This is a genomic window from Pseudomonas sp. NY15437, from assembly GCF_048068435.1.
Lineage (GTDB): Bacteria > Pseudomonadota > Gammaproteobacteria > Pseudomonadales > Pseudomonadaceae > Pseudomonas > Pseudomonas nitroreducens_B.
Window position 1 is genome coordinate 162,896 of the sequence record NZ_JBLUQC010000005.1, and the last position, 54,265, is coordinate 217,160.

The window sequence follows — 54,265 nt, forward strand, 5'->3', positions numbered from 1 at the left end:
CCCCTCGAGAATGGCAAAACCCAGGGTTTTGCAGGAACCTTCGTTCTGCCCGGCGGGGTTTTCCACGCTGCCGTTGGTGAAGGCGCTGGGGGTGTAGCTGTAGTGCTCGGCGATGTACGCCAGGGTATCGGTGAACAGGTGCTGCTCGCTGCGCAGGCGCGAGCGGAAATCGTTGAGGGTCATCAAGGCAAACTCTTAGTGTTTCTTCGCGTTATCGAAGGCCGCCTGTTGTTCGGGCGAGGCGTCCGTCTGGTACTTGGCCTTCCATTCGGCGTAAGGCATGCCGTAGATCTCTTCGCGGGCCTGGTCGGGGCTGACCGGCAGGCCCATGTCGTCCGCCGCGGCCTTGTACCACTTGGACAGGCAGTTGCGGCAGAACCCGGCAAGATTCATCAGATCGATGTTCTGCACGTCCTTGCGGGTCCGCAGGTGCTGCACCAGGGTGCGGAACGCGGCGGCTTCCAGTTCGGTGCGCTGCTCGTCGGTCAGGTTCATCGGCTCGGTCATGGCAGGTTTCTCACTGTGGCGCATCGCAGGCGCATGGCGGGGCTGGCGAGATTCTAAGAGGCGGGCGATCTGCCAGCAACGCCCGTTGGCCGACTGGCACGGGCGTGCAGGGTGGCAGGCGTGGCTCAGCGCTGGGCGGCCAGGGCGATGGATACCGACTCGGCGAAGCGCAGGGCGTGGGGCTTGTCCACTTCCACTTCGGCGTAGCGCACGGCCGGGTTGGCCATGACCAGGTCGAGCAGTTCCTGGGTCAGCCGCTCGAGCAGGGCGAAGCGGTTTTCCTCGACGTGGGCGATGATCGCCTTGGTGATGGTGCGGTAATTCAGCGCGTGCTCGATGTCGTTGACCTGCACCGCGTCGGCCGCCGGGTAGAGGATGGTCAGGTTGATCAGCACATCCTGCTTGTTGAGGATTTCCTCTTCCTTGATGCCGATGTAGGTGCGTACGCGCAGGTCCTTGACCCGAATTCGCGCCATGCCCGGCTGCAATTGCGTCATGTCACTTGCTCCGTCCGATCAGTTGCAGGAATTCCTGGCGGGTGGTGTTGGAGGCGCGGAAGGCGCCGAGCATCACCGAGGTGTTCATCACCGAGTTCTGCTTCTCCACCCCGCGCATCATCATGCACATGTGCTGCGCCTCGATCACCACCGCCACGCCGGCGGCGCTGGTGACCTGCTGGACCGCCTCGGCGATCTGCCGGGTCAGGCTTTCCTGGATCTGCAGGCGGCGCGCGAACATGTCGACGATGCGCGCCACCTTCGACAGGCCCAGCACCTTGCCGGTGGGAATGTACGCCACGTGGGCCTTGCCGATGAAGGGCAGCAGGTGGTGTTCGCACAGCGAGTACAGCTCGATGTCCTTGACGATGACCATTTCGTCATTGTCCGAGGCGAACAACGCGCCGTTGACGATTTCCTCCAGCGTCTGGCCGTAGCCGTGGCAGAGGTACTGCATGGCCTTGGCCGCGCGCTTGGGCGTGTCCAGCAGGCCTTCGCGGGTCGGGTCTTCGCCGAGCCCCTTGAGAATCTCACGATACTGGTGAGACATGTCGTCGATCATGGTGGGAGTTCCTCGCGCCCGCGCCGGGCGGGTCATTTGAGATGCCGGCCGCCGTTGACGGTGAGGGTAGTGCCGGTCACGTAGGGGCTGTCGAGCAGGTAGCGCACGCTCTGGTAGATCACGTCCGGGCCGGGCTCGATGCCCATGGCGGATTTCGCCAGGGTGCGGGCGCGGTAGGCGTCGTCGTCGCCTTCGTTGAACAGGATCAGTGCCGGCGCGATGCCGTTGACCTTGATGCGCGGCGCAAGGCTGGCGGCGAAGGACAGGGTGAGGTTGTCCAGGCCGGCCTTGCTCGCGCAGTAGGCGATGCGGTTGGCGCTGCCCTTGCGGGCGACGTCGTCGGAAAGGTGGATGATGTCCGCCGGGGCGCCGCGTGCGGCGGCGTCGCGTTCGAGCAGCGGCGCGCAGCGCAGGTTGATCAGGTAGGGCGCGAGCATGTGCAGGCGGAACAGCGATTCGAAGACCTGGGCTTCTTCGCCGGGCGTGTCGCCGATCCACGCCGAGGCGTTGTGGATGATCGCGCGCAGGCGCTCGGTGCGGGCGCTCAGCTCGTCGATGAAGGCGAGGATGCCGGCCTCGTCGGCCAGTTCGGCGTGCAGGCAGGTGGCGCCCAGTTCGCGCAGTTCGGCGATGCCAGGCTTGTCCTGGCGATAGGTGACGATCACCGGCTGACCCTCCTGCAGCAGGCGCTTGGCGCAGTGCAAGCCGATACGCTGGCTGGCGCCGGTGATCAGGATGGGGGCTGGGGTCTGGCCCATGCGCGCCTCGCGAATATCCACTGGGGGGCGCCGCGGCGGACAATGTCCTAGCGGCCGGGTAGGGCAAAACTATACCAGCCCCGGCGCGGTGCGGCACGGATGGGGCATAATGGGCGGCCTTGTCTTGCCTTGTGGGAGTGAACATGAAAGTCGCCATTGTGTCCGGCTCGGTCTACGGCACCGCCGAAGAAGTCGCGCGCCACGCCAAGCGCCTGCTCGAAGCCGCCGGTTTCGAGGCCTGGTACGACCCGCGCGCCACCCTGGACGCCATGCTCGCCTTCGCCCCCGAGGCCTTCCTGGTGGTGACCGCCACCACCGGAATGGGCGATTTGCCCGACAGCTTCCAGCCGCTGTTCCACAGCATCCGCGACCGCCTGCCGGCCGACTGGCGCGGCCGCCCCGGCGCCGTGCTGGCGCTGGGCGATTCCAGCTACGGCGATACCTACTGTGGGGGCGGCGAGCAGGTGCGCGAGCTGTTCGCCGAATTGGGCGTGCGGGAAGTGGTGCCCATGCTGCGCCTGGACGGCAGCGAGACGGTGGACCAGGAAACCGACTCCGAGCCGTGGCTGGCCGAGTTCATCGCCGCGCTGAAGGCCTGATGCATCCCCGCGCCCGTTACCTGATCGACACCCTGCAGCTCGCCCCGCACCCCGAGGGCGGCTTCTACCGGCGGGTGTTCGAATCGCGGCTGGCGGATGCCGGCGGACGGCCGCAATCATCGGCGATTCTCTTCCTGCTGCCGGCGGGCACCGTCAGCCGCTGGCACCGGGTGGACGCCGACGAGCTCTGGCACTTCCACGAAGGCAGCGCGCTGGAGTTGTTGATCGCCGAGCAGCCGGACGCCGCCGTGCGCCGCGAGGCGCTCGGCCCGGTGGGCGAGGGCAGCCTGCCGCAACGCGCCGTGCCCGCCCATGCCTGGCAGGCCGCGCGCTGCCAGGGCGATTACGTGCTGGTGGGCTGCACCGTGTCGCCAGCTTTCGAGTTCGCCGGCTTCAGGTTGCTCGCCGACGATAGCCAGGCGCAGCGTGAATGGCCGCGCCTGATGGAGTTCACCGATCTGCTCTGAGGGACAAGGATGATCCCGGTACCGCTGTTTTCCCCGGCCCTGCTGGTCACGCTCGGCGTGTCCGCCCTGGCCGTTCTGGTCCTGCTGCTCTGGCTGCTGGTGCTGTGTCTGTTTCGCTCCGCGCGCCAGTGGTGGGCGCGCCATCGTGTCGTCAGCTGGAGCCTGCTGGTCGTGCTGCTGGTGCTCTGCCTGCCCCAGGCCTACATGGCGTACGTCTGGCAGGTGGTCAGTAGGGAGAGCCGGCAGGAACAGGCGGCCCGCCACCCGACGCTCAGCGAGCCGGCACGCATCCGCGGTATCGACGTGCCGGCCGGCACGCGCCTGTCGTTGCCCAGCTCCCATGACTGGCAGGCTGCTGATGAGGTCGAGTTCCCGGCGCCGACACCGGTTCACGGGATTGCCGCGCTCGCCGTGCGCTTCAGTTCCACCTGGGACGACCAGGCACCGGCGGTGGAGTTGCCTGTCCACGAGTTGCGCCTTGCCGCGCCCGTCACGGTCGATGGCTGGCACTGCGGGCCGGAGGCGCCGCTGCGCCTGGCGGTGCGCGCGGAGTCGGACATCCTGCTGATGGGCTGCCAGCTGGCGGCGGGCAATCGCGTGGCCGGCCTGGATATCCCGCCGGGCAGCGAGCTGATGCGCTACACCACCACCTACGGCGATGGCCTGCGCGACCCGGATGTCTGGCGCATCGACGTGCACGCGCCACTGCAACTGGCACAGCTACCGCTGTCGGGCGTCACGTTGCTGCTGGGCGGCGAGCGCACACTGTTCGGCTTCGAGAGCGCCAACCTCGCGCGGGAATTCACTCTGGGCGGGATGAGCTATCCCGCCGGCACCCAGGTGCAGTCGGTCAACCGCACCCTGCGCGACCGCGCGCCTGGCGCCTGGCTGTTCACCCCGGTGAATGGCGAGGTGGCGCGCCGTGCGGACGGCGGAACGGTTACGGAAGGCATGACGGTGGTCCAGCAGCCCGACGGGCGCATCGAGGGCGAGTTGCCCAACGATCAGGCCGGCGTGATCGTTTTCGACACCTTCGATTTCTCGTCGGAGGATTCGGGTTCGTAAGCCCGCCTGCGCCGCTGAGGCATCGCCTTCGCGGCAATCGACAGGCAGCGCGGCGGATAACGCTAGCGCGTTATGCGCCCTACGGAGGGGCGCAGGCCCCGCGCCCACCGTAGGACCGAGGGGGCGCCTGGCTCTTGCTCGCGAATCCTCCCTAACGCCGGCCCGACCGGCGGATCGCGGGCATGGCCCGCTCCTACAGGTCAGCGCTGGTGCGCTTTTCGTAGGACCGAGGGGGCGCCTTGTCCTTGCTCGCGAGCCATCGTCACGCTGAGCTTTCGGGATGCAGCGGCATTTCCACCATCAGCGCCAGCCAGGCTTTGGCGGCATTCGACAGGTAGGCATCGCGGCGCCAGATGAAGCTGATGTCCCAGCGCAGGTCCGGCTGGCTCAGCAGCACGCGCACCAGCCCCGGTCGCTCCAGGTCCTTTGCCACCACCCGCGGCAACAGCACCGCGCCTTGCCCGGCGGCGACCAGCGCGCCGAGGAAGTCCGCCTGCCCGCTGCGGCCGCCTTCCTTGGGTTCGAAGCCGGCGTCGCGGCAGGCGCGCAGCAGGCGGTCGTTGAGGGTGAAGCTCTGCTGGTAGAGCAGGAAGGGCGTGTCGGAGAGTTCCGCCAACTCCAGGCTCTCGCGGGCGGCCAGTGCGTGGCCCGACGGCAGCAACACGTCCAGCGGTTCGTTGCAGAAGGGTTGCCAGTCGAAGCCGGGGTCGTCCGGGGTGAGGCCGCCGCCCAGTTCCAGTTCGCCGCTTCTGACCATCTCCTCCATGGTCTTGCTGCCGCCCTCGATCAGGTGCACGTCGATGTTCGGGTAGCGCCGCCGGTATTCGGCGAAGCGCCCGGCGAACAGCGCGTCGGCACCCAGCAGCGGCAGGCCCAGGCGCAGCTCGCCGCGGTGCAGGTGGGTGAGGTCGTCCAGTTCGGTGCGCAATTCACGGCGCAGCCGCAGCATGTCTTCGGCGCGGCGCAGCACCACGTCGCCGGCGGCGGTCAGGCGGATGTGCGGGCCGCTGCGCTCCAGCAATTGCACACGCAGGCTCTGCTCCAGTTGTGCGACCTGCTTGCTCACCGCCGACTGGCTGGCGTTCAGGTGCACCGCCGCCTGGGTGAAACTGCCGTGGCGCACGACTTCGGCGAAGGTGCGCAGTTGCTTGAATTCCATTCTGGAATGGCTCCGATTCGATCTATTCGCTTTGGGGATGATAGGCGCGGGAGTAGGCTTTGCACCATTCCCAACCGATTTTCTTCATCCGCTCAACGCACCGAGATCGCCGCCATGTTCCGCCGTGCCGCCCGCCTGATCTTCGAACTCGCCGTCCTCGCCGCCTTCTGGTGGATCGGCGGCTGGATCGCCGCCCTGACCGGGCTGCCGGTGCCGGGTAGCGTCATCGGGCTGGCGCTGCTGCTGGTGCTGTTCGCCTGCGGGGCGATCCGCCCGGCCCTGCTGCAGGGCGGCGCCGGCCTGTTGCTGGCGGAGATGCTGCTGTTCTTCATCCCCGCGCTGATGAGCCTGCTCGACTACGGCCCGCTGCTGCGCAGCGAGGGCTGGAAGATTCTGCTGGTGATCACCGCCAGCACCGTGATGGTGATGCTTTCCACCGCCCTGGCGGTGGAGTGGATGTGCCGCTGGAGATCGCGCCATGAGCCTCGATAAGCAAGCCCTGTTCTGGTTGGCCGTCACCCTGGGCGGTTACCTGCTCAGCCGTACCCTCTACCGCCGTTTCCAGCAGTACTGGCTGTCGCCCATCGTCTTCGTGCCGGTGTTGCTGTTCGCCCTGGCGATTCCGCTGCAGGTCCGTTACGCCGACTATGCCCGCGACACCAGTTGGCTGGTGGCGCTGCTCGGCCCGGCCACCGTGGCCTTCGCCATCCCCATCTGGCAGCAGCGCGCCTTGCTCGCCCGCCATTGGCCGGCGCTGCTGACCGGCATGCTGGCCGGCTCGAGCATGGCCATCGGCAGTTCCTGGGCGCTGGCCCACGCGCTGGCGCTGGACGGCCAGGTGACGCTGTCGCTGATCCCGCGCTCGATCACCACGCCGTTCGCCATGGAGATGTCCCACGACCTGGGCGGTGTGCCGGCGCTGACCGCGGCCTTCGTGATGATCACCGGGGTGTTCGGCGCGATGATCGGCGGCGTGCTGATGAAAATGCTGCCGCTGCGCTCCGCCCTGGCCCGCGGCGCGCTGCTGGGCGTGGGCGCCCACGGTGCGGGCACCAGCCGGGCTTACGAATTCGGCGGTGAGGAAGGCTCGGCGGCCGGCCTGCTGATGGTCCTGACCGGGCTGTTCAACCTGCTGCTGGCGCCGCTCCTGGCCTGGTGCCTGTAAGCGACGCTCAGCTCAGCTCGTAGGCGTCGAGCATGCGCGAGGTCTCGGCGGGGGAGTTGAACATCATCACGTCGATGATCGACAGGCCCGCCTCGAAGGTCGGGCGCTTCTGGTCATAGGGGCGCAGCTTGGGCTCCTGGAAGCGCAGGGTCAGCCCGGCATTGCGGTACTTGCTGCGGTCGAAGAAGCTCTGGCCGCCCGGCGGGTTCCAGTACTCCTCCACGCCACCCAGCGCCTTGCAGATGTTCAGCGCCCATTCGTCCGGCGCGGTCGGCCGCTCCATCGACAGCTCCATCTGCGACAGCACCGGCATGCGGCGGGCAAAGCCCAGGTAGGCGCAGGTCGCCTCCAGGGTGGTCTTGTTCACCGAGACGATGTCCTCGAAGGGGTGGTCCAGCGCGGCGGCGATCATTTCCCGCACGTCGCGGTAGTAGGGCGCGACCTTGCGGTACACATCCAGTTGCGAGAACAGGGTGCGGCGCCAGTCCTGGCGGTTGTCCAGGCGCACGTCCCTGATCAGCGCGTGGCGGTGGTGCTTGATCCGCGGCACGCGGATGTAGGACCAGCCGGCCTGGTGCTTGAGGATGCGGTTGCGTTCGATCCAGCCGTGGTGGATGTACTGCACGGTGTCGAACAGGACGAACAGGTCGGTGTGCTTGATCAGGCTGAAGTAGCCCAGGTAGGGAAAGAAATAGGGCTGCATGATGGCGGTTCGTTTCACGTCGGCTGCCTCGTTGGCCGAACTGGAGTCTCCTCCCGACTCCCGGGTACTGCTTGAGCGCGGTGCAAAAGTCGAACGCGTTGCAAAAGATATTGCGAAATGTTTCCAGCTGGGGCGAAGACGCCGGAGACGGCGCCGGGGCAGGCATGAAGATCAGGCACGCTTCCGCCAGTCCTGACCTGCGAGCGGGCTGCCGCAGCGTCTGGATAGCGCTGTTGGAGGGAGTCGCCGGGCGCTGCGCAATGCGGGCGCGGCTGAAACCGGCTTTGCCCACTATAGGTGGGGAAATTGCCCGCGCAAGGCGAATCATCGCCCCGTGCTTATGGCGGAACATTCGCCGGACGTTGTCAGGGGCAACTGTCAGTTCCGTGAGAGTCGATTCGCCGCCACGCTGACTAGACTGCGCCATCGAACAACAACAACGAAGAGGCTACCGATCATGCACGCCGCTCACCCGCTGCCCACCGTGAACGTCAGGGACCAGGTCTCCGCCGCCGAATGGCAGACCCGCGTCGACCTCGCCGCCTGCTACCGGCTGATCGCCCTGCAGGGCTGGGACGACCTGATCTTCACGCACATCTCCGCCAAGGTCCCCGGCACCGAGGACTTCCTGATCAACCCCTACGGCATGATGTTCCATGAGATCACCGCGTCGAGCCTGGTGAAGGTGGACCTGTCGGGCAAGAAACTGATGGACAGCCCCTACGACATCAACCCGGCGGGCTACACCATCCACAGCGCCATCCACGAAGTGCGCCACGACGTCGAGTGCGTGCTGCACACCCACACCGCCGCCGGCATCGCCGTCTCCGCGCAGAAGCAGGGCCTGCTGCCGATTTCCCAGCAATCGCTGTTCGTCCTGTCCAGCCTCGCCTACCACGGCTACGAGGGCGTGGCGCTCAATCACGACGAGAAGGCGCGGCTGCAGGCGGACCTGGGCGAAGCCAACTTCATGATCCTGCCCAACCACGGCCTGCTGACCTGCTCGGGCACCATCGCCGATACCTTCCTGATGATGTTCACCCTGCAGCGCGCCTGCGAGATCCAGGTGCTGGCCCAGGGCGGCGGCGCGGAGCTGATCCTGATTCCGCAGCCGATCCTCGATGGCGCCCGCGCCATGGCCGCGGCGGTGACCAAGAGCAAGCAGGGCATGGGCGGCGCGCTGGCGTGGCCGGCGCTGCTGCGCAAGCTGGACCTGCAGAACCCCGGCTACCGCGACTGATGGCGCTGGCCGGCATCGCCCTGCGCGACTGGCGCGCGCAGGGCAGCGACTTCACCTTCCGCGGCCACGGCATTCGATACTGGAGCGCCGGCACCGGCGCTCCGCTGCTGCTGGTGCACGGTTTCCCCACGGCGTCCTGGGACTGGAACCTCCTCTGGCAGCCGCTGACCGAGCGCTACCGGGTGATCGCCTGCGACATGCTCGGCTTCGGCGACTCGGCCAAGCCCAGGGGCCACGACTACCGCATCCTCGAACAGGCCGACCTGCAGCAGGCGCTGCTGGAGCACCTGGGCGTGCGCGAGCCGGTGCACCTGCTGGTGCACGACTACGGCAACAGCGTCGGCCAGGAACTGCTGGCGCGCCACGAGGAGGGCGGTTTCGCCCTGGCGTCGCTGGCCTTTCTCAACGGCGGACTGTTCCCGGAGACCCACCGCGCGGTGCGCTCGCAGAAGCTGCTGCTCAGCCCCCTCGGTGCGCTGTTCGGCCGGCTGTTCGACCGCCGCCGCCTGGCGCAGAACTTCGCCATGGTGTTCGGCCCGCAGACCCAGCCGACCGAGGCGGAGCTGGATGCCTTCTGGGAACTGATCCGCCACAACGACGGGCCGCGCGTCATGCACCGGCTGATCCACTACATCCTCGACCGGCGCCAGCATCGCGAACGCTGGGTGGGGGCGATGCAGCGCACGGCGGTGCCGCTGCGCCTGATCGACGGCCCCGAAGACCCGATCTCCGGCGCGCACATGGTGGCGCGCTACCGCGAGCTGATACCGCAGCCGGATACCGTCGAGCTGCCCGGCGTCGGCCACTACCCGCAGGTGGAGGCGCCGGAACAGGTGCTACAGCACTATCTGGTGTTCCGACAGGAAAGGGCGCCGTAGGTACGGACCGATCCGCCTGCAGTTTCGGAACTGACTGATAGAGCGGCCAGCAGTGGCAGCGGTAGCTTCCCCGGTTTTTGCCAGCCGGAGGTCGCTGTCATGCCACTCAGAGCCGTCATTCCCGTCCGCCAGCCGCAGGGTTCGCTGCTGTACCGGGCGCTGCTGCACCTGCGCCGGGACTTCGCCTTCGTCGCGGTGCCCCTGCTGCTCGCGCTGCTGGGCGTGTGTGCCGCCGGCTTCTACTACGCCTGGATCACGCAGAACTGGGTGCCCGCCGCCCTGGGCCTGCTGGCGCTGCTGCCGGCCTTCGGCCTGCTGCTGTTCTGGAGCGAGTACGACTGGTGGCTGTTCAAGCTCGGCCCGCGTGACGACCTGAACATGCCCATGCGCTGACCGATCATCCCCAGGCCTTATCGCGCACCATTCAGCCACGGTCGTCTTGGTTGTGACCGCATCGTGACTGCCGGACACTCGGGAAAAAACCATCCTGCCTGGAGCCCTAATCATGAGTGATGCCCTGCATTTCGACGGAAAAGTCGTGATCGTTACCGGCGCCGGTGGCGGCATCGGCCGCGCCCATGCGCTGCTGTTCGCCAAGTACGGTGCCAAGGTAGTGGTGAACGACCTGGGCGGTAGCACCCATGGCGAAGGCGCCAATGCCTCGGCGGCGGATCGCGTGGTCGCGGAAATCCGCGAAGCCGGCGGCACCGCCATCGCCAACCATGACTCGGTGACCGATGGCGAGAAGATCGTCCGCCAGGCCATCGAAGCCTTCGGCCGCATCGACGTGGTGGTGAACAACGCAGGCATCCTGCGCGACAAGACCTTCCACAAGATGGAAGACGCCGACTGGGACCTGGTCTACAAGGTCCACGTCGAAGGCGCCTACAAGGTGACCCGCGCCGCCTGGCCGTTCATGCGCGAGCAGGGCTATGGCCGGGTGATCTTCACCTCGTCCACCTCCGGCATCTACGGCAACTTCGGCCAGAGCAACTACGGCATGGCCAAGCTGGGCCTCTACGGCCTGACCCGCAACCTGGCCATCGAGGGCCGCAAGAACAACATCTTCGTCAATGCCATCGCCCCCACTGGCGGCACCCGCATGACCGAAGGCCTGATCCCGCCGCAGGTGTTCGAGGCGCTCAAGCCCGAGCTGGTCAGCCCGCTGGTGGTGTACCTGGGCAGCGAAGCCTGCCAGGAGACGTCCGGCCTGTTCGAAGTGGGCGGCGGCTGGATCGGCAAGGTGCGCTGGGAGCGCAGCCTGGGCGTGGGCTTCGACCCGCGCGAGGGCTACAGCGTCGAGGACGTGGCGGCCAACTTCGCGCAGATCTGCAACTTCGACAACGCCGTGCACCCCAAGGACAACGTCGAGGCGCTGCGCGAGATGATGGCGAACCTGCAGAAATACGCCGGCTGATCCGGCCAGCCTGACCGGCGGAACGGCCAGCGGGGCTGTTCCACGGCGGCGAACGCAGTAAGGTTGAAAGGGCCGGCGCATGCCGGCCCTTTGCGTTTCTGCTTCCGGCCCGAGGAGTTCGCCATGAGCGTGATAATCCAGAAGAACGGCCCGGTGACCACCCTGGTCATCGCCCGCCCTGCGGTGCGTAACGCCGTGGACCTGCCCACCGCCCAGGCGCTGGCCGATGCCCTGCGCGAGTTCGAACAGGACGACCAGGCCCGCGTCGCCGTGCTCACCGGCGCGGGCGGGACCTTCTGCGCGGGCGCCGACCTGGCGGCGGTGGCCGAGGGCGGCGAGCGGCGCAATCGTCTGGAAACGGAAGGCGACGGGCCCATGGGGCCGAGCCGCATGCAATTGTCCAAACCGCTGATCGCCGCCATCGAGGGCTATGCCGTGGCCGGTGGCCTGGAGCTGGCGCTGCTGGCGGACCTGCGGGTGATGGCCGAAGACGCCGTGTGCGGCGTGTTCTGCCGGCGCTTCGGCGTGCCGCTGATCGACGGCGGCACGGTGCGCTTGCCGCGCATCGTCGGCCAGGGCCGCGCGCTGGACCTGATCCTCACCGGCCGCCCGGTGGGCGCCCAGGAGGCGCTCGCCATGGGCCTGGCCAACCGCGTGGTACCCAGCGGGCAGGCGCTGGAGTCAGCCGAGGAACTGGCCCGGGAGATCGCCGAGTTCCCGCAGCGCTGCATGCTGGCCGACCGGGCGAGCGTGTTCGCGCAATGGGAACTGTCTTTCGACGTGGCGCTGGCCAACGAATTTCAGGGCGGGATGGCGGTGATCGACAGCGGCGAGACGGTGGATGGGGCGAGGCGCTTCGCCGGCGGGGCAGGGCGGCACGGGGAGTTCTGAACGCCGTGACCGTAGGAGCGAGCTTGCTCGCGAACCCGCCCAGCATCCGTGTGGCCGGTGGATTCGGTTCGCGAGCAAGCTCGCTCCTACAGGTTAAACACCTCCCATCCAACCAGCACGACCCGCTCGCTCTGCTTCGGGGGAGAGGGCGTTCAGAGTAGCCGGCGGGCTCGGTGTTTCGCTTGACGCCATACGGCTCCCTCTCCCTTCGGAGCGGGGCGCGTAGCCAGGGCTGGGGAGAGGGAAAGCCCGAGCGCCGGGCCAACCCACTACACCGGCAGCCGGATCAATCGCGCTCGATGATCACATAGGTCTTGCGCACGGTTTCCTGAATATCCCACACGCCCAGGCTGTTCTGCGGCAGCAGGAAGGCGTCGCCGGCCTGGAAGGCGATCGGCTCGCCGCCGTCCGGGGTGAAGGTGCCGCGGCCGGCGATGAAGTGGCAGAACTCCTGCTCGACGATCTGGCGGCGCCAGCGGCCGGGGGTGCATTCCCAGATGCCGGTTTCCACACGGTCGGTGCGCTCGATGGATTCCACGCGGGTCTCGGAGATCGGCTCGCCCAGGGGCACGGCCACCGGGTTGGCTTCGCCGAGTTCGGCATGCAGGGTGTTCTTCAGGTGGGTCAGTTTCATACGGGGCTCCAGTGGGGCGTTGCTCTCGGAAAGGGCGGCGTTTCAGCCGACCTTCCAGGTCATCAGGTTTTCCATGCTGGCGGCGACTTTCTCCGCCAGGCGGCGGCGCCAGGGTGCGCTGTGGGGGTTGGCCAGCACATCGTCCTCGTGCACGAAGCTGCGGATGATGGCGTTGTAGCCCAGCCAGCGGCAGGGTTCCGGCTCCCAGCCGCGCAGGCCGTCCTGCACGCTGCGGTCGTGGATGACCCAGGGCTGGCGGGTGAGGGCGCTGTCCTGGCCGAGGATCAGATCGGCCAGCGTGCGGCCGCCCAGGTTGGTGGCGCCGACGCCTTCGCCGCCGTAGCCGCCGGAGAGGGCGATGCCGTTGCGGCGGTCGATCAGCATGTGCGGGTGGAAGCGCCGCGACATGCCCAGGTTGCCGCCCCAGGTGTGGGTGATGCGCACATCCTTCAATTGCGGGAACAGTTCGCTGAACAGGTAGCGGCGCAGGCCGACCTCATCGTCGGTCAGGCTGAAGTCGTTGCGCAGCTTGCCGCCGAAGCGGTAGCCGCCGCGGGCGCCGAAGGCCAGGCGGTTGTCCGGGGTGCGCTGGCCGTAGGTGACCTGGCGGCTGAACTCGCTGAAGGCCTGGCCCTTGTCGAGGCCGATTTCCGCCCACACCGAGTCGGGCAGCGGCTCGGTGGCCACCAGCAGGCTCTGCACCGGCAGTTGGTAATTACCCAGCGGTGGCAGGGCGGCGGCGTAGCCTTCGATGGCGGGCACGATCCAGTGCGCCTTCAGCTCGCCCTGGTCGGTGCGCAGTTGGCCGGGCGCCCAGTGGGTGACGCGGCTCTTCTCGAAGATCGGCGTGCCCTGGCGTTCCACCGCGCGGGCCAGGCCACGGACCAGCTTGGCCGGGTCGATGGTGGCGCAGTGCGGGGTGTGGATGGCGCCGAGCGCGCTGGGGATGCGCAGTTGTTCGGCCAGCTCGCTCTTGCTCAGCCAGCGGTAGTCGTCTTCGGTCAGGCCTTCGGCGTGCAGGTGGGCGAGGTACTCGCGCAGGCGGGTTTCCTGCTCCGGGTAGCGCGCGGCGGTATAGAGCACGCCGCCCTTGCGGTAGTCGCAGTCGATGCCTTCGCGGTCGAGTACGCGGGCCACTTCGTCGGGGATGTCATGCAGCAGGTCGTAGGACGCGCGGCGTTGCTCGGGCGACAGGCCGGCGAGCAGGCGGTCCTCGCCGAGCAGGTTGCCCATCAGCCAGCCGCCGTTGCGGCCCGAGGCGCCGAAGCCGGCGGTCTCGGCCTCGACGATGGCGATCTTCAGCTGCGGTGCGCGCAGCTTCAGGTAGTAGGCAGTCCACAGGCCGGTGTAACCGGCGCCAGCGATGGCCACATCGACGTCCAGGGTGCCCTGCAGGGACGGCCGCGGGACGAGATCGTCGTCCAACTGGTTCATCCACAGACTGATATGACGCCATGCCGACATAGACGACTCCGAAAGGAAGAGGGGGAATGTCGGCAAGCCTAGATTTGGCGCGGGGTTCTGTCGTGCGCGCGGGTACGCGAGGATTGCTCGCGTACCCGCCGGCAGGGGCGCATCAGGCCTCCTGCTGTTCCTCGCGCAGGCGCTTCAGGTACTCGCGGGGGGACTGCCCGGTCTGCTGGCGGAAGCAGCGATAGAAAGCCGAGAGCGAGTTGAAGCCGGCGGAGAAAGCCAGCTCGTCGATGCGCGAGGGCAGCGGTGGGCGCAACTGGCTGAGCAGGTGGGTCAGGCGCGTCTGGTTGACATACTGGTAGAAGCTCAGCCCCATCACCTGGTTGAGCAGGTAGGAGATCTGGTTGCGCGTGTAGCCGGTGGCGGTGGCCACCTGCGTGAGGTCCAGGTCCGGCGCCAGGTAGGGCTGGCTCTTGCCGAAGTAGTCCTCCAGGTCGCTGGCCAACTGGCTGAGCTGGCGCGGCGAGAGGCCCAGGCGGCTGGTGGCCGGGCGCGGGTCGACGGACTGCGGACGGCTCTCGCTGCCTTCGCGTACCACCGAGGCGTATTCGTTGATGCGCCAGATCAGGCCGTCGCGCACGGTGATCGCTTCGCTGGAATGGAAGGTCGCCAGGCGCCCGCTCAGCGTCACCGCGATGCGGTACTGGATGAAGGCGGTGTCGCCGTCCACGCGGATGCGGTCGATGTGGTCGAGGAACTCTTCCGGGCGGCTGGGCATGGTGCTCTGCACGTAGTCGCGCAGGTCGGCGTAGCCCAGGGTGCGGTTCTGGAAAAAGTCGTTGTACTGCACCTGCGGGTGATACAGCGCGAGCACCGCTTCGAGGTCGCGATGCTTCCAGCACTGGTGGTAGCGCAGCACCACCTCGCGGGTCTGCTCGGTCAGGTGACTGTCGGTCGGGCGTTGGTCGATGGCATGCATAGGGACCTAAGAATGCCCCAGACCGCGCCGCTGCGGTAGTGGTAATCGTTCTCTGGATGCCGGTGCACTATCCATCGTCTCGATGATTCGTCATCGCTTGCACCAATATCGCCCGCCAGAGCCCGTGGCAGAGGGGGGATTCACTCTTTCGGGCGACACGCCAAATACCACCTTGGAGCGCTTACTCCCCGTCGGGTCGCTCAGTAGGGTAAGGCCACCTAGACACCGTCAGGAGAGCCGCATGACAACAAAAACAAGGCGCGGATTCTTCCAACCGCAACTTCTCGCCACTGCTGTCGCCCTGGGATGCGCCACCCAGGCTCAGGCAATCAACTTCAACATCGGGGAGATCGAAGGACAGTTCGATTCCAGCCTGTCCGTGGGGGCCAGCTGGAGTGCCCAGAGTCCGAAGCAGGATCTGATCGGCGCCGCCAACGGCGGCCACGGCATGACCCAGACCAACGACGATGGCCGGCTGAACTTCCGCAAGGGGGACACCTTCTCCAAGATCTTCAAGGGAATCCACGACCTGGAGCTGAAGTACGGGGACTTCGGCGTGTTCACCCGCGGCAAGTACTGGTACGACTTCCGCCTGAAGGACGAGAGCACCGACTGGAAGCAAATTTCCGACGACGGCCGCAAGGAAGGCGCCAAGTCTTCCGGCGCCCAGCTGCTGGATGCCTTCGGGTACTACAACTATTCCATCGCCGAGCTGCCGGGCACCGTCCGTGTAGGCAAGCAGGTGGTGAGCTGGGGTGAAAGCACCTTCATCGGCAACAGCATCAACACCATCAACCCCATCGACGTCTCCGCCTTCCGCCGTCCCGGTTCGGAAATCAAGGAAGGCCTGATCCCGGTGAACATGGTCTACTTGTCGCAGAGCGTGACCGACGCGCTGTCCGTGGAAGGCTTCTACCAGCTGGAATGGGACCAGACGGTGCTCGACAACTGCGGCACCTTCTTCTCCACCACCGACGTCGCTGCCGACGGTTGCAAGACCAACTACAACATCCTCGATCCGGCCACCCTCAATACGCTGAACTCGCCGGGGATCCACTCGCTGCTCAATTCCATGGGCGTGACCGTCAACCAGGAAGGCCTGATGGTGCCGCGCGGCGCCGACCGCGATGCGCGCGACTCCGGCCAGTGGGGCCTGGCCCTGCGCTGGCTGGGCGACGATGTGGAGTACGGCGCCTACGCCATGAACTACCACAGCCGCACGCCCATCGTGAGCATGCAGAACGCCGGGCGAGCCGACATCATCAATGCCCTGCGCGTGTCGGCGCTGGCCCAGCCGATCCTGCTGGGGCGCGGCAGCTACTTCCTCGAATACCCCGAGGACATCCGCCTGTACGGCCTGAGCTTCTCCACCACCCTGCCCACCGGCACCGCGTGGAACGGCGAGATCAGCTACCGGCCGAACATGCCGCTGCAGCTCAACACCACCGACCTGACCCCGCTGCTGGCCACCACCGTGGCTGGCGGGTTCGCCAGCGGCGGCGTGGGCGGTGCGCTGGCCCAGGCCAACGCCGTCAACCACGGCTACATCCGCAAGGAAGTGACCCAGGCGCAGACCACCTTCACCCACTTCTTCGACCAGACCATGGGCGCTGACCGCCTCACCCTGGTGGGCGAAGTCGGCGTGACCTACGTCGGCGGGATGACCAACGAAGTCGGCGAGCGCTACGGCCGCGACTCGGTGTACGGCGTGCCGGAGAACGCCACCGCCCGTAACGAATACGGCAGCGGCGGGTTCTACACCTCGTCCTCCTGGGGTTACCGCGCCCGCGCCATCTGGGACTACAACAACGTCTTCGCCGGGGTGAACCTCAAGCCGAACCTCGCCTGGTCCCATGACGTGCACGGCTACGGCCCGGTCTTCAACGAAGGCAGCAAGGCCGCCAGCGTCGGCATCGATGCGGACTACCAGAACACCTACACCGCGAGCCTGAACTACACGAACTTCTTCGGCGGCGATTACAACACCATCGTCGACCGCGACTTCGTCTCGCTCAGCTTCGGTGTGAACTTCTGACCTGCCTGCTCAAGGAATCGACATGAGAACGACAAGAATCCTCCAATGCGGCGCGCTGGCCCTGAGCCTGCTGTCCTGCGGCGTGATGGCGGCGGTGTCCGCCGACGAAGTGGCCAAGCTGGGCACCAGCCTGACGCCCATGGGCTCGCAGAAGGAAGGCAACGCCGACGGCAGCATCCCGGCGTGGACCGGTGGCATCTCGCGCACCGCCGGCAAGCTGGACGCCAAGGGCTTCCTCTCCGACCCGTTCGCCGACGAGAAGCCGCTGTTCACCATCACCGCGCAGAACGCCGACCAGTACAAGGACAAGCTGTCCGCCGGCCAACTGGCGATGTTCAAGCGCTACCCGGACAGCTACAAGATCCCGGTGTACAAGACCCACCGTACCTTCGCGCTGCCCGACGACATCTACGCCGCCATCAAGCGCAGCGCCGAGTTCGTCCAGCCGATCAACGACGGCAATGGCCTGGAGAACTTCGAGAAGAGCCGCTACTACGCCTTCCCGCTGCCCAAGAACGGCGTGCAGGCGCTGTGGAACCACCTGACCCGCTACCACGGCGGCAACATCTCGCGCACGGTGGTGCAGGTCGTCCCGCAGACCAACGGCAGCTACACGCCGATCCGCTTCGAGGAATCGATCGCGGTGCCGCAAAGCATGGCTGACCAGGATGCCAGCAAGACCAGCAACATCCTCACCTACTTCAAGCAGCAGGTAACTGCGCCGGCGCGCCTGGCCGGCAACGTCCTGCTGGTCCACGAAACCCTGGACCAGGTGAAGGAGCCGCGCCTGGCGTGGATCTACAACGCCGGCCAGCGCCGCGTTCGCCGTGCCCCGCAGGTCGCCTATGACGGTCCGGGCACCGCCTCGGACGGCATGCGCACCTCGGACAACTACGACATGTTCTCCGGCGCGCCGGACCGTTACGACTGGAAACTGGTGGGCAAGCGCGAGATGTACATCCCGTACAACAGCTATCGCCTGAACTCGCCGCAGCTCAAGTACGACGACATCGTCAAGCCGGGCCACATCAACCAGGACCTGACCCGTTACGAACTGCACCGTGTGTGGGAAGTGGTGGGCACCCTGAAGTCCGGCGAGCGCAACATCTATGGCCAGCGCCACTTCTACCTCGACGAGGACAGCTGGCAGATCGCGGTGTCCGAGCTGTACGACGGTCGCGGCCAGCTGTGGCGCGTCGGCGAAGGCCATTCGATGACCTTCTACAGCGAACTGGCCACCGGCTACGCCGCCGAATCGCTGTACGACATCCTCGCCGGCCGCTACGTGACCTTCGGCCTGAACAACGAGGAGAAGCGCGGCTACCAGTTCGGCCAGAAGGCCAGCATGGCCGACTTCACCCCGGCTGCGCTGCGTAACACCGGCGTTCGTTAAGTAACACCCGCTCCTTGGCCCCGGCATCCCGCGTGGATGCCGGGTTTCTTTTTTCTGCCGCCGGCAGGGCCGGGCAGCCTCTATCGCGGGTCAGAGCGCCGCCTGCGCTATACCCGTCCATGAATCTGGCTGATGGTCCTTTGCCCGCTCCGCCCAGCGGCATAGTCTGGCCTGCAAATGGCCGGAAGACGCCCATGTCGACAATCGCCCTGCACAGTCTTGCCCAGCACGGTGCGGCGCTGCCTCGCCTGCCACGCCAGCATCTGCCCCGCGAACGGCTGCATGCCAGCCTGAGCGCCACCGAATGCCGCCTGCGCCTGCTGGTGGCACCGCCCGGTTGTGGCAAGACGGTGCTGATGAGCGAGTGCGCGCGCCTGGCGCCGGCCGGCACCCGGGTGGTGTGGCTCGGCCTGGGCGGCCGGTCGCTGGCACCCGAGCAATTCTGCGAGCGGCTGGGCGAAGCACTGGGCGTGCCCTGGGCCGGCGAAGCCGCCCTGGCAGCCTGGCTGGAAAGTGCCAGCGAGTCGGTCTGGTTGATGCTCGACGACTACCCCCGCGCCCCCGATCCCGCCCTTGACGATTGCTTTGACCGCCTGCTCGCCGTGGCCTCGCCGCAGATCGGCTGGTGGCTCGCCAGCCGCCGTCGCCCGGCCTGCAATCTCACCCGCCTGCTGCTCGAAGGCGAGCTGCTGGAGCTGGGGGCCGGCAGCCTCGCGCTGACCCAGTGCGAAATGAACGCCTACCTGCAGACCGCCGGCCTGGAATGGCCCCAGGCCCAGCGCGAGACGTTGCAGGAGGCCACCCATGGCTGGTTCGCCGGCGTGCGTCTGCGCCTGCTCAGCCTGGGCAGCGAATCCGTCGCGCCCTGCGCCACGCAGATTGCCGGGAGCGGCAACGGCCTGCTGCAGGACTACCTCCAGCGCGAAGTGCTCGCCAGCCTGCCGGCGGAGCTGGCGGAGACCCTCTGCGGCCTCGCGCAGATCGCCCGTTTCAATCGCGAACTCTGCGACTACCTGTTCGACGAACCGGGCCTGGGGCTGGATGGCCTGCAGGCCTGGGGCGTGCTGATCGAACCGGTGGACAACACCCAGCACTGGTTCCAGGTCGCGCCCATGCTCGCGGCGGCGCTGGCCAGCCTGTCGCGCTGGCCGGCGGCGACGCTGCACCGGCGTGCCTGCCAGTGGTTCACCCAATGCGGGGAAATCCACTCGGCGTTCGAGCATTCCCTCTACGCCGAGCAGCCGGACGTGTCCGCCAGCCTGCTGCAACGCCTGACCGAGGAGCAGCTGCTGCACGGCCGCAACGTCGAGCGCGTGCTGCAACTGCGCGAAGCACTGCCCGAAGAATTGCTGTGCAGCACGCCGCGGCTGCTCATCCTCAACGCCTGGACCTTGCTCTTCGTCGGTCGCCTGGACGATGTGGAGGCCTTGCTGGCCGGCTTCGACCGCTTCCTGCCGATGCCCGGCGAGCACCGCCAGCGCGCGCTGATCGCCCAGTGGCAGGGACTCAACGGCATGCTCACCCATGCCCGCGGCCTGCTCGGTTCGCGCGAGCAGCTGCGCGAGGCGCTGGCGCACCTGCCCGAGGATGCCTGGGCACAGACCCTGATCTGCCTGTCCGCCCTGACCCAGCAGGCCCAGGCCGACGGGCGACTCGCCGAGGCGCGGCTGATCAACCGCGAAGCCCTGCGTCGCGCGCGCCTGCAAGGCAGCACCACCTTCGAGGCATTGCTGGAACTGGACCGCGCCCAGTGGCTGGAGCAGCGCGGCGAACTGCAACGCGCCGACGCGCTGCTGGCGCGGGTGCAGGACTACCTCGACGAGATGCGCATCACCTGCAACGCCATGGCCGGCCGCGTCGCCCTGCGGCGTGGCTGGCTGTGCCTGCGCCAGGGCCGTGACGACGAGGCGCGCGAACTGTTCATCGCCGGGCTCAACGAAACCCGCCGCAGCCATGACCCGAGCCTGATCTACGGCTTCACCGGCCTGGCCTGGCTGGACGCCCTGGACGGCGACACCGACGGCGCCTTCAGCCGCCTGCTGGAAGTCGAACGGCTGATGCAACTGCAGCACGTGCCGGAGCCGATCTACCGGGGCCCGCTGCTGCTCGCCAGCGCGGCGCTGCACCTGCGGCAGCAGCGCGCGGCGCCGGCGCGGGAAATCCTCCAGCGCGTGGCCTCGCGCTACCGCACCGACCGCCTCAGCCCGCCGGCGGCGGCGCCGGATCAGATCCTGCGGGTCGAACACCACCTGGCACTGGCCGAGCTCTACGACGGCGACGTGGAGGCGGCCCTGCAACGCCTCCTGGCGATGCTCCCGGACCTGCTGCGCCAGGGCCGCAACACCCTGGCCTGCGACGTCTGGCTGGCGCTGGCCGAGGCCCACTTCATCGGCGGCAGCCTGGACGAAGCGCGCAGTGCGCTGGACGAAGGCGTCACGCTCGCCCAGCGCTTCGGACTGCTGTCCACCCTGCGCGACACCCAGCGCCGCCAGCCCGGCCTGTTCGGCCTGCGCCCCAGCGCGGGCGAGATGGCTCCGCATAACCTGCTGAGCCTGCGCGAACTGTCGGTGCTGGAATTGATCGCCCGCGGCTGCTCGAACCTGGAGATCGGCGAGCGGCTCTACATCTCCCTGCACACGGTGAAGACCCACGCGCGCCGGATCAACGGCAAGCTCGGCGTGGAGCGGCGCACCCAGGCCGTGGCCCGGGCGAAGGAACTGGGCCTGCTGAAGGTCTGACGCGCAAGCCTCAGTGCAGCGCCTTGGACAGCACGCTGATGTTGCCCAGGCGCTGGGCCAGGCGCAGCTGCTCGGCGGCATCGTTACTGAGCAGCAAGGCGCGCTCCAGGTCGTAGCGTTCGGCCTGCGGGCAATCCAGGGTGTGGTACAGCTCGGCGCGGGCCAGGTGATCGCTGGCGCTGGGCGGCCCCAGCTCCAGGACACGCTGGGCATCCTTGAGCGCCGCCAGCGGTTCCCCGGCGGCCAGGTGCAGCTCCCGCAGGTTGCGTGACAGGCGCTGGAGCATGTCGGCGGCGCTGGCCGTGGCGAGGTGCGCCGCCGTCAGCTCGGCGTTGGGCCCCAGGCTGCGCGCCAGCAGGTCGCGGCAATCGCGGGTGTACAGGCGGCGACCGGTGGCGGGGTCGAGCAGGTGGTTGGCGCTGGGCACACGCAGCAGGAAACGACCCGGGAAGTTCACCCCGACCAGGGTGATGTCGTTGCGCCGTGCCAGCTCCAGGGCGATCAGCGCCAGCGACAGCGGTTGCCCGTGGCGCCACTGCAGCACCTGCGGCAGGAGCGCGGCGCGCGGACGCAAGGGGTACTGGTCATCTTCGGCAAAACCCAACTCGCTCATGCGGCGCAGCAGGACCTGGGCGCGTTCGGCGTCGCCTGTGCCCGAGGGCAGGGCGACCGCCACCTGGTGCGCCAGCGAGTCGAACAGCCGCTGCGCCTGTTCCGGCGGCAGCTGCGGTTCGTGCTCGGCGGCGATCCACAGGGCCGCCTCGAACAGGGCGGGCGGGTCCTGGGCAAGACAGGCAAGGCAGGCTTGACGCGGGTCCATGGTGTTCTCCGGCTGACCCTGCGGTTGTAACCGCTGCGCTGGCTCCGCGTCCAGTGACGCGGTCGTCGCCTGTGAACATGGCATGACAGGCGCTGCCTATACTGTGGGGGTCGGTTCGCCGACCGACGACCCATCCCAGCAAGGGAGCGCCGCCATGTTCGACATGATGGAAGCCACCCGGCTCGAGTCGCTGCATCTCGCCCAGGACCCGGCCACGGGACTCAAGGCCATCATCGCCATCCACAATTCCCGGCTCGGGCCGGCACTGGGGGGCTGCCGCTATCTGCCGTATCCCAGCCACGACGCCGCCCTGCGCGACGCCGCGCGCCTGGCCCAGGGCATGAGCTACAAGGCCGCGCTGGCCGGCCTGCGCCAGGGCGGCGGCAAGGCGGTGATCCTGCGTGCGCCCCATGTCAACAACCGGGGCGAGCTGTTCGAAGCCTTCGGTCGCATGATCGACTCGCTGGGCGGCGCCTACATCACCGCGGTGGACAGCGGCACGTCCAGCGCCGACATGGACTGCATCGCCCAGTTCACTCGGCATGTCACCAGCACCAGCGCGGGCGGCGATCCGTCGCCCCACACCGCGCTGGGCATATTCGCCGGCATTCGTGCCAGCGCCCAGGCGCGCCTGGGCAGCGACGACCTCGACGGCCTGCGCGTGGCGATCCAGGGCCTGGGTCATGTGGGCTATGCGCTGGCCGAGCACCTGTCGGCCGCCGGGGCGGAGTTGCTGGTCAGCGATATCGATGCCGGCAAGGTGCAACTGGCCGTGGAACAACTGGGCGCCCGCCCGGTGCCCAACGAGGCGCTGCTCACTACCCCGTGCGACATCCTCGCGCCGTGCGGGCTGGGCGGGGTGCTGACTTCGCAGGTGGTGGGCCACCTGCGCTGCGCGGCCGTGGCGGGCGCCGCCAACAACCAGCTCGCCCATGCGGACGTGGCCGATGAACTGGAAGCCAGGGGCATCCTCTATGCGCCGGATTATGTGATCAACTCCGGCGGGCTGATCTACGTCGCCCTGCAACACCAGGGCGAGCCATTGCCGACCATCACCGCCCACCTCTCGCGCATCGCCGAGCGGCTGACCGAGGTCTATGCCCACGCCCAGGCCGATCACCTGTCGCCGGCACGCGTCGCCGACAAGTTGGCCGAGCGGATTCTCTACGGGGAATATTCGGGACATTGAGGCTGTCGCACCGTGTAGGAGCGGGCCATGCCCGCGATCACGCGCAGGGCGCGTTCCTGCAGATGGGCAGTGCAGGTTGGTGTCACCTGGTGATCGCCCATTCCGCCGCGATGGATTTCGCGGACAAGGTCCGCTCCTACGAGGGACACGTCGGCTCCCCGTGTAGGAGCGAGCTTGCTCGCGAACCGCCCAGCGCCGGTACTTCCTTGTAGGAGCGGGCCATGCCCGCGATCACGCGCATGGCGCGTTCCTGCAGATGGGCAGTGCAGGTCGGTGCCACCTGGTTATCTCCCATTCCGCCGCGATGGATTTCGCGGACAAGGTCCGCTCCTACGAGGGACACGTCGGCTCCCCGTGTAGGAGCGTGCTTGCTCGCGAACCGCCCAGCACCGCATTCCCTTGTAGGAGCGGGCCATGCCCGCGGCCCGTCGGCAGGGCCGACGTTTTGTGATACTCTGTTGCGTTGGCCTGGGAGCTTTTGCGCCGCTTCGGTGTACGCGCGGGCTCTGTGTTTCGCCCCCTCGGGCGACCTTCTTTGGCAAACGCCCCAAAGAAGGCAAAGGTCTTACCCCGGACATCCGGTTTTTCGCTTAGGCGAAAAATTCCCTCGCTCCACCGAAGTTTCAGGGGCACGCTGCGAAGGGCCATCCCTGGCCCATCGCAGCTCTCGCGACATCCATGTCGCTCAACCCCCGAAACTCCGATTCCACTCGGCCTCCTGAACGGGGCATTCGGCGCGTGCGGATATTCCGCTGGAAATCTTCAAGAGCCAGAGGGCGGCACGGAGTGGCTCTTCGTAGGAGCGAGCTTGCTCGCGAACCGCCCGGCCTCGGTACTTCCTTGTAGGAGCGGGCCATGCCCGCGATCCGCCGGCAGGGCCGGCGTTCGGAGTGCGCGGATCCAATGGAAAAGCAGAGGAATACGCGGTGGCCACGGGCTCGCTGCAGAACTATTCCTCAGCCGCCGCCTCGCTGAAAAGCTCACTCAACGCATCGGGCTGGTTCTTGAAGGCCCGCGCGAAGGCATCGCGGTTCCTGGCCATGAAGATGCCGATCTCCTCGACCTGGTCCTCCTTGAGCGAAGGCACCGCCTTCTGCAGCACGTCGGCCAGCGTTTCCGCCAGCTCCAGCATCTTGTCGTGCCGGTCGGCTTCTGCCTTATCCATGAACAGGCGCTCCGGATCGCGGCTGCTGCGGTACACCACTTCGACGGCCATTCATCACCTCTGTGCCTTCTCTTGATAGGGGGAGTTTGAAATTACTGGTTATTTATACAGTAAAGTGATCGCGCAATGCTACTGCTGCTGTGCGGTTCGTTGCCAGCAGCGTAGACGCTGGAGAAGGCGGTGCCTGTAGATCGCCACTATGGGCGGCGGGCCAAAGCAGTGCGCGCGCCCTGTTGGCGCGCGCGGCAGGGTCGCGTGACTGGCGCAAGGAATCGTCAGTCAGATGGCTCTGAAGGAAGGAAAACTTGCGGCCTGCGGCGTCAGGACGCGATCGGCAGGCCGCTTTCGCCCCGGGTCATGGCAGCGAGCAGCTGCGGCGCGGTGCCGCCTTGCTCGATGGCGATGCCGAAGCGGATGCTCTGGATGAAGCGCTGCAGCTGCTCCGGATCCTGCAGTTGGGTGTTGCGGATCAGGCGGCGCGCGGCCACGCCGGCGTCGGTGGAGAGGGTAAGGACGATACTGCCGTCAGGCCGTTCAAGGCTGAAGTTGACGCGGTACTGTTCCTGGAAGGCGTCGGTCAGTTTTTGAAAGGGGCTTTCCATCACTCGTTCCTGCCTGTTCTGTGGCGTGCCTCTGGATGGACTCGGGGGCCGCGGAAAAAGTTGCAGTCATCTTGTCGCAGCCTGTCTGTGGGATGACTGCGCAAGATCAATGGCGTAGCACTTGCAGGCTTCACGCCAACCAAGCCTTGTGATGCTGATTTGTGATGGGGAGAACCGACGAATGAAACAGAACTGGGCCGAGCGCCTGAGCGAGCGGATGCACGGCTGTGCCGAATCCCTGGGCAACCTGCTGGTGGAGGGCTTCCACTATCTGGCCCTGTTCGCCATCGGCGGCACGGTGTTCTGGTCGGCGGCGGTGGCGTTCGGCGAGATGGTCGGCAAGGGCCACGCGAGCATCGACGACATCCTGCTGCTGTTCATCTACCTGGAGCTGGGAGCGATGGTCGGCATCTACTTCAAGACCAACCACATGCCGGTGCGCTTCCTGATCTACGTGGCGATGACCGCGCTGACCCGCCTGATGATCGCCGACATCCAGCACAACCACGTGCCCGACGACGGCATCATCCTGGTCTCGGTGGCGCTGTTGCTGCTGGCACTGGCGATCCTGGTGGTGCGCTATGCCTCCTCGCGCTTCCCCTCGCCGAGTTCGCCGCAACGCAGCGGCGAGCGCGAGCTGATCAGCGATGACGAGCGCTGATCGCCCATCCTCATTGATCCGCGACCGCCGCTCCGGCGGCGGATGCACTACCATCGGTGCATCCGCCAGCTGAAAAGAGCGCTCCATGAAGGGATGGAAACTGTTTGCCCCCCTGCTGATCCTGGTGATCATCGCCATCACGCTCTACCTGCGCCTGCACACCCAGCCGCTGCTGCTCCAGGGTGAAGCGGACGCCACCAACGTCATCGTCGCGTCCAAGGCCAAGGGCCGGGTCGAACTGCTGCACGTGCGGCGTGGCGACGATGTGAAGCAGGGGCAGCTGCTGATTTCCCTCAGCAGCCCGGAACTGCAAGCCCAGCTGGATTCCCTGCGCGCCGCGCGCAACCAGGTGCAGGCCAACCTCGACGAATCCCTGCACGGTACCCGCGAGGAAACCCTGCGCGCCCTGCAGGCCAGCCTGTCCCAGGCCCAGGCCGAACTGCGCAACGCCGAGCTGGAGTACCAGCGCAACGAGGAGCTGGCCGGCCGCGGCTTCGTCTCGCAGGCCCAACTGGACCTCTCCCGCCGGGGCCGCGACGTGGCGCGCAACCGTGTCGCCGAAGCCCAGGCCAATCTCGACGAAGGCACCCAGGGCGACCGCGAGGAGCGTCGCCGCGCCCTGGAGGCGGCGGTGCGCCGGGCCGATGCGCAGATCCTCGAACTGCAGGCGCAGACCGACGACCTCAACGTGGTGGCGCCGGTGGATGGCGAGGTCGGGCCGATCCCGGCGGAGCAGGGCGAGCTGGTCAACGCCTACAGTCCCTTGCTGACGCTGGTGCGGCTGTCCGACGCCTACTTCGTGTTCAACCTGCGGGAGGACATCCTCGCCGAGGTGAAGAAGGGCGATGAAGTGGCCATCCAGGTGCCCGCGCTCAAGGGCGTCGAGGTGAAGGCCAAGGTCAGCTACATCGCACCGCTCGGTGATTTCGCCACCAAGCGTGCGACCCGCGCCACCGGCGATTTCGACTTGAAGACCTTCGAGGTGCGCCTGTATCCGGACCAGCCGGTACCAGGCCTGCGCCCTGGCATGAGCGCGCTGTGGCAGTGGAAGCAGTAAGGCGCAACCTGCTGCGTTTCGCCCAGGCCTTCGGCAGCGAAACGCGGGTAGCCCTGCGCAGCTGGACCATCCACTGGCTCGGCTGGCTCTGGCCGTTGCTGCTGTTCGTGGTGATCAGCGGCGTGTACCAGGCGGGCACCTTGCTGGACATGCCGGTGGCGGTGGTCGACGCGGATCACAGCAGCCTGTCGCGGCGTATCGTGCGCGAGCTGGACGCCGGCTCCCACGCCAAGGTCGAGGTGCTGGGCGGCGGCCTGCAGGAGGGCCTGCGCCGCCTGCGCATGGCCGACGACTACGCGCTGCTCTACATCCCCCGCGACTTCGAGGCGGACGCGCTGTCCGGACGCCAGCCGGTCGCCGAGCTGTACTACAACTCGCTGTTCTATTCCGCCGGCTTCTACTCGACCCAGGACTTCAGCGGCCTGATGAGTTCGGTCAATGCCGACCTGCGCCCGCACCTGGCCGCCGGCATGGACCGCCCCATGCCGGCGCTCGCCAGCATCAGCGTGTCCTACGAAAGCCTGTTCAACGCCAGCGGCAACTACATCTACTTCCAGCAGTTCGCCGCCATCGTCCATTTGCTGCAATTGTTCGTCATCGTCGCCACGGTGCACGTGCTGGCGCGCGAGGCGCCGGAGCTGCGCGCCTCCTCGCCGCACATCCTGCGCGCCCAGGCGCTCGGCGCGCGCCTGCTGGGCAAGCTGGCGCCCTATACGCTGCTGTTCAGCGCCTTGCTGATGGTGGAGTTGTTCCTGCTGGTCGAGCTCAACGGTGCGCGGATCAACGGCAACCCGTGGTGGATGCTGGCGATCACCGTCTGCTATGTGGCCGCGGCGCAGAGCGTCGGGCTGATGCTGTTCATCTTCACCGCCAACCGCTTCAGCGCCTATTCGCTGATCGGCCTGCTGATCGGCGTGGCGCAGACCTACTCGGGGGTGCTGCTGCCGGAACTGGCGATGCCGCCGATCGCCCGCTTCATCTCCCTGGCCGAGCCGCTGACCCACACGCTGCACGGCCTGTTCGACCAGTTCCTGCGCAAGGCCCCGGCCGAATCCGGCCTGTACGCCTGCTGCAAACTGCTGCTCTACCCGCTGATCGCCTACATGATCGGCAAGATGCGCCTGCGCCGGCGCCTTGACCTGAGCCCGGCGTAAGGAGCCGCCATGGAGAACTTCTACAAGGTCTTTCGCGAATCCCTGAGCGGCATGCTCGGCAAGCCGCTGTGGCTGCTGATGGTGCTGTCCGTGTCGCTGACCACCTTGCCCTACGCCCACCGCACCATGGACGACCTGCCGGTGGCGGTGATCGACATGGACCACAGCGGCGTGTCCCGCGAGCTGGTGCGCCTGCTGGACGCCACACCGAAGATCGCCACCCTGGGCTACGACCAGTTGCCCGAGGCCCAGCATGACCTGGCCTGGCGCAAGCTGTTCGCCATCGTGGTGATTCCGCTGGACTTCGAGAAGCGCGTGCTGCGCGGCGAGGCGGTGACCGTGCCGATCTTCGGCGACGCCACCAACCGCATGGCCAACGGGCAGATCCAGCAGGACATCAGCGCCACCTACAGCGAGCTGTCGCTGCGCTACAACCGCGAGAAGCTCATGCGCGGCGGCTTCTCCGAGGTGCAGGCGGACGTCCTGCTGCAACCGGCCGTCGGCCAGCTCACCGATCTGTTCAACCCCGGCACCAGCTTCGCCGCCATCGTCCTGCCCGGCCTGGTAACGCTGATCCTGCAGCACAGCCTGCTGCTTTCCTGCACGCGGGTGAACCTCAACCTGCGCGGCGGCACCCCCCGCTCGCTGCGCCAACCCACCTCCACGCGCTTCGGTCGCTACGCCGCGCAGCTGTTGATCTGGACGGTGCTGGCGATGCTCTTCTACGTCATCTGGCCGTGGATGATGGGGTACCGGCAGACCGCCTCGTTCTTCATGCTGATGGGCCTGGTGCTGCCGTTCCTGCTGGCGGTGATCGCCATGAGCGAGTTCATCGCCGAGCTGCTGCCCTCCGAGGAAGCGGTCTACCTGACCATGACCTTCATCACCCTGCCGCTGTTCTACATGGCCGGCTTCACCTGGCCGCCCCAGGCCATGCCGCACTGGGTGCAATTGCTGGCGGACGCGATCCCGTCCACCTGGGCGATCCGCGCGGTGGTGGAAATGAACCAGATGAACCTGCCGCTTTCAGCCGTGGCTGACCGCATCCTCATCCTCTTCGCCATGGCGGCGGCCTACGGTTTGCTCGGTACACTGATCTACCAGTACCGCAACTGGCGCTGGGACCAGCTCAAGGGTTGGTAAGCCGCTTGGGCTATGAAGAAGGAGTTTCGACATGCCGATGATCCGCCCCTGGCTGCTGCTCGCCGCCGCGTTGCTCGGCGGTTGCGGGTCCTTTCACACGCTGCGTAGCGATGCGGTGGTGAACGCGAGCGACTTACGCCTCAAGGGCACCTACTGTGGCGCCATCCCGCGGGTGTATGGCGGGGTCGTGTGGGACGCCTGCCAGCTCTACGGCGAGCCGCCGCAGGATGCCAACCAGACGCCGCCCGCCACACCGGCCAACCAGGTCTTCGGCCCGCCGGTCCTGGCCGTGCTGGACATGGCGTTGTCGGGCGTCGTCGATACCCTGGCCTTGCCCTACACCCTCTATCGGCAGCAACGCGACGGCAGTATCGAGCTGCGGCGTGATTGAACGGATATTGGATTTCAAGGGAGATGAGCGATGCTGAGGCGTCTGTTGGCAGTACTGCTAGTCACGGCAGGAGTGACCGGATGCGGGTCGGTTCGGACGCTGGACAGCGATGCACATGAGAGTGTGAGCGATCTGAAGCTGGGCAGGACCTATTGCACCGAGATCCCCCGCATCTACAGTGGTGTGGCCTACAACTTCTGCGCCTTGCACGGCGACCCGGGTGGCAGGTATCAGCGCAGCGCCGGGCTATCGCCCCCGCTTCCCGACTCCCCCCAGGGACTCTACTGGCCCTTGTTCGATGGCTTGCTTTCCGCCGCCACGGATACGCTGGTGCTGCCTTATACGATCTACCGGCAGCAGCGCGACGGCAGTATCGAACTGACCCACGACTGATCCGTCTAGAGTGAGAGTTCCACCTTCCCCCGGAGCTCTCTGATGAATGCATTGAACGGCAAGGTCGCGGTGGTCACCGGCGCGGCCAGTGGCATCGGCAAGCAGATCGCCCTGACCCTGGCGCAGGCCGGCGCGGCGGTGGCCATCGCAGACCTGCAGCAGGACGCCGCCCGGCGCGTGGCGGTCGAGATCGAAGCCGCCGGCGGCAAGGCCCTGGCGGTGGCCATGGACGTGACCGACGAGCAGGCCGTGGATCGTGGTATCGATGAGGTCGTTGCGGCGTTCGGCAGCCTCGACATCCTGGTCTCCAACGCTGGCATCCAGATCGTCAATCCGCTGCAGGACTTCGCCTTCGCCGACTGGAAGAAGATGCTCGCCATCCATCTCGACGGCGCCTTCCTCACCACCCGCGCGGCGCTGCACCATATGTACCCGGCGGGGCGCGGCGGCGTGGTGATCTACATGGGCTCGGTGCACTCCCACGAAGCGTCGCCGCTCAAGTCCGCCTATGTCACCGCCAAGCACGGCCTGCTGGGGCTGGCGCGCACCCTGGCGAAGGAAGGCGGCCCGCACGGCGTGCGCTCCCACGTGGTGTGTCCCGGCTTCGTGCGCACGCCGCTGGTGGAGAAGCAGATTCCCGAGCAGGCGAAGGAGCTGGGCATCAGCGAGGAGGCGGTGGTGAAGCAGGTGATGTTGGGTGGCACGGTGGACGGCGAATTCACCACGGTGGAGGACGTGGCGCAAACGGTGCTGTTTCTCGCCAGCTTCCCCTCGGCGGCGCTCACCGGGCAGTCGGTGCTGGTCAGCCACGGCTGGGGGATGCGCTGAGAAAAAAGCCCCGGCGCAGGAGGAAGACTGGCCAGGGCTGCAGGGGAAATCATGGCGCCGGCAGGAGTCCTGGTTTGCCCGGGGCGTCTGCCTCTGCCGGGTCCGGCTCGTTGTGTCGGCGCAGGTGTAGGTTCCTACAGGTGCGTGCTGGGCGATGTAGTGGATTTCCACTGGTGATGTCAGAAAGTTCTTTTGGCGTAAGCGGGCGAGGGGGACGGTTGCAGGAGTGTTCGCCGGATTGAGCGGATGGGCGGGTGGGATTTCGCGGACAAGGTCCGCTCCTACAAACAGCGGTGCCTGTGCCCGGACGTGCGCCGTGCCGGATGTTCTGTAGGAGCGGGCCATGCCCGCGACCGAGCGCAGAGTGCGCTCCAGGGAAATACCATCGCCGGGCGGATTCGCGAGCAAGCTCGCCCCACAAGGGGCGCGGCGATTCAGACGGCCTTGGGCAGCGGTGCGAACAGGGCGTCGATATCCGCGTCGTCCAATTGCCAGTCGGTGCCGGAGCCTTCGAGGATGCCGGCGGCCAGCGCGGCCTTGTCGCGTTGCAGCAGCTGGATCTTCTCTTCCACCGTGCCCCGGGCGATCAGCTTGTAGACGAACACCGGCTTGTCCTGGCCGATCCGGTAGGCGCGATCGCTGGCCTGGTTCTCGGCGGCAGGGTTCCACCACGGGTCGTAGTGGATCACGGTGTCGGCAGCGGTCAGGTTCAGGCCCACGCCGCCGGCCTTCAGGCTGATCAGGAACAGCGGTACGCGGCCTTCCTGGAAATCCTTCACCGGCGCGCGGCGGTCGCGGGTGTCGCCGGTCAGCAGGGCATACTCCAGGTTGCGCTCGGCCAGGGCCTCGCCGATCAGCGCGAGCATCGAGGTGAACTGCGAGAACACCAACACGCGGCGGCCTTCGGCGAGCAGTTCCTCGAGCATGTCCAGCAGGTACACCAGCTTGCCCGAGGTGACCGCGCGTGCCGACTTGCCGGTAGGCGGCGGCGCTTCCTTGTTCACCAGGCGGATGTCGCAGCAGACCTGGCGCAGCTTGAGCAGCGCCTCGAGGATGATGATGCGGCTGCGCGCCAGGCCGCGGCGGGCGATCTCGTCGCGCACCTTGCGATCCAGCGCCAGGCGCACGGTTTCGTAGAGGTCGCGCTGCGCCTCGCTGAGTTCGATGTGCTGGATGAACTCGCTCTTGGGCGGCAATTCCGAGGCCACTTGCTCCTTGGTGCGGCGCAGCAGGAACGGGCGGATGCGCGCGGCGAGGTGCGCCAGGCGGCCCTGGTCGCCGTGGCGCTCGATGGGCGTGCGGTAGTCCACGGCGAACTGCCGCGCATCGCCCAGCCAGCCCGGCAGCAGGAAGTGGAACAGCGACCACAGCTCGCCCAGGTGATTCTCCAGCGGCGTGCCGGTCAGGCACAGCCGGTGGCGTGCACGCAGGTGGCGTGCGGCCTGGGCAGCCTTGGTGGTGGCGTTCTTGATGTTCTGCGCCTCGTCGAGGATCAGCAGGTGGTACTCGTGCTGGGCGAGCTTCTCGGCGTCGCGCGGCAGCAGGGCGTAGGTGGTGAGGATCAGGTCGTGCTCGGCGATCTTCGCGAACGCCTTGCGCCGTCCGGCGCCATGCAGGGCGAGCACGCGCAGGTCGGGGGTGAAGCGCTCGGCCTCGTCCAGCCAGTTGGGGATCAGGCTGGTGGGCATGATCACCAGCGCCGGGCTGCTCAGGCGCCCGGCCTGTTTTTCCAGCAGCACGTGGGCGAGCGATTGCAGCGTCTTGCCCAGGCCCATGTCGTCGGCGAGGATGCCGCTGGCGCCGACTTCACGCAGGGTTTGCATCCAGCTCAGGCCTTCGTGCTGATAGGCGCGCAGCTCGGCGTTGAGGCCAGCGGGAATCTGCGCCGGCTGGGCCCGGTAGTCGCGCAGGCGATGGGCGATCTCGCGCAGCTGCTCGCCGCCCTGCCAGGTCAGCGGCAACTCTTCCAGTTCGGTCAGGCGCGCGGCGTCCGGCGCGCCCATGCGCAGGCGGCGCACCGGGGGCTGTTCGCCGAGGTAGAACTCCGACAGCGTGCCGAGCAGCGGCTTGAGCCTGCCGAACGGCAGCGACACGCGCAGCGGGCGGTCGGAGGCGGTCTGCCAGGTGTGGATCGGGTTGCGCCCGGCATCCAGGCGCAGCACCAGTTGCTCATCGTCGGCATGGCGGGCGAGGGCGACCGGGTCGAGCAGCGCGGGCATACGCCGGATCAGTTCGATCAGGGCCGGCAGCAGGCTGATGCGCCGGCCCTCGACCTCGATGCCCAGCTCCAGGTCGAACCACTGGCGGTCGTCGGTCTCCTCGATCTCGGCGTACCAGTTCTCCACCGGCGTGAGGTCGAAGACGAACTCGGGGCGGATGTCGATTTCCCAGCCCTGCTCGCGCAGGCGCGGCAGGCCTTCGCGCATGAATTCCTGCCAGGCGCTGTCGTCGGGCAGCTCGAACATCTCCCCGGCGCTGTCTTCCAGGGCATCGCTGCGGCGCATCGCCGGCTTGAAGCCCAGCTCGCGCAGGTCCAGGCGCCAGGCATGCTCCAGCTCCAGCGCGCGGCTGACGCGGACGATCTGGTCATCGCGGAATACCCGGATCTCGCGCCCCGAGCGCGGCGTGACGCTGCCCGACACCGGCATGTCGCCGTACAGGAAGGCCAGCGCGGCGCGATGCCGGGAGATGTTCTGCATGCGCCCGCTGCGCAGGTCGAAGCCGCTGTGCACGTGGCTGCCCAGGGTCAGCCGTGGCCGCGGCGCGAGTTCGTCGCGCTCCACGGCAGGCAGTGGAGAGTCGGCGGGTGGCTTCATCCGAGTGTCCTTCCGGCAGTCCAGCCGAGTACGCAAACGCCCGATGATACCGCGATTTTCCCCGGGCGGGACTGTGAAGGACGCCGGCGGTCAGCGGGCGAAGCGTTTCGCCCCCGCCACGCACAGCACCACGGCGACGGTGGCGCCGGCCATCAGCGGGCTGATCTGCTCGTGCAGCAGCAGGCCGGCCAGTGCCAGGCCGAAGAACGGCTGCAGCAGTTGCAACTGGCCGACCGCGGCGATGCCGCCCGTGGCCAGGCCGTGGTACCAGAAGAAGAAGCCGATCAGCATGCTGAACAGCGAGACGTAGGCCAGGCTGATCCAGGCCGGCCAGCTGGCGCCGCTGAAGGTTTCCGGTTGGGTGTACCAGGCCAGCGGCAGCATCAGCGGCAGGGACAGCACCAGCACCCAGCAGATCACCTGCCAGCTGCCCAGGTGCCGGGCGATGCGTCCGCCTTCGGCATAGCCCAGGCCGCAGACGGCGACGGCGGCCAGCATCAGCAGGTCGCCGGTGACGTTGCCCGCGCCGCTCTGCGACAGGGCGAAGCCCGCCACCACCGCGCTGCCCAGCCCCGAGCAGATCCAGAACGCCGGGCGCGGCTGCTCGCCGGCGCGCAGCACGCCGAACAGCGCAGTGGCCAGCGGCAGCAGGCCGACGAAGACGATGGCGTGGGCCGAGTTGACGTGCTGCAGCGCCAGCGCGGTGAGCAGCGGGAAGCCCACCACCACGCCGCCGGCGACCACCAGCAGCGGGACCAGGTCCTGGCGCGCCGGCAGCCTCTGCCGCAGCAGGACCAGGATCGCCGCTGCCAGCAGGCCGGCGATGCTGGCGCGGGCGAGGGTGAGGAAGGTCGGGTCGAAGTCGGCCACCGCCACCCGGGTGGCCGGCAGCGAGCCGCTGAAGATGAGCACGCCGAGGAAGCCGCTGAGCCAGCCGCCGAGGTTGCTGTTCGTGGTCAGGGTGTGGGTGTTGTTCATGGGGGAAATCCGGCAGGGGAGCGAGCTTGCAGCGTGCGCGCGAAGCCGCCGGCCGGCCAGTGACAGAAAGGTACAATTTGCGCAAACTGTCCGTAAATTATCTCGGTACACCTTATCCGGGGCAGGCGAGGGCAGCATGGGCAGACCAAAGAGCACGCGGGTCGATTCGGTGATGCAGCACGTGCGCGAGCGCCTGGCCGCCCGGGCCTTGGTGCCGGGGGAGCGCTTGCCGTCGATTCGCCAGTTGGCCGAGCAGCTGGACGTGTCCAAGACGACGGTGGTGGAAGCCTACGATCGGCTGGCCGCCGACGGCGTGATCGCCGCGCGCCGCGGCTCTGGCTTCTACGTGGCCGGCCATGCGCCGCCGCTGTCCCTGGCGGATGTCGGCCCGAGCCTGGACCGCAGCATCGATCCGCTGTGGATTTCGAGGCAGTCCCTGGAGGCCGCGGACACTTCGCTCAAACCCGGCTGCGGCTGGCTGCCGCCGTCCTGGCTGCCGGAGGAGGAACTGCGCCGCGCCTTGCGACAGATTGCCCGCGCGCCGCAATCGAGCCTGCTGGAGTACGGCCGCCCCTACGGCCACGCCGGTCTGCGCGAGCAGCTCGCGCGACGGCTGGCGGACTACGGCGTGCCGGTCGGCCCGCAGCAGGTGGTGCTCACCGACAACGGCACCCAGGCCATCGACCTGATCTGCCGCTTCCTGCTGGAACCGGGCGACTGCGTGCTGGTGGACGACCCCGGCTACTTCAACTTCCAGGCCCTGCTGCGTGCCCACCGCGTGCAGGTGATCGGTGTGCCCTATACGCCCACCGGGCCGGATGTGGCCGCCATGGCGAGCCTGCTGGAACAGCACCGCCCGCGCCTGTACATCACCAACTCGGCCTTCCATAACCCCACCGGCGCGGTGCTCTCGCCGCTGGTTGCCCATCGCCTGCTGAAACTCGCCGAGGCCCATGACCTGCTGATCGTCGAGGACGATATCTTCGGCGACTTCGAGCACGAGAGCGCGCCGCGGCTGTCCGCCTTCGACGGCCTGGAGCGGGTGATCCAGGTCGGCAGCTTTTCCAAGACGCTGTCGGCCTCGGTGCGCTGCGGCTACATCGCCACCAAGCCCGAATGGTGCGAGCGCTTGGTGGACCTGAAACTGGCCACCAGCTTCGGCAGCAGCCCGTTCAGCGCCGAGATGCTCTTCGAGCTGTTGCGCAAGGGCAGTTACCGGCGCCACCTGGACAACCTGCGCGGGCGCCTGGCCGACGCCATGGGCGAGACGCTGCTGCGCCTGCGTGCGCTGGATATCCAGCCGTGGATCGAACCGCGCGGCGGGGTGTTCGTCTGGGCCAGCCTGCCCGGCGGGCTGGACGCGGCCGACGTCTCGCGCGCGGCGCTGGCAGACAACCTGGTGCTGGCGCCCGGCAATGTCTTCAGCCTGAGCCAGAGCGCCACCGGCTTCCTGCGCTTCAACGTCGCCCAGTGCCTGTCGCCGCGGGTGTTCGAGGGGCTGCAACGGGCCATGGAGCAGGCGGCGAAGGGCCGCGGAAGACGATGACACGGGGCTGGCGCAAATGCCCGAGGAAAGTTGAACGGTTGTACAAGAGAATCTGAAAAATACCACTTCACGGTCGAACCGCTGGGCGCTCCGCCGTTGGGGCGAACCTCTAGGATTATCGATTCAGCCGCCGGGGCGCACCCGCGTCCCCTGGCAAATCCTTGGATCAGAAAAGAGGGCGCCCCATGGCCGAGCCATGTCAGCTGTATCTGAAGGTTTCCATCAGTCGTTCCCGGCTCGAGGACTTCCTCCGCCAGGAAGCGGGTTCCGCGGCCTGTTTCGCCGACCTCGAGCAGTGGCTGGATGGCAATCACCTGCGACGAGGCGGCCTCACCTGGAGCGAGCTGTGCGAACTCGGGCAGGGCACCACGGCAGCGGCCTGGGTGGCCGGGTGGAGCCAGCACCAGCGCTCGCCGGCCTGGAACCACTACGACGAGGCGAGCCAGACCTGGAGCCTGGGCGTGCTGGAGTTCACCGAAAGCCGCGACTGGATACTCGGCTCGATCAACGTGCTGCGGCGTATCGCCGAGTTCAAGGACCTACCCGGCACGGACTACCTGCTGATCTACGAATACCTGTTCGGCAAGGGCTCGGTGGTGGCCGCCGTCGAGCTGACGCCCGGCGCCTCGCGGCTCCTGCAGGAGCCGCCACCGGCGCGCGTCACGGCCGAGGCGGACCTGATGATGAACAGCCTGTTGCGCGCCATGGACGTGACCGCCACCTATGCCGTTCAGCGACTTTCCGACACAGATGCTCACAAATGGCGGTGTTGAGTTGTTTTAATTGAGAAGCAATATCATATAATTTCGCTTTTCAATCGCGCGCCCGGGCCTGGTCCGGGCCGCCCCGCAGGATTCCGTCCGATGTGCGATGCCCCGCGCCCGATTCTTCCGAGAGCCCACGCATGAGCGCTGCCCACGCCGGTGCCCTGGCGGCCCGTATTCTCAGCGCGGTGGTCGCGGGCTACGCCCTGGCGTACAGCGCCACGGCATTCCTCAGCGTTTACCTGCCGATGTCACGGCCGGACCGTGTGTCGCTGGCCAGCCTGGCCTGCTTCATCGTCTGGGTCGCGGCGATTCTATATGCCTTCGGTGCCAGGAGCCCCTGGCGCGCGGTCTGGCTGCCGGTGCTGCTGAGCGCCGTGCTGGGCGCGGCGGCCTTCCTGCCGGCCGCCTACGGAGTGCGCCCATGAGCCTGCGCCAATCGATGTCCGGGCTGCATACCTGGGCGGGGCTGCTGGTCAGCTGGATTCTCTTCGTCGTGCTGTTCTCCGGCACCGTCGCGGTATTCGACAAGGAACTCACCCGCTGGATGACGCCGCAGCTGCACAGGCTGGAGCAGGTGAGCGTCGGCGCCGACCAGGTGCGCGAGCTGATCGTCGAACGCGCGCCGAAGGCCCACGGCTACTGGATGCACCCGCCCACCGAGCGCATGCCTTACTGGACGGCCGGTTGGGAGCCGGCGGACTTCAGCGAGTTCCAGTCGTTCCGGGTGGACGCGCAGAGCGGCGAGGTATTGCCGGCGACCGTCGGCGGCAACTTCTTCCTCGAACTGCACTACGAGCTGCACGGCGGCCTGCTCGGCCTCTACGTGGTCGGCGTGGCCGGCGTGTTCATGCTGGTGGCGCTGGTCAGCGGGGTGATCGTCCACCGACGCCTCTTCAAGGACTTCTTCACCCTGCGGCCGAAAGCGGCGAAGCAGCGCGCCTGGCTCGACGCGCACAACGTGCTGGGCGTGCTCGGCCTGCCGTTCCACCTGCTGATGGCCTACACGGGCCTGGCGATCTTCATCACCTTCTACATGACCGCGGGCATCAAGGTGGCCTACAAGGACGACCTGGAGCATTTCTTCCATGACGTGCAGGGCGCCTTCGATCGCGAGGAACTGGGCAAGCCGGCCAAGCCGCCGAAGTCCATCGACACCATGATCCTCAAGGCACGCACGGCCTGGGGCGATGACAGCCAGGTCGGCTGGATCAATATCGAACACCCCAACGATGCGTCGGCGATGGTGCAGATCCGCAAGGCGGTAGACAAGAGCATGGTCAACGACCAGCGCACCGTGTCCTTCGATTCCGGCACTGGCGCGCTGCTGCACGTGCAGAAGCCCTACCAGCCGGGCTACAAGACCTACGCCTGGCTGACCGGGCTGCACATGGCGCAGTTCGGCAACGACCTGCTGCGGGTGATGTATTTCGTCCTCGGCCTGGTGGGCTGCGTGATGGTGTTCGGCGGCCTGCAGGTATGGGTGAGCAAGCGCGAAACCCGTGGCCACCGTAGCGTGGCGCTGGTGCGCACGCTCAATGGCGCGGTCTGCGGCGGCCTGCCGCTGGCGTCGCTCGGCCTGTTGGCGGCCTCGCGCCTGCTGCCGGTCGACCTGCCGCAGCGCACGCGCTGGGAAGCCACCGCGTTCGTGGTGATCTGGCTGTTGGCGCTGGCCCATGCACTCCTGCGCCGGGGCAGCCGCGCCATGGCCCGCGAGCAGTTTGCCGCCCTGGCGGCGCTGGCCCTGCTGCTGCCGGTGCTGAGCCTGTTCGGCCCCGAGCCGGGGCGCTTGACGACGCACGTCGCCCAGGGCGACTGGCTGATGGCCGGCATCGACCTCGGCCTGCTGCTGATCGGCGTGCTGTGCGCCTTCCTCGGCTGGCGCCTGGGGCAGGCGCGTGCCGAGCCTGCTCGTCCGCGTCGTGCCCGTCACGAGGAGTACGCCTGATGCTGCTGGTGTTCGGTCTCAATCTGCTGGCGCTGGCGGCGGCGTGCCTGTCGTTGTCGCGCCATCACCGCGATCTGTTGGGCAGCGCTCCGTCCCAGTCCCGGGTGCGCCTGCTGCGCCTCGCGGCAGGGGTGGATGGCGCGCTGGCGCTGGCCTATGCGGTTCACCGCCTGGGGGTGGAGCTGGGCATCGTCTACTGGGCGTGCCTGCTGATGATCGCCGGTGCGGTGCTGGTCCTGCTGCTGGCCTGGCGGCCGCGCTGGGCGTTGCCGACGGCGGCGGCCATGCCGGTGTTTGGCGGCGTGCTGGCGGTGCTTGGCTGACGCATCCCCGCCAGCGCCTCCCTTGTAGGAGCGGGCCATGCCCGCGATCCGCCGGCAGGGCCGGCGTCTGGCCTGATGGCGATCTCGCAGGCTCACTGCCTCGGCTTGGGTGTTCCTGCGCCGCCCCGGTGTGCGCGCGGGCTTCTTGTTTCGCCCCCTCGGGCGACCTTCTTTGGCAAACGCCCCAAAGAAGGCAAAGGTCTTGCCCCGGACATCCGGTTTTTCGCTTAGGCGAAAAATTCCCTCGCTCCAGCGAAGTTTCAGGGGCACGCCGCGAAGGGCCATCCCTGGCCCATCGCGGCTCTCGCGGCATCCATGCCGCTCAACCCCTGAAACTCCGCTTCCACTCGGCCTCCTGAACGGGGCATTCGGAGCGCGCGGGTGTTTCTCTGGAAGTCTTCAGAGCCAGAGCCAGAGCCAGAGCCAGAGCCAGAGCCAGAGCCAGAGCCAGAGCCGAGAGGAGGTGCTCTTCGTAGGAGCGAGCTTGCTCGCGAACCGCGCACCGGCAGGTAAACGGTCGAAACGCTACTCCTCGAACGCCTGCCGATACTCCCCGGGCGTCCCGCCGACCACCGATTTGAATCGATTGGCGAAGTGGCTGGCGCTGGAGAATCCGCAGGCCAGCGCCACCTGGCTCAGCGGCTGGCGGGTGTCGCGCAGCAGGCTTTGGGCGAGGGCCACGCGGCGGGCCAGGACGTACTGGTGCGGCGGCATGCCGAAGCTTTCGCGGAACATCCGCGCGAAGTGGTATTCCGACAGCGCCGTCTGCATCGCCAGTTCGCCCAGGGACAGCGGCTGGTCCAGGCGCTGCTCGATGTAGTCGGCCACGCGCCGGCGCATGACCGGCGCCAGGCCGCCCTTCAGGCGAAGCCCTTCGCGCAGGCCCACCTGGTTCAGCAGCAGGTGGTCGATCAGGTCGTGGGCCAGTGTGCTGGTGCGAATGCGTTCGCCCGGCTCGTGCCAGTCCAGTTTCACCAGTTGGCGGAAGCGCGCGGCCTGCTGCGGGTCGTCGAGGAAGGTGCGTTCGTGCAACTGCAGCTCGCGCGGTTCGCGGTCGAGCAGGCGGATGCAGCCCAGGGCGAACTGCTCCTGGCCGATGTAGAGGTGCGCCAGGCGGATGTCGCCGTTGACGATCCACGCCGACTCAGCGCCGGCCGGCATGACGCAGAGCTTGTCCGGCGCGCCCTTGCTGCCTGGTGCGCCACGGCGAAAGGTGCCGGTGCCGTCGTTCAGGTAACACGACAGCGTGTGGTGGCTAGGCGCGTGGTAGTCGCGGGCGTCGTGGCTGTTGCTCCAGATCGCCGCGGACAGCCCGTCGCCCAGCTCCGCGCAACGCTCCAGGCGGGCGTTGGGCGAGGCGTTCATCGACTGGAAGACTTCGAGCTGGGAAATGGCTGACATGCGGGTTCCTCTGTTGTCGTCACTCTACCCGCGCGGGCGCGCCTTGCCAGCCCGGTTGTCGCAATAAGCGCAAGAATCTGCAAGCCCGCGCCGGGGGCCGGCGGGAGACTGGCGGCGCTGGATTTTTGGAGACCGCCCCATGAACCTCTCGCTCTACCTGCTCACCGTGCTCATCTGGGGCACCACCTGGATCGCCATCAAGTTGCAGGTCGGCGTGGTCGCCATCCCCTTGTCCATTGCCTACCGCTTCAGCCTGGCGGCGCTGGTGCTGTTCGCCGTGCTGCTGCTTTCCAGGAAGCTGCAACCGCTGGGAAGGCGCGGCCAGGCGATCTGCTTCGCCCAGGGGGTGTGCCTGTTCTGCGTGAACTTCCTGTGCTTCTACACCGCCAGCCAGTGGATCCCCAGCGGGCTGGTGGCCGTGGTGTTTTCCACCGCGACGCTGTGGAACGCCCTGAATGCGCGACTGTTCTTCGGCCAGCGCATCGCGCCCAACGTGCTGGGCGGCGGCGCGTTCGGCCTGGCCGGGCTGGCGCTGTTGTTCTGGCCGGAGCTGTCCGGGCACCAGGCCTCGCGGGAAACCTTCTATGGCCTGGGCCTGGCGTTGCTCGGCACCCTGTGCTTCTCGGCGGGCAATCTGTTGTCGAGCCTGCAACAGAAGGCCGGGTTGCGGCCGCTGTCGACCAACGCCTGGGGCATGTTCTATGGCTCGCTGATCCTGTTGGCGATCTGCCTGGTGCAGGGCGTGCCGCTGACCTTCGATGCCAGCGCGCAGTACGTGGGGTCGCTGCTGTACCTGGCGATTCCCGGTTCGGTGATCGGCTTCACCGCCTACCTCACGCTGGTGGGGCGCATGGGGCCGGAGCGCGCGGCCTACTGCACGGTGCTGTTCCCGGTGGTGGCGCTCAACGTCTCGGCCTTCGCCGAGGGCTACCAGTGGAGCCTGCCGGCGTTGGCCGGACTGGGGCTGGTGATGGCGGGCAACGTGCTGGTGTTCCGCAAGCCCCGGCCGGTGATGCAGCCGGCGCGGGCGTGATGATCCGCATGGCGTCGTAGGGCGAATAACGCGTCAGCGTTATCCGCCGCAGAGGTTCCGGCGGATAACCTGTTCCAGGTTATGCGTCCCACAAGGCTGCAGCCTGCGCTGGCTAAATGCTTCTTGTAGGAGCGAGCTTGCTCGCGAACCAGCCCCGCTGCGGAGCGGTTCGCGAGCAAGGGCTAGGCGCCCCCGTCCTACGAAAAGCGGCGCGCGATCAGCCTTTCCAGACCTGCGGATTGACCAGGTTCTTCGGCCGCTCGCCGCGCAGCGCGGCTTCGAAGTTGTCCAGCGCGCATTCGGCCATGGCCCGGCGGGTTTCGTGGGTGGCTGAACCGATATGCGGCAGGGTCACCGCGTTGGGCAGGGCGAACAGCGGCGACTCGGCGAGCGGTTCCTTCTCGTAGACGTCCAGGCCGGCGGCGAGGATGCGCTTGTCCTGCAACGCTTCCACCAGCGCCGCTTCATCGATCACCTGGCCGCGGGCGATGTTCACCAGGATGCCGGTGGGCTTCATCAGCTCCAGCTCGCGCTTGCCGATCAGTTGGCGAGTCTTGTCCGACAGCGGTACCACCACGCAGACGAAGTCCGCCTCGCCCAACAGTTCGTCGAAGCCGCAGAAGCGTGCGCCGAACTCCGCCTCCAGCTCCGGCTTGCGGTGGTTGCCGTGGTAGAGGATGTCCATGTTGAAGCCGAAGCGGCCGCGACGGGCGATGGCCGCGCCGATGCGGCCGAGGCCGAGGATGCCGAGCTTCTTGCCGTGCACGTCGACGCCGAACTGCTGGGCATCCACGGTGCGTTTCCACTGCCCGGCCTTGGTCCAGGCGTCCAGCTCGGCGGTACGCCGGGCGGCGGCCATGATCAGCGCGAAGCCGAGGTCCGCGGTGGTCTCGGTGAGCACGTCCGGGGTATTGGTCAGCGGGATGCTGCGCTGGTTCAGGTAGTTCAGGTCGTAGTTGTCGTAACCGACCGAGACGCTGGAAATGACTTCCAGCTGCGTAGCCTGGGCCAGCTGTTTTTCGCCCAGCGGGCGGCCGACGCCGATCATGCCGTGGGTGGTCGGCAGGGCGGCGGCCAACTGGGCATCGACGTCGCCCTGCTTGGGGTCGAGCACGGTCACGTTGAACTGGCTGCGCAGACGGTCGAGGTGTTCCGGGGCAAGGCGGCTGAAGACGAAGACGTTCTTTTTCATGGCGCTCGGACGGCTGGGAAACGGGAGGGCATTACCCTACCACCAGCGGGCCAGAGCGGCGCAAGGCTGACAGGCGCGGCGGGCGATTATCGACCGCTGTGGTGTGGGTCGGAGCGAGGGGGCCCAGCGCTTGCTGGCCAATGGATGTGCAGGCCGCTTCGGTGCCAAGCGGTTCGCGAGCAAGCTCGCTCCTACAGGGTGTCGGGGGCAGGGCGGAGGGAGGTTCGCGGGCAAGCTCACTGAACACCGGGGTAAGGAGTTACACAGTGAGCTTGCCCGCGAAACACGACGAACAGGTCGGTCAGGGTCCCACACCCGCGAGCCCGGCGCCATCGGCCTGGAGCACACCGGGAAGATTTTCCCGCAGGTAGGCCACCCAGGTCTTGATCTTCGCGTCCAGGTACTGTCGCGACGGATACAGCGCATACACGTTGAGGATCTGCAGCTTGTAGTGCGGCAGCACGCGCACCAGCGAACCGTCGCGCAAGCCGTCGATGGCCGAATACACGGGCAGGGCGCTGATGCCCATGCCCGAGCCGATGGCCTCGGTCATGGCGTCGCCGACGTTCACCTGGAACGGCGAGGGGCCGAGGGTGATCATTTCCTGGCCGTTGGGGCCGTCGAACAGCCACTTGTCCAGCGGCAGCACCGGGCTGATCAGGCGCAGGCAGTCGTGCTCCATCAGCTCGGACGGCGTCTTCGGCGTGCCGCGGCGGGCCAGGTAGTCCGGCGAGGCGCAGAGGATGCTGTAGGTCTCGCCGATGCGCTGGGACACCAGGCCCGAGTCGGGCAGTTCCGAGGCCACCACGATGGCCACGTCGAAGCCTTCGTCGAGCAGGTCCGGCACGCGGTTGGCCATGGTCAGCTCGAAGGTCACGTCCGGGTGCAGCTGGCGGTAGTTGGCGATCGCCCGGATGACGTAATGCTGGCCGATGCCCGTCATCGAGTGCACGCGCAGGCGGCCGGCGGGGCGGGCGTGGGCGTCGCTGGCCTCGGCTTCGGCCTCCTCGACGTAGGCGAGTATCTGTTCGCAGCGCAGCAGGTAGCGCTGGCCGGCCTCGGTGAGGGCGATCCGTCGGGTGGTGCGGTTGAGCAGCCGGGTGCGCAGGTGCGATTCCAGGTTGGCAACGGCACGGGATACGTAGGCGGTGGTGGTGTTCAGCTGTTGCGCGGCGGCGGTGAAACTGCCAGTTTCCGCGACACAGGCGAACGCACGCATGGTCTGCAGTGTGTCCATTGAGGCCTCGTCAGTGGGGCATCTGTTCCGGGTGGCGACGTGATTGCATCAGTGCGTGGCCGGCGGCGGCATGTCCTTGATCGGTGGCAATGCGCGGAACAGAGCGGGGGCGGCCTATTGTCACACGGATGGGGACACATATTGTTTCATTATCGGTAACAAACAATCGCAATTCAGCCGGCTTATCCGTTCCTGTCGGCCTATCTAGAATTCAATCGCCGCAATTGGCTCTCGCTCTCCTACTAAGCTGAACGCACTCCTACCTTCCAGGACTCTCATTGTGTCGCGTCGCCTCATGAAAGGACTGACGTTCGTCGGCTCCTTTGTCATTTTTTCAACAATCGCCGGATGTATCAGCACCAACGGCATCGCCCCGCAGGAACAGCGCCTGGGCGACACCGAGCTGGCCACCGACGCCGCCATCGCGCACGCCAACCAGGAAGCTGGCTGGCCGGCCGAGCAGTGGTGGCGCGCCTATGGTGATCCGCAGTTGAATGCCTGGGTGCAGGCCGCGCTGGAAGGCAGCCCGACCCTGGCCCAGGCCGAGGCGCGGGTGCGCATGGCCATGGCCATGGCCGGCGTCGCCGAGTCCGCCGAGTCGCCGCAGATCGGCGTGGATGCCTCGCTGACCCGCCACCGCTGGCCGACCGACTACTTCTACGGCCCGGGCGACCTGGCCGACAGCACCACCTTCAACAACAACGCCGCCCTGGGCTTCAACTATTCCCTGGACCTGTGGGGCCGCGAGCGCAGCAACACCGAGCGCTACCTGGACATCGCCAAGATGACCGCCGCCGAAGCGCGCATGGCCCAGCTGGAGCTGGAGGGCAACATCGTCCGCGCCTACATCCAGCTGTCGCTGCAATACGCCAAGCTCGACATCGGCAAGGCCATGCTGGCGCAGCAGCAGGGCATCCTGGCCCTGGCCCAGCGCCGCCTGGCCGGGGGCATCGGCACGCACTTCGAAGTCAGCCAGGCGGAAGTCCCGCTGCCGGAAACCGAGCGCAAGATCGAGGCGGTGGACGAGGAAATCCAGCTCACTCGCAACCAGATCGCCGCCCTGGCCGGCAAAGGCCCCGGCGCTGGCGCCTCGATCCAGCGGCCGAGCCTGAAGCTCGCCGAAGGCCCGGGCCTGCCCAGCAAATTGCCGATGGAGCTGCTCGGCCACCGTCCCGACGTGGTCGCCAGCCGCTGGAAGGTTGCCGCGCAGGCCAAGGGCGTGGATGTCGCCCGCGCCGAGTTCTATCCCAACGTCGACCTGGTCGCGAGCCTTGGCTACAGCGCGGTGGGCGGCGGGGTGCTGGAATTCCTCAATGCCGAGAAGTTCACCTACGGCGTCGGCCCGGCCATCTCCCTGCCGATCTTCGACGGCGGTCGCCGCCGCTCGCAGCTGAGCCAGGAATCCGCCGGCTACGACGCCGCCGTGGCGCAGTACAACCAGACGCTGGTCAACGCCCTCAAGGGCATCTCCGACCAACTGATCCGCATGCACTCCATGGAGCTGCAGGAAGGCTTCGCCGCCAAGTCGGTGGCGTCGGCGCAGCGCACCTACGATATCGCCACCAAGGCGTACCGTGGCGGCCTGACCGATTACCTCAACGTGCTCAACGCGCAGTCCCGCCTGTTCCAGCAGCAGTTGGTGGAGCAGCAGGTGCGCGCCGCGCGCCTGGCCGTGCACGCCGGGCTGGTCGTGGCCCTCGGCGGCGGCCTGATGGACAAGCAGGAAGGCCCCAGAGAGGCGAAGATGGTCCCCGAGACCGTTGACGTCCGCGCGGCGGGCGAGCGCTGAGATGGCCGGCGAAAGCTACGTCGCCACCCGCCAGCTGGCACCGCTGGACGCCCTGCGTCGCGCGCTGCTGGAGTGGGGGCGCAGCGACGGCATCACCTGGGTCTACATCGCCAAGGTGCTGCTCGCCGCGCTGCTGACCCTGTGGCTGGCGATGCGCCTGGAGCTGCCGCAGCCGAGCACGGCGACCATCACCGTGTTCATCGTCATGCAGCCGCAGAGCGGCCAGGTATTCGCCAAGAGCTTCTACCGGATTCTCGGCAGCCTGGTCGGGCTGTCGGTGATGGTCGCGCTGATCGCCATCTTCGCCCAGCAGCGCGAGCTGTTCCTGCTGGTCTCGGCGTTGTGGATCGGCCTGTGCACCGTCGGCGCCGCGCGCTACCGCGACTTCCGCTCCTACGCCTGCGTGCTCGCCGGCTACACCGCCACGCTGATCGGCCTGCCCGCCACGCTGCACCCGGAGGCGGCGTTCATGTCGGCGATCTGGCGCGTGCTGGAAATCAGCCTCGGCATTCTCTGTTCCATGGTTGTCAGCGCCACGCTGTTCCCGCAGACCTCCAGCACTGCCATGCGCAGCGCGCTGTACCAGCGCTTCGGCACCTTCGCCGGCTTCGTCCTGGACAACCTCGGTGGCGGCGAGCGGCCCCGCTTCGAGGCGGCCAACGTGGCCTTCGCCTCCCAGGCCGTGGGCCTTGAGGCGCTGCGCAGCGCCACCAGCTTCGAAGACCCGCACATGCGCCTGCGTTCCGGGCGCCTGTCGCGCCTGAACAACGAGTTCATGGTGCTCACCACCCGCTACCACGCGCTGCACCAACTGCTCTCGCGTCTGCGGGCGCACGAGGCGCAGGCCGTGCTGCGGGCGCTACAACCCTGCCTGGACGAACTGGCCCAGGTGCTCGCCCCCTGGCGTGGCCAGTCGGTCACCGACCGCGACGCCGAGCGCCTCGCCACGCAACTGGAAAGCCATCGCACGCGGATGATGCAATGCATCCGCTCCGGCCGCGCGCAATTGCTGGCCGAGCAGGACGAGCCGTCCGCGCTGCTGGACTACAACACCGCCGGCGAGCTGCTCTATCGACTGGCCGATGACCTCTACAACTACGCCCTGACCCACGCCTCCCTGGCCGCGCACAAGCACGAGCGGGAGAACTGGAAGCACGGCTTCTCGCCCAAGGCCAACCTGGTCGCCTCGCTGGTGGCCGGCGGGCGCACCGCGCTGATGGTGCTGGTGTTCGGCATCTTCTGGATCGAGACCGCCTGGCCCAGCGGCAGCACCTTCGTGCTCAACGCCGCCGCCGTCGCCGCGCTGGTCTCGGCAGCTCCCGACCCGGCGAAGATGGCCATGCAGATGGCTATGGGCACCTTCTTCGCGGCGATCCTCGGCTTCTCCGAAACCTTCTTCGTGTTCCCGCACCTGGACGGCTTCCCCCTGCTGGCCTTCGCCCTCGCGCCGGTGTTCGCGGTGGGCGCGTTCTTCTCGATTAAGCCCAAGTACGCCGGCTACGGCCTGGGCCTGCTGGTGTTCTTCAGTTTCGGCGCGATCCCGGCGAACCTCACCGTGTACGATCCGGGGCGCATGCTCAACGAGTACATCTCCCTGGTGCTGTCGCAAAGTCTCGCCGCGGTGGTTGCGGCGGTGATCATGCCGCCCACCAGCGCCTGGCTCTGGCGCCGCCTGGAGAAGGACCTGCGCCAGCGCGTGGTGCAGGCCATCAGCGGCAAGCTCGACGGCCTGGTGTCGTCCTTCGAGAGCGGCACCCGCGACCTGCTCAACCAGGCCTATGGCGTGGCCGCACGCAGCCCGCAGATGCAGCGCCGGCTGCTGCGCTGGACCTTCGTGGTGCTGGAAGTCGGCCACGCCATCATCGAACTGCGCGTGGAGCAGGAGAACCTGCCCAGCGAGCCCTGCTACGCCGAATCGACGCCGTGGCGGCAGTCGATCCGCGCCATGGGCCGTGCGCTGATCCGCCTGTTCGTCAAACCCGGGCAGGCCAACCGCGAGCGCGCCCTGGCCGCGGTGGAGCAGGCCATCGACTGCGTGAAGCACACCGACGAACCGCGCGCCCCGGACTTCGAAAGCTCGCCGCTGCGCCGCGTGCTCAGCTACCTGCACTTCATCCGCAGCAGCCTGCTCGACCCACAGTCGCCGCTGCGCGATGGCGAACCCACTTCTGGAAGATCGACCCATGCTGCCTGACCTGCCCCGCGAGATCGCCTTCCACGGGGTCTACATGCCGACCCTGACCCTGATGTTCCTGGTCGCCGCGCTGATCTGCTGGGGCATCGACCGCGTCTTCGCCTCCATCGGCCTGTACCGCTACACCTGGCACCCGGCGCTGTTCCGCGTGTGCCTGTTCGCCTGCCTGTTCGGCGGCCTGTCTCTCACCGTCTATAAGTAACGAGCGTGCACCCATGACTCTCAAATCCATCATCAGCCTGCTGGCGACCCTGATCATCCTGGCGGTCGCCGCGTTGATCGGCCGTGCCCTCTGGGTGAACTACATGGATACGCCCTGGACCCGCGACGGCCGGGTGCGCGCCGACATCATCAACGTCGCCGCCGACGTCTCCGGCGTGGTGGTCGACGTGCCGGTGCGCGACAACCAGCGGGTGAAGAAGGGCGACTTGCTGATGCAGATCGACCCGGATCATTACCAGATCGCCGTGAAGCAGGCCGAGGCGGCCGTCGCCTCGCGCAAGGCCACCCTGCAGATGCGCCAGCTCAACGCCAAGCGCCGCCGCGCCATGGACGAGGAGGTGGTCTCCCGCGAGAGCCTGGACGACGCCAGCAACACCGCCGCCGCCTCCGAGGCCGACTACCAGCAGGCCCTCGCCGCGCTGGACGCCGCCAAGCTGAACCTGGAGCGCACCCAGGTGCGCGCCGCGGTGGACGGCTACGTGACCAACCTCAACGTGCACCGTGGCGACTATGCCCGCGTGGGCGAGGCGAAGATGGCCGTGGTGGACGAGAGCTCCTACTGGATCTACGGCTACTTCGAAGAGACCAAGCTGCCGCACATTCGCGTCGGCGATCCGGCCGAGCTGCAACTGATGAGCGGCGAGCGCCTGAAGGGCCACGTCGAGAGCATCGCCCGCGCCATCTACGACCGCGACAACCCGGAAAGCCGCGAACTGGTGGCCGACGTGAACCCGACCTTCAACTGGGTACGCCTGGCCCAGCGCGTGCCGGTGCGCATCCACATCGACGAGGTGCCGGAGGGCGTGCTGCTGGCGGCGGGGATCACCGCCACCGTGATCGTCAACCCGGAAAGCCGCAACGCGGAGCATTCCGACGGCGCGCCTGCCGCGGCGCAGTGATCGGATCGGATGAATGAAAACGGGAGCTTCGGCTCCCGTTTTCGTTTTCAGCCCGGATCGCGCGGAGACGGCGGATAGCCCGCTTGCGCTGGGTGGGTGCTTTCGTAGGAGCGAGCTTGCTCGCGAACAGCCCAGCTCCGGTGCCTTGCGGAGCGCGAGCAAGCTCGCTCCTACAGTTATCCTTCGGCCGGCTTGTGCCGGGGGCTGTCACGGCGTGGGGCGGATAACCCGTTCCGGGTGATACGCCCTACGAATTGCCCGGTCGCGCGGGCGGGTGCTCTTGTAGGAGCGAGCTTGCTCGCGAACAGCCCAGCTCCGGTGCCATGCAGTTCGCGAGCAAGCTCGCTTCTACAGGAATGGTCAGGCGTCGCTCTGTTCGCGTCGGCGGTTCTTGTAGCTGCCGCGGATGTTCATCGCCGCCAGGCACAGCTGCAGCACCACCAGCGCGTAGGCCTTGGCCGGCAGGCCCCAGGCGATCCACAGGGCGTTGCTGGCGATGAATACCCAGAAGCCTACCTTGCGCCGCTTGCGGTCACGGGAACCGACCAGCCAGGCGGCGAGGACGGTCACCAGCATGGCGGGCCATTGCAGCAGATCGATCAGTTCGTTCATGGCAGTCAAGCTCAGGCGGTTGTCCTGAACTCAGACCAGCCCCGGCGCGGCAAAGTGCGGACGAACTGGGTAGCCATCGAGCAGCGCGTTGGTCTTCTGCGCGTCCAGCGCGCCGTTGAACGGCACGCCCAGCGCCTGGCGGTGGATGCCGGTGGCAGCCAGCCAGAGGGTGTCGATGCGCGCGGCGAGGGCGCCGGGCACGTCGGTCACCAGCGAGTCGCCGACGAACAGGATGTGCCTGGCGCCGCGTGCCTCCAGTTGCCGCTGGGCGATGCGGAAGGCCGACGGGTCGGGCTTGCCGTACCAGTGCACGCTGCCGCCTTCCTCGGCGAAGGCCTCGGCCAGGCGGCCGGCGCCGAACACCGTCTGGCCGCCGGACACCACCACGCGGTCCGGATTGGCGCACAAGAACGGTTTGTCGGTGGCGCCGCGCAGCGGGGCGAAGCGCTCTTCCAGCTCATCCTGCGGGAAGCTGCCGACGCCCAGGATCAGCGACGCGGCGTGGATGTCATCGCAGAAGCGCTCGCGGATTTCCGCGGGCCAGGTGGTCAGCGCATCGCCCACGCCGACGGTGTAGATACCGCCGCGCTGGAACTCGCGCTCCTGGGTCAGGGCGTCGATGGCCAACTGGCCGGAGGTGGTGATGCCGGCGAACAGCTCGCGGGCGACGCCCAGGCGCACCAGGGTATCGGCCATCTCCGGCACGCTGCGCGAGGCGTTGCTGAGGAACCACACCGGCTTGCCCTCGGCGGCGCGGCGGGCGAGCCAGTCGAGAGCGCCGGGGAACACGTCGACGCCGTCGATCAGCACGCCCCAGAGGTCGAGCAGGAATCCGTCGTAGTCGGCGCAGAAGGCATCGAGGCCGGCGTGGTCGATGTAGCGGGTGTGGGTGACGGCGCTGAAGCGGGAGGAGGTCATGGCGAGCCTGGGAAGCGGTGGGAGTGCGCCCACGTTAGCGCACTCTCGCCATGCCGGTGTACCCGCCGCGCGGATCAGTGCGCCGGGTGCAGCGGCCGCTGCTCGCCGAAGGTGTCCGCCAGCCAGCCCTTGAGCTGGCAGCCGGCGAAGGCCGAGGTGCTGCATTCGCCGCTGGCCAGGGCCTGCTGCAGTTTGCCGATGTCGGCTTTCCTGACGTAGGCGATGGCATCGTCCATGTCATCGGCGCTGCCGAAACCGGCTTCGGTCATTTCCTTGAGCGCGTCTTCCTTGCTCCAGCCCTGGATGACGGTGCGGTACATCGCCGAGAACAGGCCGGTGCGGTCGCTGCCGTGCTTGCAGTGCATCAGCACCGGGCCGTCCTGTTCGGCTTTCTGCAGGATGCGCAGCACCTTGAGCACGTCGGCATCGTCGACGCGGTCGGCGTGGGTGGGGAAGCTCACCGTCTCGATGCCCTGCTGGCCGATCCAGGCGCGGTCGTCGTCCTTGATGAAGCTCACCACGGTCTTCACCTGCAGGCGCTGCAGCACGGGCAGGTCGGCGCTGTCGGGCAGGGCGCTGCGGTACAGGGTGGGCGACATCTGGTAGAGGTTGAACGACTTATCCACAGGTTTGGCCCAGTCGGCCGGCGTCTCGCCAGCGGCCAGGGCGAGCGGGCCGAATGTCAGCAGGGCGGCGGCGATGGCGCCACGGAGAATCGGGGGCAGGGACATAGGTGCTCCTCTAAGGTTGGCGGTACCTTAGGCGGGGCACGGTTGTGTCCGGATGAAAAGCAGGTGAAGAAAGCGTGAAGTCCGCTCAGCGCCGCTCGCCAGGGAGGAAGCGCGCGAGCACCGCGGGGCGGAAGAACCACCAGACGCACAGCGGGTAGCACAGGTAGTTGAGCGCGTAGATCAGCAGTCCTGCCGGGCTCGGGGTGTTCTTCCACGCCGCCATGCCCACCAGCAGCGCGTAGAGCACCGCCAGCCCGCCGCCATACAGCGCGGTCAGCCGCCAGCGCTCGGCAGTTTCCGCCAGGCGTTTGTGCCGCCGGGCGAACCAGACGGCCATGGCGGCGGCGATCACGGCCGCCACCAGCAGCGTCGCCGGCACCCCGCCGACCCGCAGCAGCCCTCGCGCCACGACGTTGAGGAAGAAGGCGGCGAGGATGCCGGCAAGGGCGAGGTAGCGGACCTGGACTGTCATCAGAGCTGCCCGTCCAGGCCGAAGCGCTTCTTCAGCGCCTTGTCCAGCAGGCCGGTGGGCAGCCAGCGCGACAGCAGGGGCAGGGCGCGGCTGCCGTTGCCGATGCGCACCAGGCGCGGGCGTGGCGATCGTTGTGCGGCGGCCAGCAGCGCGCGGGCGAAGTCGCTGGCGGGGGTGGGCTTGTCCTGGGAGGCGGCGGCACGTGCCTGGATGAACGAGCGCAGCGGCCACCAGGGCGACTGCTCGCTGACCACCGCGGCCATCTCGCGGCTGGCGTTGGCGCCGAAGCTGGAGGCGATGGCCCCGGGCTGTACTTCCATCACCTCGATGCCGAAGGGCGCCAGTTCCAGGCGCAGTGCGTCGTTCAGCGCATGCACGGCGGCCTTCGACGCGCAGTAGGCGCCGGCGAACGGGGTGACCAGTACGCCGGACACGCTGCCGATGTTCACCACCAGGCCGCGGCGCGCGCGCAGCGCCGGGAACAGCGCGCGGGTGACGCCGACCACGGCGAACACGTTGGTTTCGAACTGCCGGCGGATCGCCTGGCTGCCCCCATCGAGCAGCGGGCCCATGGCGCCGTAGCCGGCGTTGTTGATCAGTACATCCAGGCCACCGGCTTCGCGTTGCAGCAGCTCGGCGAGGCGCTCGACGGCGGGTTCGTCGTTGACGTCCAGCAGCACGCCACGGAACCCCGCCTGGCCGAGGACGGCGACGTCTTCGTCGCGGCGGGCGGTGGCCCAGACCTGGTAGCCGGCGGCCTGGAAGGCATCGGCAAGGGCGCGGCCGATACCGCTGGAGCAACCGGTGATGAGGGCGACGGGTTGGGGCATGGTCGGGCAGTCCTTTGGGCGATGAGCGCGGACTACCGTACCGGATTGTGCCGGGCAGGTGAATCAGTTGCCGAAGCGGCCGCTGACGCGCTCGGCGCGGAATTCCAGGGTGCTGGGGCGGTAGCCGGGGCGCAGCGGCGGCAGCGGCAGGCAATCGCTCCAGCTGTCGCCGGCCAGCAGGGCGCCGGGGCCGCGGTAGCGCGGAGCCTCGTAGAGGTTTTCGGCGAGGTCGGTGGTGTCGCCAGGGCGGTAGGCGGCGACCTTCCAGCGCAGCTCCAGCAGCGGACGCGAGGAGCCGTTCTTCAGGCTGACGGCCAGCGGGCGGCCGGGCTGGCACTGGTCGGGCTGGTAGGCGATGCGCAGTTCCAGGTGCTGCAGTTGGCGGGCGTCGCTGTTGTCCTGCCAGATGGCGACGGCGATCACCGAGGCCAGCCCGACCAACCCGGCGCCGGAGATCGGCAGGGCGCGGGACGGGTAGCGAATCAACAGGATGATCCAGGTGACGATCAGCAGGATGCCGTACAGCATGAAGCGCTCCGCGGGGGATATCGAGCTTTACCTTAGCAGGCGGCGGGGTGGCGCGGGTTGATGTGGCGCGGGCGCCGATGCGAGCTGTAGGAGCGAGCTTGCTCGCGAACCAGCCCGGCGCCGGTGCTTCCCTGTAGGAGCGGGCCACGCCCGCGATCGCGCGCATGGCGCGCTCCTACAGAGGGCTGGTTGTTTCGGCGAATGGTCAGCCCTGGCTCAATCGGACCTCGGTCTCGAGGCTGGCCGACGGCAGGAGTGAACTGGCCGCCCAGTTCACCAGGGCCGCGCTGGTGGCCGGGTGCTCTGCGCTGCTCGTCTGGGCGTCGGCATCGACGGCGTGGGTATCGCCGCCGAACAGCTCGTTCGAACCGTCGTAGAGCAGATCGCCGAGGCCGTGGCTGGCGTTGTCTGCCTCGCTGGTACCGCCGTCGGGCAGGGTGATCTGCAGATGATAGGGCTGCATCGTGCTGTGATCGTGGTCGCTCGAGTCGATGGTGAAGGCGTGCGCGCCCGGCGCCAGGGGCGAGTCCGGCGTGAAGCTCCAGCGTCCATCGGCATCGGCGGTGGTGCTGCCCAGCAGCGCGTCATTGTCGTAGATGGTCACGCCCGAACCGGGCTGCGCATGCCCGCTCAGGACGGGCGAGGCATCGTCGGAGCTGCCGCCATCCGCCACGGGGCCTTCAATGGCTGGCACCTGGGGTTCCGGTTCCGGTTCCGGCTCCGGGTCGAGATTATCGGCACTGACGGTGAACACCAGGGGAGCGGTCGGCAAGCTGGTGTGGCCCGCGGCGTCCGTGGCGGTGGCGGTGAGGCTGTGGCTATCCGCCGACAGGTCCTGCTCCGGGGTGAAGCGCCAGGTGCCGTCGGCCTTGACCGTGGTAGTGCCCAGCAGGTCGTTGCCGTCGTAGAGGCTGATGGTCGCGTTCGCGGTACCGCTGCCGAGGATTTCCGGTCGGGGCGTGTGCGAGGTGTCGTCGCTCAGCCCGCTGATGGCCACCTGCGGCGGCTCGACGTGGCCGCTGGACGCTTGGTGCGACCCGGACCCGCCGGAGGAATGCCGGCTGGCAGCCAGCACGCCGACGCCGCCCGCGACGGCCGCCAGGGTCCAGGGCACGAAGCTGGGGCTGTAGTCATGCGCCTGGCTGATCACCGGGATCTCGCTGGTGGTTTCGCCGGCCAGGGCCAGCGGCACCTGCTCGCCATCGGCCAACTGCAGCGCGCCGCCGGCGCCGTCGTCCCGGGCAGAGGCGTAGGCGGCGAGCTGGCCATCGTCGGCGATGCCGTAGAGCTGCGCGTCCATGCCGGGGCTGAAGTAGTTGGCCAGCGTCA

Annotated in this window: 56 protein-coding genes (2 of these 56 cut by a window edge); 31 read left to right on the top strand and 25 right to left on the bottom strand. The window is 67.7% G+C overall.

What is annotated here, in order from left to right; all coding sequences use genetic code 11:
• From ACNFIA_RS14020 to folM, 5 genes are all read right to left on the bottom strand, one after another.
• Nucleotides 1-183: the 5' portion of a HopJ type III effector protein gene (locus ACNFIA_RS14020; RefSeq protein ID WP_259757194.1), read on the bottom strand. It extends 156 nt beyond the left edge of the window; 183 of the gene's 339 nt are visible here — the first part of the coding sequence; the start codon lies at nucleotides 181-183; its stop codon lies off the left edge, out of view.
• A gap of 12 nt (nucleotides 184-195) precedes the next feature.
• Nucleotides 196-507: a DUF1244 domain-containing protein gene (locus tag ACNFIA_RS14025; protein ID WP_259757193.1), complete on the bottom strand. Its 312-nt coding sequence runs from the start codon at nucleotides 505-507 to the stop codon at nucleotides 196-198.
• 125 nt (nucleotides 508-632) lie between these two features.
• Nucleotides 633-1,004, bottom strand: a complete 372-nt coding sequence (gene folX, locus ACNFIA_RS14030; RefSeq protein ID WP_259757192.1) for a dihydroneopterin triphosphate 2'-epimerase — start codon at nucleotides 1,002-1,004, stop codon at nucleotides 633-635.
• Between the two features lies 1 nt (nucleotide 1,005).
• Nucleotides 1,006-1,566: a GTP cyclohydrolase I FolE gene (gene folE / locus ACNFIA_RS14035; RefSeq protein WP_416785719.1), complete on the bottom strand. Its 561-nt coding sequence runs from the start codon at nucleotides 1,564-1,566 to the stop codon at nucleotides 1,006-1,008.
• A gap of 32 nt (nucleotides 1,567-1,598) precedes the next feature.
• Nucleotides 1,599-2,324 (bottom strand): dihydromonapterin reductase, encoded by a 726-nt coding sequence (folM, locus tag ACNFIA_RS14040; protein WP_416785721.1) that lies wholly within the window; start codon nucleotides 2,322-2,324, stop codon nucleotides 1,599-1,601.
• A gap of 143 nt (nucleotides 2,325-2,467) precedes the next feature.
• Between folM and ACNFIA_RS14045 the strand changes: the two genes are divergently transcribed.
• Genes ACNFIA_RS14045 through ACNFIA_RS14055 form a run of 3 tightly spaced genes read left to right on the top strand, consistent with a single transcriptional unit; the run spans nucleotide 2,468 to nucleotide 4,455 of the window.
• Entirely contained in the window at nucleotides 2,468-2,923 is a 456-nt protein-coding gene (locus ACNFIA_RS14045; RefSeq protein WP_259757190.1) for a flavodoxin, read from the top strand.
• Nucleotides 2,923-3,390 (top strand): cupin domain-containing protein, encoded by a 468-nt coding sequence (locus tag ACNFIA_RS14050; RefSeq protein ID WP_416785724.1) that lies wholly within the window; start codon nucleotides 2,923-2,925, stop codon nucleotides 3,388-3,390. The genes ACNFIA_RS14045 and ACNFIA_RS14050 overlap by 1 nt, the downstream gene beginning before the upstream one ends.
• A 9-nt stretch (nucleotides 3,391-3,399) precedes the next feature.
• Nucleotides 3,400-4,455: a hypothetical protein gene (locus ACNFIA_RS14055; protein ID WP_416785726.1), complete on the top strand. Its 1,056-nt coding sequence runs from the start codon at nucleotides 3,400-3,402 to the stop codon at nucleotides 4,453-4,455.
• A gap of 262 nt (nucleotides 4,456-4,717) precedes the next feature.
• Here ACNFIA_RS14055 and ACNFIA_RS14060 read toward each other — a convergent pair whose 3' ends face one another.
• Nucleotides 4,718-5,614, bottom strand: a complete 897-nt coding sequence (locus tag ACNFIA_RS14060; protein ID WP_416785729.1) for a LysR family transcriptional regulator — start codon at nucleotides 5,612-5,614, stop codon at nucleotides 4,718-4,720.
• Between the two features lie 114 nt (nucleotides 5,615-5,728).
• Here ACNFIA_RS14060 and ACNFIA_RS14065 point away from each other — a divergent pair, with 114 nt between their 5' ends.
• Both ACNFIA_RS14065 and ACNFIA_RS14070 read left to right on the top strand, forming a co-directional pair.
• Nucleotides 5,729-6,106, top strand: coding sequence for a CidA/LrgA family protein (locus ACNFIA_RS14065; RefSeq protein ID WP_259757186.1), 378 nt, complete (start codon nucleotides 5,729-5,731; stop codon nucleotides 6,104-6,106).
• Entirely contained in the window at nucleotides 6,093-6,779 is a 687-nt protein-coding gene (locus ACNFIA_RS14070) for an LrgB family protein (RefSeq protein ID WP_259757184.1), read from the top strand. Before ACNFIA_RS14065 ends, ACNFIA_RS14070 begins: the two co-directional genes overlap by 14 nt.
• A gap of 7 nt (nucleotides 6,780-6,786) precedes the next feature.
• Here the strand turns inward: ACNFIA_RS14070 and ACNFIA_RS14075 are convergent, their stop codons facing one another.
• Entirely contained in the window at nucleotides 6,787-7,500 is a 714-nt protein-coding gene (locus tag ACNFIA_RS14075) for a WbqC family protein (RefSeq protein ID WP_416785734.1), read from the bottom strand.
• Between the two features lie 439 nt (nucleotides 7,501-7,939).
• On the opposite strand from ACNFIA_RS14075, the gene ACNFIA_RS14080 reads away from it, so the two are divergent.
• The 5 genes from ACNFIA_RS14080 to ACNFIA_RS14100 all read left to right on the top strand — a co-directional run bounded on the left by ACNFIA_RS14080 (nucleotide 7,940) and on the right by ACNFIA_RS14100 (nucleotide 11,908).
• On the top strand, nucleotides 7,940-8,722 hold the full coding sequence (locus ACNFIA_RS14080) for a class II aldolase/adducin family protein (RefSeq protein ID WP_259757181.1): 783 nt from the start codon (nucleotides 7,940-7,942) through the stop codon (nucleotides 8,720-8,722).
• A complete protein-coding gene (locus ACNFIA_RS14085) occupies nucleotides 8,722-9,600 on the top strand; it encodes an alpha/beta fold hydrolase (protein ID WP_416785738.1) in 879 nt (292 codons plus the stop codon). Before ACNFIA_RS14080 ends, ACNFIA_RS14085 begins: the two co-directional genes overlap by 1 nt.
• Nucleotides 9,601-9,699: 99 nt before the next feature.
• Entirely contained in the window at nucleotides 9,700-9,993 is a 294-nt protein-coding gene (locus tag ACNFIA_RS14090; protein WP_416785741.1) for a hypothetical protein, read from the top strand.
• Between the two features lie 112 nt (nucleotides 9,994-10,105).
• Nucleotides 10,106-11,017: an SDR family oxidoreductase gene (locus ACNFIA_RS14095; protein WP_259757177.1), complete on the top strand. Its 912-nt coding sequence runs from the start codon at nucleotides 10,106-10,108 to the stop codon at nucleotides 11,015-11,017.
• Nucleotides 11,018-11,140: 123 nt separating this feature from the next.
• A complete protein-coding gene (locus ACNFIA_RS14100; protein ID WP_259757176.1) occupies nucleotides 11,141-11,908 on the top strand; it encodes a crotonase/enoyl-CoA hydratase family protein in 768 nt (255 codons plus the stop codon).
• A gap of 286 nt (nucleotides 11,909-12,194) precedes the next feature.
• Here ACNFIA_RS14100 and ACNFIA_RS14105 read toward each other — a convergent pair whose 3' ends face one another.
• The 3 genes from ACNFIA_RS14105 to ACNFIA_RS14115 form a co-directional block, all read right to left on the bottom strand.
• The gene (locus ACNFIA_RS14105) at nucleotides 12,195-12,542 is read right to left on the bottom strand and encodes a cupin domain-containing protein (RefSeq protein WP_259757174.1); all 348 of its coding nucleotides are present in this window, start codon (nucleotides 12,540-12,542) and stop codon (nucleotides 12,195-12,197) included.
• 42 nt (nucleotides 12,543-12,584) lie between these two features.
• Complete coding sequence (locus ACNFIA_RS14110; RefSeq protein ID WP_416785746.1) at nucleotides 12,585-14,006, bottom strand: NAD(P)/FAD-dependent oxidoreductase; 1,422 nt, start codon at nucleotides 14,004-14,006, stop codon at nucleotides 12,585-12,587.
• 112 nt (nucleotides 14,007-14,118) lie between these two features.
• Nucleotides 14,119-14,871: a helix-turn-helix domain-containing protein gene (locus ACNFIA_RS14115; protein WP_416786118.1), complete on the bottom strand. Its 753-nt coding sequence runs from the start codon at nucleotides 14,869-14,871 to the stop codon at nucleotides 14,119-14,121.
• A 304-nt stretch (nucleotides 14,872-15,175) separates the two neighbouring features.
• Between ACNFIA_RS14115 and ACNFIA_RS14120 the strand changes: the two genes are divergently transcribed.
• From ACNFIA_RS14120 to ACNFIA_RS14130, 3 genes are all read left to right on the top strand, one after another.
• The gene (locus tag ACNFIA_RS14120) at nucleotides 15,176-16,969 is read left to right on the top strand and encodes a DUF1302 domain-containing protein (RefSeq protein ID WP_416785748.1); all 1,794 of its coding nucleotides are present in this window, start codon (nucleotides 15,176-15,178) and stop codon (nucleotides 16,967-16,969) included.
• A gap of 22 nt (nucleotides 16,970-16,991) precedes the next feature.
• On the top strand, nucleotides 16,992-18,362 hold the full coding sequence (locus ACNFIA_RS14125; protein WP_259757167.1) for a DUF1329 domain-containing protein: 1,371 nt from the start codon (nucleotides 16,992-16,994) through the stop codon (nucleotides 18,360-18,362).
• Between the two features lie 194 nt (nucleotides 18,363-18,556).
• Nucleotides 18,557-21,100 (top strand): LuxR C-terminal-related transcriptional regulator, encoded by a 2,544-nt coding sequence (locus ACNFIA_RS14130; protein ID WP_416785751.1) that lies wholly within the window; start codon nucleotides 18,557-18,559, stop codon nucleotides 21,098-21,100.
• 10 nt (nucleotides 21,101-21,110) lie between these two features.
• Here the strand turns inward: ACNFIA_RS14130 and ACNFIA_RS14135 are convergent, their stop codons facing one another.
• The gene (locus ACNFIA_RS14135) at nucleotides 21,111-21,920 is read right to left on the bottom strand and encodes a SirB1 family protein (RefSeq protein WP_416785754.1); all 810 of its coding nucleotides are present in this window, start codon (nucleotides 21,918-21,920) and stop codon (nucleotides 21,111-21,113) included.
• A 154-nt stretch (nucleotides 21,921-22,074) separates the two neighbouring features.
• Here ACNFIA_RS14135 and ACNFIA_RS14140 point away from each other — a divergent pair, with 154 nt between their 5' ends.
• Nucleotides 22,075-23,109, top strand: coding sequence for a Glu/Leu/Phe/Val dehydrogenase dimerization domain-containing protein (locus ACNFIA_RS14140; protein WP_416785757.1), 1,035 nt, complete (start codon nucleotides 22,075-22,077; stop codon nucleotides 23,107-23,109).
• Nucleotides 23,110-24,058: 949 nt separating this feature from the next.
• On the opposite strand, the gene ACNFIA_RS14145 is transcribed toward ACNFIA_RS14140, so the two are convergent.
• Nucleotides 24,059-24,325, bottom strand: a complete 267-nt coding sequence (locus ACNFIA_RS14145) for a YebG family protein (RefSeq protein WP_416785760.1) — start codon at nucleotides 24,323-24,325, stop codon at nucleotides 24,059-24,061.
• A gap of 269 nt (nucleotides 24,326-24,594) precedes the next feature.
• A complete protein-coding gene (locus ACNFIA_RS14150) occupies nucleotides 24,595-24,876 on the bottom strand; it encodes a DUF3509 domain-containing protein (protein WP_259757155.1) in 282 nt (93 codons plus the stop codon).
• A gap of 181 nt (nucleotides 24,877-25,057) precedes the next feature.
• Between ACNFIA_RS14150 and ACNFIA_RS14155 the strand changes: the two genes are divergently transcribed.
• The 7 genes from ACNFIA_RS14155 to ACNFIA_RS14185 all read left to right on the top strand — a co-directional run bounded on the left by ACNFIA_RS14155 (nucleotide 25,058) and on the right by ACNFIA_RS14185 (nucleotide 30,503).
• Nucleotides 25,058-25,537 (top strand): phosphate-starvation-inducible protein PsiE, encoded by a 480-nt coding sequence (locus tag ACNFIA_RS14155; protein ID WP_259757153.1) that lies wholly within the window; start codon nucleotides 25,058-25,060, stop codon nucleotides 25,535-25,537.
• Nucleotides 25,538-25,622: 85 nt separating this feature from the next.
• On the top strand, nucleotides 25,623-26,594 hold the full coding sequence (locus ACNFIA_RS14160; RefSeq protein WP_416785764.1) for an HlyD family secretion protein: 972 nt from the start codon (nucleotides 25,623-25,625) through the stop codon (nucleotides 26,592-26,594).
• Nucleotides 26,576-27,748 (top strand): ABC transporter permease, encoded by a 1,173-nt coding sequence (locus ACNFIA_RS14165; protein WP_416785766.1) that lies wholly within the window; start codon nucleotides 26,576-26,578, stop codon nucleotides 27,746-27,748. The genes ACNFIA_RS14160 and ACNFIA_RS14165 overlap by 19 nt, the downstream gene beginning before the upstream one ends.
• A gap of 9 nt (nucleotides 27,749-27,757) precedes the next feature.
• Nucleotides 27,758-28,891 (top strand): ABC transporter permease, encoded by a 1,134-nt coding sequence (locus ACNFIA_RS14170; RefSeq protein WP_259757148.1) that lies wholly within the window; start codon nucleotides 27,758-27,760, stop codon nucleotides 28,889-28,891.
• 31 nt (nucleotides 28,892-28,922) lie between these two features.
• The gene (locus ACNFIA_RS14175; RefSeq protein WP_416785770.1) at nucleotides 28,923-29,282 is read left to right on the top strand and encodes a YceK/YidQ family lipoprotein; all 360 of its coding nucleotides are present in this window, start codon (nucleotides 28,923-28,925) and stop codon (nucleotides 29,280-29,282) included.
• 30 nt (nucleotides 29,283-29,312) lie between these two features.
• A complete protein-coding gene (locus ACNFIA_RS14180; protein WP_416785772.1) occupies nucleotides 29,313-29,675 on the top strand; it encodes a YceK/YidQ family lipoprotein in 363 nt (120 codons plus the stop codon).
• Nucleotides 29,676-29,717: 42 nt separating this feature from the next.
• Entirely contained in the window at nucleotides 29,718-30,503 is a 786-nt protein-coding gene (locus ACNFIA_RS14185) for a 3-hydroxybutyrate dehydrogenase (RefSeq protein ID WP_416785775.1), read from the top strand.
• 434 nt (nucleotides 30,504-30,937) lie between these two features.
• Here the strand turns inward: ACNFIA_RS14185 and ACNFIA_RS14190 are convergent, their stop codons facing one another.
• Nucleotides 30,938-32,968 (bottom strand): DEAD/DEAH box helicase, encoded by a 2,031-nt coding sequence (locus ACNFIA_RS14190; RefSeq protein ID WP_416786120.1) that lies wholly within the window; start codon nucleotides 32,966-32,968, stop codon nucleotides 30,938-30,940.
• A gap of 441 nt (nucleotides 32,969-33,409) precedes the next feature.
• Nucleotides 33,410-34,297: a DMT family transporter gene (locus ACNFIA_RS14195; protein WP_416785778.1), complete on the bottom strand. Its 888-nt coding sequence runs from the start codon at nucleotides 34,295-34,297 to the stop codon at nucleotides 33,410-33,412.
• 136 nt (nucleotides 34,298-34,433) lie between these two features.
• Here ACNFIA_RS14195 and ACNFIA_RS14200 point away from each other — a divergent pair, with 136 nt between their 5' ends.
• From ACNFIA_RS14200 to ACNFIA_RS14220, 5 genes are all read left to right on the top strand, one after another.
• Entirely contained in the window at nucleotides 34,434-35,843 is a 1,410-nt protein-coding gene (locus ACNFIA_RS14200) for a PLP-dependent aminotransferase family protein (protein WP_416785780.1), read from the top strand.
• 185 nt (nucleotides 35,844-36,028) lie between these two features.
• A complete protein-coding gene (locus ACNFIA_RS14205; RefSeq protein WP_259757137.1) occupies nucleotides 36,029-36,616 on the top strand; it encodes a hypothetical protein in 588 nt (195 codons plus the stop codon).
• A gap of 131 nt (nucleotides 36,617-36,747) precedes the next feature.
• Nucleotides 36,748-37,035, top strand: coding sequence for a DUF3649 domain-containing protein (locus ACNFIA_RS14210; RefSeq protein ID WP_259757135.1), 288 nt, complete (start codon nucleotides 36,748-36,750; stop codon nucleotides 37,033-37,035).
• Entirely contained in the window at nucleotides 37,032-38,555 is a 1,524-nt protein-coding gene (locus ACNFIA_RS14215) for a PepSY-associated TM helix domain-containing protein (RefSeq protein ID WP_416785783.1), read from the top strand. The genes ACNFIA_RS14210 and ACNFIA_RS14215 overlap by 4 nt, the downstream gene beginning before the upstream one ends.
• On the top strand, nucleotides 38,555-38,878 hold the full coding sequence (locus ACNFIA_RS14220; protein ID WP_259757133.1) for a DUF3325 domain-containing protein: 324 nt from the start codon (nucleotides 38,555-38,557) through the stop codon (nucleotides 38,876-38,878). Before ACNFIA_RS14215 ends, ACNFIA_RS14220 begins: the two co-directional genes overlap by 1 nt.
• A 525-nt stretch (nucleotides 38,879-39,403) precedes the next feature.
• On the opposite strand, the gene ACNFIA_RS14225 is transcribed toward ACNFIA_RS14220, so the two are convergent.
• Nucleotides 39,404-40,279, bottom strand: a complete 876-nt coding sequence (locus ACNFIA_RS14225) for a helix-turn-helix domain-containing protein (protein WP_416785785.1) — start codon at nucleotides 40,277-40,279, stop codon at nucleotides 39,404-39,406.
• Between the two features lie 139 nt (nucleotides 40,280-40,418).
• On the opposite strand from ACNFIA_RS14225, the gene ACNFIA_RS14230 reads away from it, so the two are divergent.
• Nucleotides 40,419-41,312, top strand: a complete 894-nt coding sequence (locus tag ACNFIA_RS14230; protein WP_416785788.1) for a DMT family transporter — start codon at nucleotides 40,419-40,421, stop codon at nucleotides 41,310-41,312.
• A 217-nt stretch (nucleotides 41,313-41,529) separates the two neighbouring features.
• Here the strand turns inward: ACNFIA_RS14230 and ACNFIA_RS14235 are convergent, their stop codons facing one another.
• Together ACNFIA_RS14235 and ACNFIA_RS14240 are read right to left on the bottom strand one after the other, a co-directional pair.
• Nucleotides 41,530-42,504 carry a 2-hydroxyacid dehydrogenase gene (locus ACNFIA_RS14235; RefSeq protein ID WP_259757129.1) on the bottom strand — a complete coding sequence of 325 codons (975 nt, stop codon included), beginning with the start codon at nucleotides 42,502-42,504 and terminating at the stop codon, nucleotides 41,530-41,532.
• A 301-nt stretch (nucleotides 42,505-42,805) separates the two neighbouring features.
• Nucleotides 42,806-43,741: a LysR family transcriptional regulator gene (locus ACNFIA_RS14240; RefSeq protein ID WP_416785791.1), complete on the bottom strand. Its 936-nt coding sequence runs from the start codon at nucleotides 43,739-43,741 to the stop codon at nucleotides 42,806-42,808.
• Between the two features lie 295 nt (nucleotides 43,742-44,036).
• On the opposite strand from ACNFIA_RS14240, the gene ACNFIA_RS14245 reads away from it, so the two are divergent.
• From ACNFIA_RS14245 to ACNFIA_RS14260, 4 genes are read left to right on the top strand one after another with little or no spacing between them, the layout of a single operon-like run.
• Entirely contained in the window at nucleotides 44,037-45,530 is a 1,494-nt protein-coding gene (locus tag ACNFIA_RS14245; RefSeq protein ID WP_259757127.1) for an efflux transporter outer membrane subunit, read from the top strand.
• A 1-nt stretch (nucleotide 45,531) separates the two neighbouring features.
• Nucleotides 45,532-47,724 (top strand): FUSC family protein, encoded by a 2,193-nt coding sequence (locus ACNFIA_RS14250; protein WP_416785795.1) that lies wholly within the window; start codon nucleotides 45,532-45,534, stop codon nucleotides 47,722-47,724.
• Nucleotide 47,725: 1 nt separating this feature from the next.
• Nucleotides 47,726-47,926, top strand: coding sequence for a DUF1656 domain-containing protein (locus ACNFIA_RS14255; RefSeq protein WP_259759723.1), 201 nt, complete (start codon nucleotides 47,726-47,728; stop codon nucleotides 47,924-47,926).
• A 13-nt stretch (nucleotides 47,927-47,939) separates the two neighbouring features.
• Nucleotides 47,940-48,845: an HlyD family secretion protein gene (locus ACNFIA_RS14260; protein WP_259757123.1), complete on the top strand. Its 906-nt coding sequence runs from the start codon at nucleotides 47,940-47,942 to the stop codon at nucleotides 48,843-48,845.
• Nucleotides 48,846-49,205: 360 nt separating this feature from the next.
• Here the strand turns inward: ACNFIA_RS14260 and ACNFIA_RS14265 are convergent, their stop codons facing one another.
• The 7 genes from ACNFIA_RS14265 to ACNFIA_RS14295 all read right to left on the bottom strand — a co-directional run.
• Complete coding sequence (locus tag ACNFIA_RS14265; protein WP_259757122.1) at nucleotides 49,206-49,457, bottom strand: hypothetical protein; 252 nt, start codon at nucleotides 49,455-49,457, stop codon at nucleotides 49,206-49,208.
• Nucleotides 49,458-49,487: 30 nt separating this feature from the next.
• On the bottom strand, nucleotides 49,488-50,375 hold the full coding sequence (locus ACNFIA_RS14270; RefSeq protein ID WP_259757121.1) for a TIGR01459 family HAD-type hydrolase: 888 nt from the start codon (nucleotides 50,373-50,375) through the stop codon (nucleotides 49,488-49,490).
• 74 nt (nucleotides 50,376-50,449) lie between these two features.
• Entirely contained in the window at nucleotides 50,450-51,106 is a 657-nt protein-coding gene (locus tag ACNFIA_RS14275) for a dual specificity protein phosphatase family protein (protein WP_416785798.1), read from the bottom strand.
• Nucleotides 51,107-51,191: 85 nt separating this feature from the next.
• A complete protein-coding gene (locus ACNFIA_RS14280) occupies nucleotides 51,192-51,578 on the bottom strand; it encodes a hypothetical protein (RefSeq protein ID WP_259757118.1) in 387 nt (128 codons plus the stop codon).
• Nucleotides 51,578-52,408, bottom strand: a complete 831-nt coding sequence (locus ACNFIA_RS14285) for an SDR family oxidoreductase (RefSeq protein WP_416785801.1) — start codon at nucleotides 52,406-52,408, stop codon at nucleotides 51,578-51,580. Before ACNFIA_RS14285 ends, ACNFIA_RS14280 begins: the two co-directional genes overlap by 1 nt.
• Nucleotides 52,409-52,471: 63 nt before the next feature.
• Nucleotides 52,472-52,936: a multidrug transporter gene (locus ACNFIA_RS14290; protein WP_259757115.1), complete on the bottom strand. Its 465-nt coding sequence runs from the start codon at nucleotides 52,934-52,936 to the stop codon at nucleotides 52,472-52,474.
• 205 nt (nucleotides 52,937-53,141) lie between these two features.
• Nucleotides 53,142-54,265 carry the 3' portion of an Ig-like domain-containing protein gene (locus tag ACNFIA_RS14295; protein WP_416785805.1) on the bottom strand. Its footprint extends 202 nt past the window's final position, so 1,124 of the gene's 1,326 nt are visible here — the last part of the coding sequence; its start codon lies beyond the right edge, outside the window — the gene reads right to left on this strand; it ends in the stop codon at nucleotides 53,142-53,144.

Coding starts and splice junctions, on each gene's coding strand:
- ACNFIA_RS14080 (WP_259757181.1), top strand. CDS start 7,940: ATGCACGCCGCTCACCCGCTGCCCACCGTGAACGTCAGGGACCAGGTC.
- ACNFIA_RS14250 (WP_416785795.1), top strand. CDS start 45,532: ATGGCCGGCGAAAGCTACGTCGCCACCCGCCAGCTGGCACCGCTGGAC.
- ACNFIA_RS14245 (WP_259757127.1), top strand. CDS start 44,037: ATGAAAGGACTGACGTTCGTCGGCTCCTTTGTCATTTTTTCAACAATC.
- ACNFIA_RS14160 (WP_416785764.1), top strand. CDS start 25,623: ATGAAGGGATGGAAACTGTTTGCCCCCCTGCTGATCCTGGTGATCATC.
- ACNFIA_RS14100 (WP_259757176.1), top strand. CDS start 11,141: ATGAGCGTGATAATCCAGAAGAACGGCCCGGTGACCACCCTGGTCATC.
- ACNFIA_RS14240 (WP_416785791.1), bottom strand. CDS start 43,741: ATGGACACACTGCAGACCATGCGTGCGTTCGCCTGTGTCGCGGAAACT.
- ACNFIA_RS14045 (WP_259757190.1), top strand. CDS start 2,468: ATGAAAGTCGCCATTGTGTCCGGCTCGGTCTACGGCACCGCCGAAGAA.
- ACNFIA_RS14050 (WP_416785724.1), top strand. CDS start 2,923: ATGCATCCCCGCGCCCGTTACCTGATCGACACCCTGCAGCTCGCCCCG.
- ACNFIA_RS14175 (WP_416785770.1), top strand. CDS start 28,923: ATGCCGATGATCCGCCCCTGGCTGCTGCTCGCCGCCGCGTTGCTCGGC.
- ACNFIA_RS14055 (WP_416785726.1), top strand. CDS start 3,400: ATGATCCCGGTACCGCTGTTTTCCCCGGCCCTGCTGGTCACGCTCGGC.
- ACNFIA_RS14280 (WP_259757118.1), bottom strand. CDS start 51,578: ATGACAGTCCAGGTCCGCTACCTCGCCCTTGCCGGCATCCTCGCCGCC.
- ACNFIA_RS14290 (WP_259757115.1), bottom strand. CDS start 52,936: ATGCTGTACGGCATCCTGCTGATCGTCACCTGGATCATCCTGTTGATT.
- ACNFIA_RS14225 (WP_416785785.1), bottom strand. CDS start 40,279: ATGTCAGCCATTTCCCAGCTCGAAGTCTTCCAGTCGATGAACGCCTCG.
- folX (WP_259757192.1), bottom strand. CDS start 1,004: ATGACGCAATTGCAGCCGGGCATGGCGCGAATTCGGGTCAAGGACCTG.
- ACNFIA_RS14220 (WP_259757133.1), top strand. CDS start 38,555: ATGCTGCTGGTGTTCGGTCTCAATCTGCTGGCGCTGGCGGCGGCGTGC.
- folM (WP_416785721.1), bottom strand. CDS start 2,324: ATGGGCCAGACCCCAGCCCCCATCCTGATCACCGGCGCCAGCCAGCGT.
- ACNFIA_RS14235 (WP_259757129.1), bottom strand. CDS start 42,504: ATGAAAAAGAACGTCTTCGTCTTCAGCCGCCTTGCCCCGGAACACCTC.
- ACNFIA_RS14140 (WP_416785757.1), top strand. CDS start 22,075: ATGTTCGACATGATGGAAGCCACCCGGCTCGAGTCGCTGCATCTCGCC.
- ACNFIA_RS14025 (WP_259757193.1), bottom strand. CDS start 507: ATGACCGAGCCGATGAACCTGACCGACGAGCAGCGCACCGAACTGGAA.
- ACNFIA_RS14275 (WP_416785798.1), bottom strand. CDS start 51,106: ATGTCCCTGCCCCCGATTCTCCGTGGCGCCATCGCCGCCGCCCTGCTG.
- ACNFIA_RS14230 (WP_416785788.1), top strand. CDS start 40,419: ATGAACCTCTCGCTCTACCTGCTCACCGTGCTCATCTGGGGCACCACC.
- folE (WP_416785719.1), bottom strand. CDS start 1,566: ATGATCGACGACATGTCTCACCAGTATCGTGAGATTCTCAAGGGGCTC.
- ACNFIA_RS14145 (WP_416785760.1), bottom strand. CDS start 24,325: ATGGCCGTCGAAGTGGTGTACCGCAGCAGCCGCGATCCGGAGCGCCTG.
- ACNFIA_RS14105 (WP_259757174.1), bottom strand. CDS start 12,542: ATGAAACTGACCCACCTGAAGAACACCCTGCATGCCGAACTCGGCGAA.
- ACNFIA_RS14265 (WP_259757122.1), bottom strand. CDS start 49,457: ATGAACGAACTGATCGATCTGCTGCAATGGCCCGCCATGCTGGTGACC.
- ACNFIA_RS14120 (WP_416785748.1), top strand. CDS start 15,176: ATGACAACAAAAACAAGGCGCGGATTCTTCCAACCGCAACTTCTCGCC.
- ACNFIA_RS14125 (WP_259757167.1), top strand. CDS start 16,992: ATGAGAACGACAAGAATCCTCCAATGCGGCGCGCTGGCCCTGAGCCTG.
- ACNFIA_RS14195 (WP_416785778.1), bottom strand. CDS start 34,297: ATGAACAACACCCACACCCTGACCACGAACAGCAACCTCGGCGGCTGG.
- ACNFIA_RS14210 (WP_259757135.1), top strand. CDS start 36,748: ATGAGCGCTGCCCACGCCGGTGCCCTGGCGGCCCGTATTCTCAGCGCG.
- ACNFIA_RS14270 (WP_259757121.1), bottom strand. CDS start 50,375: ATGACCTCCTCCCGCTTCAGCGCCGTCACCCACACCCGCTACATCGAC.
- ACNFIA_RS14200 (WP_416785780.1), top strand. CDS start 34,434: ATGGGCAGACCAAAGAGCACGCGGGTCGATTCGGTGATGCAGCACGTG.
- ACNFIA_RS14185 (WP_416785775.1), top strand. CDS start 29,718: ATGAATGCATTGAACGGCAAGGTCGCGGTGGTCACCGGCGCGGCCAGT.
- ACNFIA_RS14180 (WP_416785772.1), top strand. CDS start 29,313: ATGCTGAGGCGTCTGTTGGCAGTACTGCTAGTCACGGCAGGAGTGACC.
- ACNFIA_RS14085 (WP_416785738.1), top strand. CDS start 8,722: ATGGCGCTGGCCGGCATCGCCCTGCGCGACTGGCGCGCGCAGGGCAGC.
- ACNFIA_RS14065 (WP_259757186.1), top strand. CDS start 5,729: ATGTTCCGCCGTGCCGCCCGCCTGATCTTCGAACTCGCCGTCCTCGCC.
- ACNFIA_RS14110 (WP_416785746.1), bottom strand. CDS start 14,006: ATGTCGGCATGGCGTCATATCAGTCTGTGGATGAACCAGTTGGACGAC.
- ACNFIA_RS14095 (WP_259757177.1), top strand. CDS start 10,106: ATGAGTGATGCCCTGCATTTCGACGGAAAAGTCGTGATCGTTACCGGC.
- ACNFIA_RS14215 (WP_416785783.1), top strand. CDS start 37,032: ATGAGCCTGCGCCAATCGATGTCCGGGCTGCATACCTGGGCGGGGCTG.
- ACNFIA_RS14170 (WP_259757148.1), top strand. CDS start 27,758: ATGGAGAACTTCTACAAGGTCTTTCGCGAATCCCTGAGCGGCATGCTC.
- ACNFIA_RS14135 (WP_416785754.1), bottom strand. CDS start 21,920: ATGGACCCGCGTCAAGCCTGCCTTGCCTGTCTTGCCCAGGACCCGCCC.
- ACNFIA_RS14070 (WP_259757184.1), top strand. CDS start 6,093: ATGAGCCTCGATAAGCAAGCCCTGTTCTGGTTGGCCGTCACCCTGGGC.
- ACNFIA_RS14130 (WP_416785751.1), top strand. CDS start 18,557: ATGTCGACAATCGCCCTGCACAGTCTTGCCCAGCACGGTGCGGCGCTG.
- ACNFIA_RS14090 (WP_416785741.1), top strand. CDS start 9,700: ATGCCACTCAGAGCCGTCATTCCCGTCCGCCAGCCGCAGGGTTCGCTG.
- ACNFIA_RS14060 (WP_416785729.1), bottom strand. CDS start 5,614: ATGGAATTCAAGCAACTGCGCACCTTCGCCGAAGTCGTGCGCCACGGC.
- ACNFIA_RS14260 (WP_259757123.1), top strand. CDS start 47,940: ATGACTCTCAAATCCATCATCAGCCTGCTGGCGACCCTGATCATCCTG.
- ACNFIA_RS14155 (WP_259757153.1), top strand. CDS start 25,058: ATGAAACAGAACTGGGCCGAGCGCCTGAGCGAGCGGATGCACGGCTGT.
- ACNFIA_RS14205 (WP_259757137.1), top strand. CDS start 36,029: ATGGCCGAGCCATGTCAGCTGTATCTGAAGGTTTCCATCAGTCGTTCC.
- ACNFIA_RS14150 (WP_259757155.1), bottom strand. CDS start 24,876: ATGGAAAGCCCCTTTCAAAAACTGACCGACGCCTTCCAGGAACAGTAC.
- ACNFIA_RS14190 (WP_416786120.1), bottom strand. CDS start 32,968: ATGTTCGAGCTGCCCGACGACAGCGCCTGGCAGGAATTCATGCGCGAA.
- ACNFIA_RS14285 (WP_416785801.1), bottom strand. CDS start 52,408: ATGCCCCAACCCGTCGCCCTCATCACCGGTTGCTCCAGCGGTATCGGC.